Raw genomic sequence first — 56,933 nt, 5'->3', positions numbered from 1 at the left:
CTACTCCCAGCACGACCTGGAAGCCGCCTTCGCGATCGGCCTGGACGCCTAGACACCTCGGGCCGGGGTCCGGACCGGTTGGAGCGCACCGCCGCCTCGCCGCCTGTCAGACGGCCGGGACGCAGCGGCCCTCTTCCGTGCGGTACTGCCACTGCGCGCCGTCCGCGACGAGTTCCTTCACCGCGCGGACGAAGCGCTCGACGTGCTCGTCCGGGGTGCCCGCGCCGAAGCTGACGCGGATGGCGTTCAGCGAGCGCTCGCCCGGGGCCGCCTCCGGGGCGCCGCACTCCCCCGGCTCCTGCGGCTCGCTGCCCAGCAGGGTGCGGACCAGCGGGTGGGCGCAGAACAGGCCGTCGCGGACGCCGATCCCGTACTCGGCGGACAGGGCCGCCGCGAAGTGGGAGCTGTTCCAACCGTCGACCACGAAGGAGATGACGCCCACGCGCGGGGCGTCGTCCCCGAAGAGGGACAGCACCCGCACCTCGGGGACCTCCGCGAGGCCCTCGCGGACCGTGGCGACGAGGTGGCGCTCCCGGGCGACGAGGGCGTCGAAGCCCGCCTCGGTCAGAGCGCGGCAGGCGGAGGCGATCGAGTAGACGCCGATGACGTTCGGGGAGCCGGCCTCGTGGCGCGCGGCGGTGGTGTGCCACTCGACGTCCACACCGCCGTCCTCGCGCCGGGCCACCTTGCGGGAGGCGCCGCCTCCGGCGAGGTACGGCTCGGCCTCCTGGAGCCAGTCGGCGCGGCCGGCGAGGACGCCCGAGCCGAAGGGCGCGTACAGCTTGTGGCCGGAGAAGGCGACCCAGTCGACGTCCAGCTCCCGCACGGAGACGGGGTGGTGCGGGGCCAGCTGGGCGGCGTCCAGCACGATCCGCGCGCCGTGGGCGTGCGCGGCGGCGGCGAGCTCCTTGACCGGCCACAGCTCACCGGTGACGTTGGAGGCGCCGGTCACGCACACCAGCGCGGGACCGTACGGCTCGCGTTCGGCAAGGGCACGCTCCAGCGTGGCGACGGCCTCGGCGGGGGTGCGCGGGGCGTCGAGGTAGCTGACGCGGGCGTCCGACCAGGGCAGCAGCGAGGCGTGGTGCTCGGTCTCGAAGACGAAGACCTGGCAGTCGGCCGGCAGCACGGCGGCGAGCAGGTTGAGCGAGTCGGTGGTGGAGCGGGTGAAGACCACCTGGTCCGTGGGGCGGCAGTCGAGGAACTCGGCGACCGTGACGCGGCTCTGCTCGAAGAGGTCGGTGGAAAGCTGGGAGAGGTAGCCGGCGCCGCGGTGCACGCTGCCGTAGTAGGGGGCGTACGCGGCCACGTCGTCCCAGACCCGCTGCAGGGCGGGGGCGCTGGCCGCGTAGTCCAGGGCGGCGTAGGTGACCTCGCCGCCGGTGACGAGCGGGACGGTGACGTCCCGGCCGAGGACCGCCAGCGGTTCGGCACAGGCGGGGCCCTCGGCGGCGTTGCTCGCGCACTCGACGGGGGCGGTGACGCGGGCGGTGACAGCGGCGGCGGTGTCGGCGTTCGGGGCGGCGTTCAGGAATGCGGACATGGCGGAATCTCCCGGCAGGCAGGGGTGAATGGCTTCGGTGCGCCCGCACGCGGGTACGGCTCTGGGGCCGTCCGGGGTACGGGGAGTGCCCCGGAACTGAACGGGGCACACGGAAGCGGCCCTGGTCCGGGGGTTGAAGAAGGGGCGGAGTCGCCCTATCGCATTCGCTTGCTCACGGAAAAAGCTCCTCGGGAGACCAGGACCCCTGGTGTCGAGGGATCCGCGCTTGCCGTAGACCTCGCTGCCTACGGCCTGGTCATCACCCGGGGCACCCCGCCACGGAAGGAGGGTTGCCGGACAGCGAGCCGGGGCCTAAACGCTGTCACTCGTGACCTGGTCAGCATCCTGCCACATGATCCCGCCGACGCAAGGCCCCGGTCCGAATGGCGGACCGGGGCCTTGACTCAAAACCGTCGTACGAACATCAGGCGTTGCTGGCCGCCACCCACCGCTCCAGCGCCGCGCGGGCCGCGCCCGAGTCGATGGCCTCCGCCGCCCGGGTGATGCCCGCCGCGATCTGCTCCTCCAGCGTGCCCTCGCCCGGGTCCAGGGCCACCAGGGCCGCCGCCGAGTTCAGCAGCACCGCGTCGCGCACGGGACCGGTCTCGCCGGCCAGCAGGCGCCGGGCCACGTCCGCGTTGTACGAGGCGTCCGCGCCCCGCAGCTCCGCCACGTCGACGAGGTCGACGCCCACGTCACGGGGGTCGAAGGACTGCTCCACGACCCTGCCGTCGCGGACCCGCCAGACGCGCGAGGTGGCGGTCGTGGTGAGCTCGTCGAGACCGTCGTCGCCGCGGAAGACCAGCGCGGACGAGCCCCGCTCCGCGAGCACGCCGGCCACGATGGGGGCCACCCTGGCGTCGGCGACACCGGTCGCCTGGGCCCGTACCCGCGCCGGGTTGGTCAGCGGGCCCAGGAAGTTGAAGGTGGTCCGGATGCCCAGTTCCTTGCGGGCCCCGGCCACGTGGCGCAGCGCCGGGTGGAACTTCACCGCGAAGCAGAAGGTGATGCCGGCCTCCTCCGCGACCTCGGCGACCCGCGCCGGGGTGAGGTCGAGGTTGACGCCGAGCTTCTCCAGGACGTCCGAGGCCCCGCTCGCGGAGGACGCGGCCCGGTTGCCGTGCTTGACCACCTTGGCGCCCGTACCGGCCACCACGATCGCCGACATCGTCGAGATGTTGACCGTTTTGGCCCCGTCGCCGCCGGTGCCGACGATGTCCACCGTCCGGCCCGGCACCTCGATCAGGTTGGCGTGGTCGTACATGGTCTCGACGAGACCGTTGATCTCCGCGACGGTCTCGCCCTTGGCCCGCAGGGCGACCACGAAACCGGCGATCTGGGCGTCGGTGGCCTCCCCACGCATGATCTTGTCCATGGCCCAGGCGGTGTCCTCGGCACGCAGGTCCCGGCCGGCCAGCAGCGCGTCGAGAAGGCCCGGCCAGCCGCGGGCCGCCACGCTGTCGCCGCCTGCCGGGGTCACAACGTTCATGGTCCGCTCCTGCTGCTTGTGGGCCGCCCCCGTGTCCGCGCCCACGTCGAATGGGAAGGGCTCCAGCCTATCCAGCCCCGAGGGACGGCAAAGAGCCCCGTCCAGACCCTGGACGGGGCTCTTGCCGTGGCGACGCCAGGACTGACCGAAATCAGTCCCTCAAACGGGATCAGTGGTGGCCGTGGCCGCTCTGGATCTCCTTGTACTCCTCCACCGAGGGCTTCGGAATCTGGTTGTCCTCGGCGTAGAAGCCCTTGCTGAGCTTCGCCCGCAGCTTCTCCGTGAGCTTCACCTTGCGCTCGACGCCGTTCTCGTCGACCGTCGGACCGGCCTCGATCGGCCGGTACTGCTCGTGCTGGGTCAGCGTGTGCAGCTGGCCCTGCGGGAGCGGCTCGTGGATCTCGACGAACTCACCGTGCGGCAGGCGCTTGATGATGCCGGTCTCGCGACCGTGCAGCACCTTGTCCCGGTCCCGGCGCTGGAGGCCGAGGCAGATCCGCTTGGTGACGATGAAGGCGAGGACCGGTACGGCGAAGAAGCCGATGCGGACGAACCAGGTGATCGAGTTGATCGACAGGTGGAAGTACTGCGCGAACATGTCGTTTCCACCGCCGATCAGGAGCACGATGTACTCCGCGATCCAGGCGACACCGAAGGCCGTACGGGTCGGGACGTTGCGCGGGCGGTCCAGGATGTGGTGCTCGCGCTTGTCCCCGGTGACCCAGGACTCGATGAAGGGCCAGACGGCGATCGCGCCCAGCACCAGCGGGAAGAGCAGCAGCGGGATGAACACGCCCAGGACGAGCGTGTGGCCCCACAGGTTGATCTCCCAGCCGGGCATGGCACGGATCAGGCCCTCGGGCATACCCATGTACCAGTCGGGCTGCGCACCGGTGGACACGTGGTCCGGACGGTACGGGCCGAGCGCCCAGATCGGGTTGATCGAGGCGATCGCGGAGATGGCCGAGATGACACCGAAGACCAGGAAGAAGAAGCCTCCGGCCTTGGCCATGTAGACCGGCAGCAGCGGCATGCCGACGACGTTGTTGTTCGTCTTGCCCGGCCCGGGGAACTGGGTGTGCTTGTGGTAGAAGACCAGGATCAGGTGGGCCACGAGCAGGCCCATCATGATGCCGGGCAGCAGCAGGATGTGGATGGAGTAGAACCGCGCGACGAAGTCGCCGCCCGGGAACTCCCCGCCGAACAGGAAGAACGACAGGTACGTGCCGACGACCGGCACGGACAGGATCGCGCCCTGCATGAAGCGGACACCGGTGCCCGAGAGCAGGTCGTCCGGCAGCGAGTAACCGGTGAAACCGGTGAACATGCCGAGGACCAGCAGCAGGAAGCCGAAGATCCAGTTGACCTCGCGCGGCTTGCGGAACGCGCCGGTGAAGAACACGCGCATCATGTGCACGATCATCGCCGCGACGAAGATCAGCGCCGCCCAGTGGTGGATCTGCCGGATGAGCAGACCACCGCGGACGTCGAAGCTGATGTCCAGGGTCGAGGCGAAGGCCTCGGACATCATGACGCCCTGCATGGGCACGTACGAGCCGTGGTAGACGACCTCGTTCATGCTCGGGTGGAAGAACAGCGTCAGGTACACACCCGTGAGGATGATGATGATGAAGCTGTAGAGGCAGATCTCACCCAGCATGAAGGACCAGTGGTCCGGGAAGATCTTGCGCATGTTGGCCTTGGCCAGGCTGTAGATGCCCAGGCGGCCGTCCGCCCAGTCCGCTACGCGCTCGCCGGCCGGCGCTTTGCGCGCCGTCTTGGTGGTGGTGGCAGTGCTCATCCGCGCTCCCAGAATGCAGGACCGACGGGCTCTTCGAAGTCGCCGAGCGCTTCGAGGAAGCCTTCGTCATTCACACCGATCCGCAGCTGCGGAAGGGCGTGACCAGCCGGGCCGAAGATGACACGGGCGCCGTCGGAGAGGTCGAAGGTGGACTGGTGGCACGGGCAGAGCACGTGGTGCGTCTGCTGCTCGTACAGGCTGATCGGGCAGCCGACGTGGGTGCAGATCTTGGAGTAGGCGACGATGCCGTCGTGGGACCACTCCAGCTCCTGCTTGTCCTTGATGTCGTCCGGCTGGATGCGGACGATCATCAGGGCGGCCTTGGCGATCTGGACCTGGAAGTCGTGCTGGTCCTCCTCCAGGCCTTCCGGCATGGCGAAGGTCAGCGAACCGACCAGGACGTCCTCGGGACGCAGCGGCTCCATCGTGTTCTGGTTGATGAGCAGCTTGCCCTTGGCCCACAGGGTCTTGCGGAGCTTGTCCTCGGGCAGCGGGCCCGTGTCACGGAGGATCATGACGGCGGACAGCGGCAGCATCGCCAGCGCACCCAGCATGGTGTTGCGGATGAGCGGACGGCGACCGATGCCGGACTCCGACGCACCGGCGGCGAAGTCGGCCATGACCTTGGCCTTGACCTCCGGCGGAGCTGCGATCTCGTGGCGCTCGTCGGCGACCTCGACGTCGGACATCAGGGTGCGGGCCCAGTGGACCGCGCCCGCGCCGATGCAGAAGAGGGCCGTGCCCAGCGTCATGCCCAGGGCGAAGTTGAGCGCACTCACCTTCCCCAGCGGGAAGATGTAGACGATCTTGTCGACCGGGAAGATCACGTAGGACGCGATGAAGCCGATCGTCGCCAGCATCGACAGCGTGAACAGCATCGCGACGGTGCGCTCGGAGCGCTTCGCCGCACGCTCGTCGATGTCCTGGATGCGCGGCTTGTGGACCGGCAGGCCCGGGTCCGCGAACGGGTCGTCCGCGACCGCTACGCCACCGTGGTGGACGTCGCCCTGCTCGCTCGGCAGGTGCTTCTCTTCGGGAATGTCTTGGCTACTCATGACTTCTTGGCCTTAGCGGTGTGGGCCGCGACCCAGACGGCGACAGCGATCAGCGCACCCAGACCGAAGATCCAGCCGAACAGACCCTCGGAGACGGGGCCGAGGCCACCGAGCTTGAGCCCGCCGGGGTTGGTCGACTTCTCGCCGTTCACGTTCTGGAGGTACGCGATGATGTCCTTCTTCTCCTGCTCCGGCATGGTGCTGTCCGGGAAGGAGGGCATGTTCTGCGGGCCGGTGAGCATGGCCTCGTAGATGTGCTTGGGCGATACGTCCTCAAGGTTCGGGGCGTACTTGCCGTTCGTCAGCGCGCCGCCTTCGCCGGTGAAGTTGTGACACTGCGCGCAGTTGTTGCGGAACAGCTCACCACCCTTGGCGATGTCGGCACCCGCCGGGTCGTACTGCTTCTCGGTCGGCGTGATCGGGCCGGCGCCGAGGGACGCGATGTACGCGGCCAGCTGGTCGATCTGCGCCTGGGTGTAGACCTTCGGCTTCTCCGGCACCTGGGCGCCGGGCTGCTGGGCCGGCATGCGGCCCGTGCTCACCTGGAAGTCGACGGCCGCGGAGCCTACGCCGACCAGGCTCGGGCCGTCAGAGGAACCCTGACCGCCGGTTCCGTGGCAGCTTGCGCAGCCGACGGCGTAGAGCTTCTTGCCCTCCTCGATGGCGAGGGACTGGGCGGTTTCATCGGCCTGCGCCTTGCCCGCGGGGGCGAAGGCGGCGTACAGCCCCCCAGTGGCCGCCAGCGCGAGGAGTAGAACGACGACCGCCGCCAGCGGATGGCGTCGTCGTGCGGAGAGCTTTTTCACGGATTACCCCGGTGTCAGGATCTTCTGCGTCGGTGTTTCTGGATGGAGTGCCGGGTCGGGCCCGGCGACGTGTTCGCTACTTGATCAGGTAGATCGTGGCGAAGAGGCCGATCCAGACGACATCGACGAAGTGCCAGTAGTAGGACACGACGATGGCCGACGTGGCCTGTTCGTGGGTGAACCTCTTGGCCGCGTACGTCCGGCCGAGGACCAGCAGGAAGGCGATGAGGCCGCCCGTCACGTGCAGACCGTGGAAGCCGGTGGTCAGGTAGAACACCGAGCCGTACGGATCGGACGAGAGGCTCATGCCTTCGTGCTTGACCAGCTCGGTGTACTCGAACACCTGGCCGCCAATGAAGATCGCACCCATGACGAACGTGATGATGAACCACGTCCGGAGCTTCTTCACGTCACCGCGCTCGGCGGCGAATACGCCGAGCTGGCAGGTGAGCGAGGAGAGCACCAGGATCGTCGTGTTCGTCGCCGAGAAGGGCAGATTCAAGGCCGAGGCCTGCTCTGTCCAGTACTCGGTACCCATCACGGATCGCAGGGTGAAGTACATCGCGAAGAGGGCCGCGAAGAACATCAGCTCGGAACTCAACCAGATGATGGTTCCGACGCTGACGAGGTTCGGCCGGTTGACCGTCGGGTGCGCGTGCCCGGTATCTACTGTCGTTGCTGTCGCCACGACCGACATTATGTCGGTCGCTTATCCCGCCCTCACCCCGGGGGGTGCCGTTCGGAGTGTCCGGGGGGTGTGCAAGGCCCGAACGGCCCATCAGATGAGCCAATGAGCGTGTCGTGCGAGGCTGTCCGAACCGATGTGGGCGGCGCATCGGGAGGAGTAGCATCCCGCGCAACATCAACGTGATTCACGTGACACGTGGAGGAACGAAATGCGGGCGACTGCGCGGGTTCTGGTCTACAGCGACGACGCGGGCACCCGGGAGCAGGTGCGGCTGGCGGCCGGGCGCAGGCCGGCCGCGGACCTGCCGCCGGTGGAGTTCCTGGAGTGCGCGACGCTGCCGGCGGTCCTGTCGGCGCTGGACGCGGGCGGCATCGACGTGTGCGTGCTGGACGGCGAGGCCACTCCGGCCGGGGGCATGGGTGTGGCCCGGCAGATCAAGGACGAGATCTTCCGGTGTCCGCCGGTGCTGCTGCTGATGGGACGCCCCCAGGACGCCTGGCTGGCCACCTGGAGCCGCGCGGACGCCGCCGTCACCCTTCCGGTGGATCCGGTGGAGTTCGCGGACGTCCTGGCGGGCCTCCTGCGCTCCCGCCTGTCCTCCTCGGCCGCCTGACCCCCTCCCCGGCGCCTGCGGGGCCCCGTTCGGCTCACCCGTCCGTGTGCGAAACCGCCACGGGAGGGTGAGCCGGGTCCCGGAAGCGGACGCCGGGGCCGGGGGGCGGGCGTGGGCGCCCGGTCTGGACGCTCGGCCTGGACGCCCGGCCTGGACGCTCGGCCTAGACGCTCGGCCGCAGGCGCGCCTGGTCGATCGGACTGCGGCCTTCCTGGGTGCCCTTGAGGAGGGCGCTGCCTTCGCGCCAGTCCTTCCAGTCCATGTTCCAGTCGCCGAAGCCGTTGCCGAAGATGTCCATGTCGTCGCCGATGCTGTTGATCACCTGGACGATGTCGCCCTCGTTGATGTTCTCGTAGAACCAGGCGGCGTTGCCGGTGCTCATGCCCGTGCAGCCGTGGCTGACGTTGGCGTAGCCGTGCGAGCCGACCGACCAGGGCGCGGCGTGGACGTACTCACCGCTCCAGGTGACCCGGGTGGCCCAGTAGACGGGCAGGTTGTAGTACTCGCTGCCGCCGATGCCGACGGTGTCCCCGCGCATCTGGACGTAGTACTGCTTGCCGAGCACCACCTTGATGCCGTTGCGGGTGGAGAAGCCGGGCTTGCCGGTGGTCACCGGAATGGAATTGATCACTTCTCCGTTGCGCCGGAAGGTGAGCCAGTGCGAGGAGGCGTCGGTGGTGACCTCCACCCGGTCGCCGATCTCCAGCTTCAGCGGCTTGGCCGCGGCTCCGTGGAGGTCGTCGGTGATCCTGATGCCCTCCAGGTTGCTGCGCACGGAGACGGCGGAGTTCGCGGGCCAGTACTCCTTGGGCCGGTAGTGCAGCTTCTTGTCGTCCACCCAGTGCCAGGCGCCCTCGACTCCGGGCGGGACGTCGACGATCAGGCCCCGCTCCACGACGGCGCGGGCGGCCTTGTCCTTGACCGGCTCGTTGAGCTCCGCCGTGATGGGCTGTCCGACGCCGTATTTGCCCTCCTCCGGCCCGAATTCGACCTTGAGGACCCCCTTGGACGGAGTGGTGTCGAAGGACAGCGTGCGCTGCCCCGGAGCGCCCCGCTCGTTCTCGGTGCTCACGGTGGCCGTGTAGTGGACGCCGGCGGCCAGCGGGACCGTGCTGTGCCACCGGTCCCCCTTGGCGCTGAGTTCGCCCGCCAGACGGCGGCCGTGGCCGTCCACGACGGTCACGTCGGTGATGCGGCCCTCACCGGTCTTGGCGGTGACTTCCAGGGGGCGACCGGGGTCGACGGGGCGGCCGTCGGCGCTCATGTTGAAGGCGACCTGATCGCCCGCGTCGTACGGGCGGACGGACAGCGGGTCGTCGTCGGACCCGCAGGCGGTGGCGCCGGCCCCGAGGGACGCGACCAGCAGGGAGCAGCTGAGTACCGTCCAAAGACGCGGTGAGTGCTTCATGGGACCAACGCTATGAAGATATGACAATTACGGCGCGCGGGATGACTGCAAACGAGGGGCCCGGACTCCTCCGAAGAGGTGTCCGGGCCCCAAGTGCCGCGCGGCGGTGCCGCGGGGGTGCTGCTACTGGTTCTGGTTCTCACCGCGGTAGTACTCGTACACCCAGCCCCACAGACCGATCAGGATCAGCGGAGCGGAGAAGTACATCAGCCACCAGCCGAAGATGACGCCCATGAACGCGAAGGCGCCACCGATGGCCAGGGAGAGCGGCTGCCAGCTGTGCGGGGAGAAGAACCCCAGCTCGCCGGCCTCGTCGGCGACATCGGCTTCCAGGTTGTCCTGGGCCATCTCGTCGACGCGCTTGGCCGTGAAGGCCAGGTAGTAGCCGATCATCACGCTCAGGCCGAAGGCCAGGAAGAGCGCCGTGGTGCCGACTGGCTCCTTCGACCACACGCCGTACACGACGGCCATGATCAGGATGAAGAAGGAGAGCCAGAGGAACATCTTGCCCTGGATCTTCACTTGCCCGCCTCCTTGCCACCGGTGACGGCCGCGGTGGCGACGCTGTGGTCCTCAAGGTGGTCGAGGGCCGCGATCTCCGGGTGGTGCAGGTCGAACGCCGGGGACTCGGAACGGATCCGCGGCAGGGTGAGGAAGTTGTGCCGCGGCGGCGGGCAGGACGTCGCCCACTCCAGCGAACGGCCGTAGCCCCACGGGTCGTCGACCTCGATCTTCTTCCCGTACTTCGCCGTCTTCCAGACGTTGTACATGAAGGGCAGCATCGACAGGCCGAGCAGGAACGAGCTGATCGTCGAGATCGTGTTCAGCGCGGTGAAGCCGTCGGCGGCGAGGTAGTCCGCGTAACGACGCGGCATGCCCTCGGCGCCCAGCCAGTGCTGCACCAGGAAGGTGCCGTGGAAGCCGATGAACAGCGTCCAAAAGGTGATCTTGCCGAGGCGCTCGTCCAGCATCTTGCCCGTGAACTTCGGCCACCAGAAGTGGAAGCCGGAGAACATCGCGAAGACCACGGTGCCGAAGATGACGTAGTGGAAGTGCGCGACGACGAAGTACGAGTCGGAGACGTGGAAGTCCATCGGGGGCGAGGCCAGGATGACGCCGGTCAGACCACCGAAGGTGAAGGTGATCAGGAAGCCGACGGCCCAGAGCATCGGTGTCTCGAAGGACAGCGAGCCCTTCCACATGGTGCCGATCCAGTTGAAGAACTTCACACCGGTCGGTACCGCGATCAGGAAGGTCATGAAGGAGAAGAACGGCAGGAGTACACCGCCGGTGACGTACATGTGGTGGGCCCACACGGTCACCGAGAGGCCGGCGATCGCGATCGTCGCCGCGATCAGGCCGATGTAACCGAACATCGGCTTGCGCGAGAAGACCGGGATGACCTCGGAGATGATGCCGAAGAACGGCAGCGCGATGATGTACACCTCTGGGTGTCCGAAGAACCAGAAGAGGTGCTGCCACAGCAGGGCGCCGCCGTTGGCCGAGTCGAAGATGTGCGAACCGAACTTGCGGTCGGACTCCAGCGCGAAGAGCGCCGCGGCCAGGACCGGGAAGGCCAGCAGGACCAGGACACCGGTCAGCAGGACGTTCCAGGTGAAGATCGGCATGCGGAACATCGTCATGCCGGGCGCGCGCATGCAGATGATCGTGGTGATGAAGTTGACCGAGCCGAGGATCGTGCCGAAGCCGGAGAAGGCCAGACCCATGATCCACATGTCGGCGCCGATGCCCGGCGACCGGACCGCGTCCGACAGCGGGGAGTAGGCGAACCAGCCGAAGTCGGCCGCACCCTGCGGGGTGGCGAAGCCGGCGACCGCGATGGTCGAGCCGAAGAGGTAGAGCCAGTACGCGAACATGTTCAGCCGCGGGAACGCCACGTCGGGCGCGCCGATCTGCAGCGGCATGATCCAGTTCGCGAAACCGGCGAACAGCGGCGTCGCGAACATCAGCAGCATGATCGTGCCGTGCATCGTGAACGCCTGGTTGAACTGCTCGTTCGACATGATCTGCGTGCCCGGACGGGCCAGCTCGGCGCGCATGAACAGTGCCATGACGCCGCCGATGATGAAGAACACGAACGACGTGACCAGGTACATCGTGCCGATGGTCTTGTGGTCGGTGGTGGTGAGCCACTTCACGACCACGTTGCCCGGCTGCTTGCGCCGCACCGGCAGCTCGTTCTCGTACGAGTCAGCTGCGGCGGCACCCTGGGATTCGTTGAGGATGCTCACAGTTTGTTCGTCTCCGCGTTCCGGGCCGGGTCGGTCTGCTGGATGCCGGCCGGCAGGAAGCCGGTCTGACCCTTCTCCGCCAGCTCCTTCAGGTGCGCCCGGTACTCCTCGGGCGAGACCACCTTGACGTTGAAGAGCATCCGGGAGTGGTCGACGCCGCACAGCTCGGCGCACTTGCCCATGAAGGTGCCCTTTTGGGACGGGGTGACCTCGAAGACGTTGGTGTAGCCCGGGATGACGTCCTGCTTGAACAGGAACGGGACCACCCAGAAGGAGTGGATCACGTCGTTCGACGACAGGATGAAGCGGACCTTCTCGCCCACGGGGAGGACCAGGGTCGGCCCCGGGTTGTTGGTGTCTTCGTTCCGGTCGCTCGGGACACCCTTCTGGTAGACGCCCTCGGCGCCAGCCGGGAAGTCCTTGGTGTAGCGGTCCGGGATCGAGGCCAGCTCCTTGGGAACCGCGCCCGCCTTCGGGCTCGCCGCGTCTCCGTCGACGTCCTCGATGTAGTTGAAGCCCCAGCTCCACTGGAAGCCGATCACGTTGATCGTGTGCGCCGGCTTGGCGGAGAGGGAGAGCAGCTTCGACTCGTCACGCGCGGTGAAGTAGAAGAGCACCGAGACGATGATGAGCGGGACCACGGTGTACAGCGCCTCGATGGGCATGTTGTACCGGGTCTGCGGGGGGACCTCGATCTTCGTCCGGCTGCGCCGGTGGAAGATGACGCTCCACAGGATCAGGCCCCACACCAGGATGCCCGTGATGAGAGCGGCCGCCCAGGATCCCTGCCACAGGGAGAGGATGCGAGGCGCCTCCTCCGTGACCGGGGTGGGCAATCCGAGGCGGGGGAAGTTTTTCCAGGTGTACGAGCAACCAGTGGCGGTCGCCAGGACCACGCCCGCAGTCAGCGCCTGCAGCAGCTTCCGCCGCATCGGGCGCCGCGGCGAGCGGTCGGAGCCGTAGGGACTCACGTAGCGCCTTCCCGAGAGTCTCGGCCCGCGCGGCCGGCCGCGGCCGCTGTTCGGGTCGGTCGCCGGCCCTGACGCAGGCAGGGGTTTGGATGTTTATGCGGACCAAACCCTACTGGACGCTATTTGGGGTCGCGCGGGGAGGGTGCCCAACGCGCCGCTACTGCCCCCGAAGGGATGGATCCGCCGTACGGGGGACGGCGGATCCGGGCCCGAACGGCGGACTGAGGACGGCATCTGACGGCCCCTGAACCCGGCCGGCGCGGGTCCCGCTCCCGGCCGCCGCACCCGGTCGCCGCGGGTCCCGCGCCCGGGCGCCGGCCGTCGTTGCCCGGCCCCTGCCCCGCGCCTGCCGCCGTCGGATGCGCCGTGCGCCGCCGCGCCCCCTTACCGTGGCCGGATGCCGTACTTCGACACCGCGTCCGCCGCTCCCCTGCACCCCGTGGCCCGGCAGGCGTTGCAGGCCTCCCTGGACGAGGGCTGGGCCGATCCGGCCCGGCTGTACCGGGAGGGCCGGCGCGCCCGGCTGCTGCTGGACGCGGCGCGGGAGGCGGCGGCGGAGGCCGTGGGCTGCCGGCCGGACGAGCTCGTGTTCACCCCTTCGGGGACGCACGCGGTTCACACGGGGGTCGCGGGCGTGCTCGCGGGGCGCCGGCGTATCGGTGGGCGTCTGGTCCTGTCCGCGGTCGAGCACAGTTCCGTGCTCCATGCGGCGCAGGCCCACGAGGCGGGCGGCGGCACCGTCACCCGCGTCCCTGTCGACCTTTCGGGCGCGGTGGCGGCCGCGGACTACGGCGCGGCGCTGCTCCCGGACACGGCGCTGGCCTGCCTCCAGTCCGCCAACCACGAGGTGGGCACGGTCCAGCCGGTGGCGGAGGTGGCCGACCTCTGCGCGGCAGCCGGGGTGCCACTGCTCGTGGACGCGGCCCAGTCGCTGGGCTGGGGTCCGGTGGAGGGCGCGTGGTCGGTCCTCGCCGCCAGCGCGCACAAGTGGGGCGGCCCGCCGGGGGTCGGCCTGCTGGCCGTCCGCAAGGGAGTCCGCTTCTCGCCCCAAGGCCCGGCCGACGAAAGGGAGTCGGGACGCTCCCCCGGCTTCGGGAACCTCCCGGCGATCGTCGCGGCGGCGGCCTCGCTGCGGGCCGTACGGGCGGAGGCCGACGCGGAGGCGGCCCGGTTGCGGGTCCTGGTGGACCGGATCCGGCGCCGGGTCGTCCGGCTGGTCCCGGACGTGGAGGTGGTCGGCGACCCGGACCGCAGGCTGCCGCACCTGGTCACCTTCTCGTGCCTGTACGTCGACGGGGAGACGCTGCTGCACGAGCTGGACCGGGCGGGCTTCTCGGTCTCGTCCGGCTCCTCCTGCACGAGCTCCACGCTGACCCCCAGTCATGTGCTGCGAGCGATGGGGGTGCTCTCGGAGGGGAACGTACGGGTCTCCCTGCCGCCGGGGACGACGGCGGAGGAGGTCAACGCGTTCCTGGAGGTGCTGCCGGGTGCGGTGGCGGGGGTGCGGGAGAAGCTCGGCGCGGCCGAGCCGCCGGCGGTGGCGCCGGTGGCGGACTCGGTGGAGCTGGATGCGCTCGGGCTGCGCTGCCCGCAGCCGGTGATCGAGCTGGCCCGGGCCATCGGCACCGTGCCGGTGGGGGGGACGGTGACGGTGCTGTCGGACGACGAGGTGGCGGGGCTGGACGTGCCGGCGTGGTGCGGGATGCGGGGGCACGCGTACCTCGGCGCGGCCGAGCGCCCGGTGGGCGTGGCGTACACCGTCCGCCGCCTCCACTGACCCGGGACTCCGCCCCGGCCCCCTACGCCGCTCCGCGCCGACGCCCCAAGCCCGGCGCGACCGGCAACCTGCCTCAAGCACCGGCGGGGCCGGAAGAATGTGCCTCAAACGCCGGCGGGGCCGGGAGAACCCGCCTCAAACGCCGGCGCGGCTGGAGTCGCGCCGGCGGCGCCGCTCCCGGGGCTTCGCCCCGGACCCCCTACGGCGCTCCGCGCCCGCGCCTCAAACGCCGGCGAGGCTGGAATCCCCTCCGGCCAACCCAGCCCGACGGGCGCATCCAGCCCTCCGGCACTCACGCCCGGGCCCGGACTCAGCACTCAGCCCCGCGGCGCCCGGGGTGCAGGACGTGGGGCAGAGCCCCACTCTCAGCCCCGCCCGGCGTCTGAGGCGCGGGGGTCGAGGCGGAGCCCCGCATTCAGCCCCACCGGCATCCGAGGCCAGGGCTCGGGGCGGAGCCCCGCTCTCAGCCTCGCCGGCGTTTGAGGCGCGGGGGTCCGGGGGCCGGCCCCCGGCAGCCGGCCCGCAGCCGGACGACGAGGCAGCGCGCATTCAGCCTCGCCGGCGTTTGAGGCGCCGGGGTCGGGGCGGGGCCCCGCTCTCAGCCTCGCCGGCGGTTGAGGCGCGGGGCCTGGCTGGGCGGAGTGCCAGGGGCTCCGGCCCCGCGGGGCGGCTCCGGCCGGGCCGGCGTTCGCGGGGCCGGGCCGGGGTCAGGACAGGTGGGCGCGGACCTCCGCCGCCGCCTCTTCGCCGTAGGCCTTGGTGAAGCGCTCCATGAAGTGGGCCCGGGCCAAGGTGTACTCCTGGGTGCCGAGCGTCTCGATGACCAGCGTCGCGAGCATGCAGCCCAGCTGCGCCGCCCGCTCCAGCCCGACGCCCCAGGCGAGGCCCGTCAGGAAGCCCGCGCGGAACGCGTCGCCGACACCCGTCGGGTCGACCTTCGCGGCCTCCTCCGGGACACCGACCACGATCGGCTCCTCGCCGACGCGCTCGATCTTGACGCCGTTCGAGCCGAGGGTGGTGACCCGCGTACCGACCTTGGACAGGATCTCCGCGTCGGACCAGCCCGACTTCGACTCGATGAGGCCCTTCTCGTACTCGTTCGAGAAGAGGTACGTCGCACCCTCCATCAGGGTGCGGATGTTGTCGCCGTCCATGCGGGCGATCTGCTGCGAGAAGTCCGCGGCGAAGGGGATCCCCCGCGTCCGGCACTCCTCGGTGTGGCGGAGCATCGCCTCGGGGTCGTCCGCGCCGATCAGGACCAGGTCCAACCCGCCGACCCGGTCGGCGACGGCCTTGAGCTCGATCAGGCGGGCCTCGCTCATCGCGCCCGTGTAGAAGGAGCCGATCTGGTTGTGGTCGGCGTCCGTGGTGCACACGAAGCGCGCGGTGTGCAGCACCTCGGAGATGCGGACGGACTCGGTGTCGACGCCGTGCCGGTCCAGCCAGGCGCGGTACTCGTCGAAGTCGGAGCCGGCGGCGCCGACCAGGATCGGGCGGTTGCCGAGCTGCCCCATGCCGAAGCAGATGTTCGGGCCGACACCACCCCGCCGGACGTCGAGGTTGTCGACGAGGAAGGAGAGGGAGACCGTGTGCAGCTGGTCCGCGACCAGCTGGTCGGCGAAACGGCCGGGGAAGGTCATGAGGTGGTCAGTGGCGATGGAGCCGGTGACTGCGATGCGCACGGCGTGGACGCTCCTGCGGAGGACGGCGAGGGGACAGTCAAAACTACCCGGTCGTCAGCCCCTGGCCCAACGGTTGAAACTACCCCGTAGTAGGTCTTTCTTCCCGTGCCACGAGGTGCCTACGGTGCCCCCATGACCTACACCGACGGCTTCGGCTCCACCGAGTACACCGCCGACGCGCGCGTGGCGGAAGGCTCGCGGCGGCCCGGCTTCGCGCGTCTGCTCGGCGACTGCGCCCGGATGGCCCCGCACTGGGCGGTCCCCGCGGGCCCCCGGGCGGCCCGCGTGGCTCCCTCGCAGATCCACGGGATCAGCGTCCCGCCGGCCTCGGCCCGCCTGATCGCATCCACCGTCGAGTACGGGGACTAGCCGTGGACTAGGCCCGCCCGAGCACGCCGGGGGGAACCGGTTGCGCCGCTGTTCCGTCACACCCGCATCAGGCAGGACGGGACTGTGAAGGAGCGATGCGGTGACCAGCGAAGAACCGGGCACATCACGCGGCACACGACGGCGGCCGGCCTGGGCCGTCGGTTCGATCGCGGCCGCCGTCCTGCTCGCGGGCGGGGGCACCGCGTACTGGGCGTCCACCGCCCACGGCGACGGCGCGCAGTCCACCCGTACGGCGGACCGTGCGGCTTCCGCGCCCCGTGACGCGGGGGACCCCACGGGGCCCGGCATCGCGCCCGGGGAGCCCGATCCGTCCGGCGGCGGGGTGGTCTACCGGGCCGACGCGGCGCTGCCGGAGGCCCCGGCGGGCACCGCGCCCGCCTTCGCGGCGTCGGGCGAGGTGACCTCGGAGGAGGTGGCGCGGCTCGCCTCGGCGCTCGGCGTCTCCGGGGCCCCGAGGCTCACCGGGGACACCTGGCTGGCCGGCGAGGCCGCCGACGGTTCCGGGCCGCGGCTCACGGTGACCCGCAAGGCCCCGGGGACCTGGAGTTTCAGCCGCTTCCAGGCGGGGGCGGGCAACGGCGTCGGGGACGACTGCGTGCGCGGCAAGGACACCTGCGGCCCCGCCACCCTGCCGCGGGACGGCGGGACCACGATCACCGGTACGGACCCGGCGGCGGGCCCGGGCGCGGCGACGGGCCGGCCGGTGTCCGAGGAGGCCGCCCGGGCCGCCGCGGCGCCGGTGCTGGCCGCGGCCGGGCAGGACGGGGCCGCCCTGGACGCGCGGCTCGTGCAGGGCTCCGTCCGGGTGGTGAGCGCGGACCCGGTGGTCGGCGGGCTGCCGACGCGCGGCTGGTCGACGAAGGTCAGCGTGGGCGCCGACGCCTCGGTGGTGGCGGGCAGCGGCGAGCTGAAGGCGCCGGTACGGGCCGCCGAGCAGCCGGTGGTCGGGGCCGTGGAGGCGCTGGCCCGGCTGAACGCGCGGTCCGGCGGCCCGGACGGCACCGGCCCGGGGCCCAGCGGGTGCGCGACCTCGGTCCCGGTGGCTCCGGACACCCCGGTGGGGGCGACGGACACGGTGCCGTGCAACCCGGAGCCCCGGCCGATGAAGCCCCCGCGTACGGAGTCGGTGCGCGGCGCGGTGTTCGGGCTGGTGCCGGGGACGGTGGGCGGGGCGCGGGGTCTGGTGCCGGCCTGGCTCTTCGAGGTGGCCGGCAGGAACGGCGGGGCGGGTCACACGGTGACCGAGCCGGCGGCCGTCCAGGAAGGCTCCTCGGCCCCGAAGGAGGGCCGGACCGTGCCCGGGTTCTCGTACGCGGACGCCGAGCGGAAGCTGACGGTCAACTTCTGGGGCGGCGCGTGCAGCACCTACGCCGTGGAGGCGCGGGAGCACGCCGAGTCGGTTCTGGTGAAGATCACGGACACTCCGAACCAGCCCGGCCAGGCCTGCATCCTGATCGCACAGGAGATGTCCCTGACGGTGACGCTCAAGGAGCCGCTGGGCGGGCGGAAGGTCGTCGACGCGACGACGGGCAAGCCGCTCCCCCGGCAGTAGCGCGCGGGGGCACCGCGCGGACGACGAGGGCCCGCCCCCGGTCATGGTGACCGGGGGCGGGCCCTCGTCGTACAGCCGGCGGTGCGGCGGTGCCGACTAGCTGAACGAGTCGCCGCAGGCGCAGGAGCCGGTGGCGTTCGGGTTGTCGATCGTGAAGCCCTGCTTCTCGATGGTGTCCACGAAGTCGATGGAGGCACCGTGCAGGTACGGGGAGCTCATCCGGTCCGTGACGACCTTCACACCGTCGAAGTCCTTCACGACGTCGCCGTCGAGGGAACGCTCGTCGAAGAACAGCTGGTAGCGCAGGCCGGAGCAGCCGCCGGGCTGGACGGCGACGCGAAGCGCCAGGTCGTCGCGGCCTTCCTGCTCCAGCAGGGTCCTGACCTTGTCGGCGGCGGCGTCGGACAGGAGGATGCCGTCGCTCACAGTGGTCTTTTCGTCCTGTACGGACATCTGCATTCACTCCCGAAGTGGGCGGCTCCCCGCCGGAAGCAGGGAAACGTCGGACTCTTGCCGTCGGTGGCAACGAGCGGGACCGCGGTTTCATTCCGGGACCCGACGCTTGTTTCAGATATTCATGCTCGCACACCCGGGCGGGGGCGGCCCCGAGGGAAGCCACGGGCTCATTCGTCACATCGACACTATCGGCATCGTCAAACTGACGTGAAGAGGTTATGATAAATAGCGTCAAGTAGACGAGAAGTCGAACCGATGCCTCAGCCGATGCCTCAAGAAGTCCCTTGTCGCAGAACAGAAAGGGTGCGTGTCGTGACCACCGCCCAGCCTTTGGACGTCCAGCCGACGCCCCTCGCCCTGCTGCTGCTCGGCCGTGAGGCCGACCCCAAGAGCGAGCGCGGGGTGGAATGCCCCGGCGACCTGCCGTCGCCGTCGGACCCGGACCTCGTGGCCCGCGCCCGCGCGGCCAAGGAGAAGCTCGGGGACAAGGTCTTCATCCTCGGTCACCACTACCAGCGTGACGAGGTCATCGAGTTCGCCGACGTCACCGGTGACTCCTTCAAGCTGGCCAAGGACGCGGCCGCCAAGCCGGAGGCCGAGTACATCGTCTTCTGCGGCGTCCACTTCATGGCCGAGTCGGCGGACATCCTCACCTCCGACGACCAGAAGGTGGTCCTCCCGGACCTGGCCGCGGGCTGCTCGATGGCCGACATGGCCACCGCCGAGCAGGTCGCCGAGTGCTGGGACGTGCTGACGGAGGCCGGCGTGGCCGGCACGACCGTGCCCGTGTCGTACATGAACTCCTCCGCCGACATCAAGGCCTTCACCGGCAAGCACGGCGGCACGATCTGTACCTCGTCCAACGCGAAGAAGGCCCTGGAGTGGGCCTTCGAGCAGGGCGAGAAGGTGCTCTTCCTCCCGGACCAGCACCTGGGCCGCAACACGGCCGTCCGCGACATGGGCATGTCCCTGGACGACTGCGTCCTCTACAACCCGCACAAGCCGAACGGCGGCCTGACCGTCGAGCAGCTGCGGAACGCCAAGATGATCCTGTGGCGCGGGCACTGCTCGGTGCACGGCCGGTTCTCGGTCGACTCGGTCAACGACGTCCGTGCCCGCATCCCCGGCGTGAACGTCCTGGTGCACCCCGAGTGCAAGCACGAGGTCGTGGCGGCCGCGGACTACGTCGGCTCGACGGAGTACATCATCAAGGCTCTGGAGGCGGCCCCGGCCGGCTCGAAGTGGGCCATCGGCACCGAGCTGAACCTGGTCCGCCGGCTGGCGAATCGATTCGCCGCCGAGGACAAGGAAGTCGTCTTCCTCGACAAGACGGTCTGCTTCTGCTCGACGATGAACCGCATCGACCTCCCCCACCTGGTGTGGACCCTGGAGTCGCTGGCCGAGGGCAATCTGGTCAACCGGATCCAGGTCGACAAGGAGACCGAGAGCTTCGCGAAGCTCGCGCTGGAGCGGATGCTCGCGCTCCCGTAAGCGGGCGCTCCGTGGCCGGCGCGGCCGCGGCACCCGGGCCCGGCGCCCGAACGCCCGAAGGGGCGGCCCCTCGCGGGGCCGCCCCTTCTGCATTCGACCGGCCGGCCGGCTCGGATCAGACGCCGGCCGCCGTCTCGTCCCGGCTCTGCGGGACCACGCTCAGGCGGGCCGCGGCGCGGCGCGCCGAGCGCTTCGCCGCGCGGCGCTCCTTGCGGAGCTCCACCATCGCGTAGAGGGTCGGCACCAGCAGCAGCGTCAGCAGGGTCGAGCTGACGAGCCCGCCGATCACGACGACGGCGAGCGGCTGCGAGATGAAGCCGCCCTCACCGGTGACGCCCAGCGCCATCGGCAGGAGCGCGAAGATCGTCGCCAGCGCCGTCATCAGGATGGGCCGCAGCCGGTGCCGGCCGCCCTCGACGACCGCCTCGACGACGCCCAGGCCCTGCGCCCGGTACTGGTTGACCAGGTCGATCAGCACGATCGCGTTGGTCACGACGATGCCGATGAGCATCAGCATGCCGATCATCGCCGGAACGCCCATCGGGGTGCCGGTCACGATGAGCAGGCCGAGCGCGCCGGTCGCCGCGAACGGGATGGAGACCAGCAGGATCAGCGGCTGCACCAGCGAGCGGAACGTGGCGACCAGCAGCATGAACACGATCGCGACGGCCGCGAGCATGGCCAGGCCCAGCGACCCGAAGGCCTCGTCCTGGTCCTCGGACACACCCCCCACGGACGCGGTGGCGCCCTCGGGCAGGTCCAGCGCCTTGAGCTTCGTCTGGAGCTCGGCGCTGACGGCGCCCGTGTTGTCGCCCAGCGGCCTGGCGGTGACGGTGGCGGCGCGGGCGCCGTCGATCCGGGTCATCGCCACCGGTCCGGGGACCTCCTTGACCTCGGCGATGTCGCCGAGTCGCAGCGGACCCACCGGGAGGGCCTGGAGCTCGGCCAGGGTGGTGGCCGGCCGCGCGGTCCTGATGACGATGTCCCGCTCGGTGTTCTCCAGTACGGCCTTGCCCGCCGGGGTGCCGCGTACGGCCTGCGCCACGATCGCGCCGAGCGCGGCCTGGTTCAGGCCGGCCTCGGCCGCCTTGGGGGTGGCGGTCACCGAGATGCGGGGCACCGACTGGGACAGGTCGCTCTGCACGTCGGTGACGTTCTTCAGGGTGGCCACCTCGGCCCGCACCCGTTCGGCGGCCGCGGCCAGGACCTCGCCGTCACCGGCCTTGACGACCACGCTGAGGTTCTGGCTGCCGAAGCCGTCGCCCGCCACGATGCGGGTGTCGCCGATGCCGGCGAGGGGGGCCAGCCCGGCCTCGATCCGCTTCTTCACGCCCTCGGCGTCGCCCGCGTCCTTCAAGGAGACCTGGTACGAGGCCTGGTTGGAGCCCGTACCGCCGCCGAAGGCCGCCAGGAAGCCGGAGGATCCGACGGTGACCTGGTAGCTCTTGACGCCCTCGACGGAGGCCAGCACCTGCTCGACCTTGCGGCTCGCCTCGTCCGAGGCGGCCAGCGAGGTGCCGGGGGCGAGCTCCTGTTTGACGGTCAGGACGTCCTGCTCGCCCTGGTCGAAGAAGTTGGTCTTCAGCAGCGGGGTCATGCCGAACGTGCCGATCAGGACGACCACCGCGATGGCCACACTGGTCAGGCGGCGCCGGGTGGCGAATCCCAGGACCCGTACGTAGAACCGCTGGAGGCGGCTGCGCGCCTCCTTCTCCTCGGCTGCGCGGCGGGCCTCGGCGGCGCTCTCCTCGTCACCGGCCGTCACGCCCTTCGGCGCGCTCAGGAACCAGTACGAGAGCACCGGCACGACCGTCAGCGAGACGAGCAGCGAGGCCAGCAGGGCGGCGGTGACGGTGAGCGAGAAGGAGCCGAAGAGCTCGCCGATCATCCCGCCGACGAGGCCGATCGGCAGGAAGACGGCGACGGTGGTGAGGGTGGAGGAGGTGACCGCGCCGGCCACTTCCTTGACGGCGGTGAGGATCGCCGCCTCCCGCTCCTCGCCGTAGCCCAGGTGGCGCTTGATGTTCTCCAGGACCACGATCGAGTCGTCGACGACCCGGCCGACGGCGATGGTGAGCGCGCCCAGGGTGAGCATGTTGAGCGACAGGTCGCGGGTCCAGAGCACGATCAGCGCGAGGACGACGGACAGCGGGATGGAGACCGCGGTGACCAGCGTCGAGCGCAGCGAGGCCAGGAAGACCAGGATCACGAGGACCGCGAAGACCAGGCCGAGCAGGCCCTCGGTGGTGAGGCTGGAGATGGACTTGGCGACGGCCGGGCCCTGGTCGCTGACGACGGTCAGCTCGGCGCCGGAGCCGAGCGTGGAACGCAGCTCGGGCAGCTTGTCCTTGACGGCGTCGGAGATCGCGACGGCGCTGCCGTCCTTGTCCATGGTGAGGACGAGGGCGAGGCTGGGCTTGCCGTTGGTGCGGGTGATGGAGTCGGCCCTGGCGGGCTCCTGCTTCACGGCGGCCACGTCCGCCAGGCGCACGGCCGGTCGCCCCGGACCGGGGCTCAGGCGCAGCTCCTCCAGCTGGGCGAGGGAGGTGTAGCCGGCGCCGACGCGCACGGTGCGGTTCTTGCCCTGCTCGTCGAAGGAGCCGGCGGGCACGGTCGCGCCGCCCGCCTGGAGCCCCTGGGCGAGGGCGGCGCCGTCGAGGCCGGCCGCCGCCAGCTTCGCCTCGTCGGGAGTGACGGTGACCTGGAGGTCCTGGACTCCGTCGACGGAGACCTGGCCGACGCCCTCGATGTCCGACAGGACCGGGACGACGGAGCGCTGGAGCTGGTCGGCGAGGGCCTGCTGGTCCTTGCCGGAGGTGACGGCGAGGATGACGGTCGGGATGTCGTCGGTGGAGCCGGCCACCACCTGCGGGTCCACCTCGGCGGGCAGCCGGACGCGGGCCCGGTTGACGGCCTGCTGGACGTCGGCGACGAGCTGCTTGGTGCCGCTGTCGCCGTAGTCGAAGGTGGCCATGATGAGGGCGTTGCCCTCGCTGGCGGTGGAGGTGATGCCGGTGATGCCGTCGACGCCCTTGAGGGTGGCCTCGATCGGCTCGACGACCTGCTTCTCCACCACGTCGGGGGAGGCGCCCTGGTACGGCGCGAGGACGGACACCATCGGCAGTTCGATGGACGGCAGCAGCTGCTGCTTGAGCTGCGGGACGGCTATGGCACCGAAGACGAGCGCGACGATCGACACGAGGCCGACCAGGGCTCTCTGGGCCAGGCTGAAGCGGGACAGCCACGACATGGGTAGGAGATCTCTCTGCAGTGCGTACGCGAGGGCACTCCCACCCTGTCCCACGCACCGGCGTCGGCGCCTCGCTCCCAGGTCCCGTCCTTATCTGCGGCATACCGCGTCCGCAGTACGCCGCACTACTCCGGGCCGGCTCCGGCGCAGGTCCGGCCCGTTCGGCCCTACTCGGAACGAGGCCGGACCAGTCCCGATTCGTAGGCGACGACGACCAGTTGGGCCCGGTCGCGGGCGCCCAGCTTGGCCATGGCCCGGTTCACATGGGTCTTGACGGTGAGCGGGCTGACCTCCAGCCGTCCGGCGATCCCGTCGTTGGACAGTCCCGCGGCGACGTGGACGAGGACCTCGCGCTCGCGGACGGTCAGCGCGGCGAGCTTCTCGGCGTGGACCGCCGGGGAGGTCCCGCTGTCCGGGCCGGCGCCGCCGCCCTGGGCCAGGAAGGTGGCGATGAGGCCCTTGGTGGCGGCCGGGGAGAGCAGCGCCTCGCCGGCGGCCGTGACGCGGATGGCGGTGAGCAGTTCCTCGGGCTCGGCGCCCTTGCCGAGGAACCCGGAGGCTCCGGCCCGCAGGGCCTGGACCACGTACTCGTCCACCTCGAAGGTCGTCAGCATCACCACGCGCACGGCGGCGAGTTCCGGGTCCGCGCTGATCATGCGGGTGGCGGCGAGGCCGTCGGTGCCGGGCATCCGGATGTCCATGAGCACCACGTCGGGGCGGACCCGCCGGGCGAGTTCGAGGGCCTGCGCCCCGTCGGAGGCCTCGCCGACGACCTCCATGTCGGCCTCGGAGTCGACGAGCACCTTGAAGGCGCTGCGCAGCAGGGCCTGGTCGTCGGCGAGCAGCACCCTGATGGGCGCGGCGGAGGTCGGATCCGTCGGAGTGTGGTCCACGGGGTGAGGGTAGCGGGCCGGCCCCCTGCCTCAGCCGAGGGCCAGCACCAGGAGGGCGGCGGTCGCCGCGACCTCGGCCAGGGCGCCGAAGACGTCTCCGGTGACCCCGTCGAAGCGGCGGACGCAGCGGCGGAGCAGCAGTTCCGCGGCGGCCAGGGCGGCCAGGACCGCCGCCGCGTGCTGGACCGCGGCCGCCGCGCCCAGCGGCAGGGCCGCCGTTGCGGCGAGTACGACGGTGAGCACGGCGGCGGTGGCGGCGACGCCCTGCGGCACCGCGCCGGCGACCGCGGCGCCGAGCCCTCCGGGGCGGGCGGCCGGTACGCCGGCGCGGGAGGCCAGGGTCATGGCGAGGCGGGCGGCGACGGCGGCGGTCACGGCGGCGAGGGCGCCCCGGCCCCAGCTGTCGGCGTACGCGTCGGCGAGCGCGGCCACCTGCGTCAGCAGGACGAGGAGCAGGGCCACGACGCCGAACGGGCCGATGTCGGACCGCTTCATGATGCGCAGCGCGTCCTCGGCCGGTTTGGCGCTGCCCAGCCCGTCCGCGGTGTCGGCGAGGCCGTCCAGGTGCAGCCCCCGGGTCAGTGCCGCCGGTACGGCGACGGTGACGACCGCGGCGAGCAGCGGGCCCCCGTCGAGGAGGGCCAGGAGCACGCCGGGGACGGCCGCGAGCAGTCCCACGACCAGACCCACGAGGGGGGCGCAGGCCATCCCGGTACGGGCGGCGGGACGGTCCCAGCGGGTGATGCGGGCGGGCAGCACGGTGAGGGTGCCGAACGCGAAGCGGAGCCCGTCGGGGAGCGGGGCGCGCTCCGGGGACGGGGCCGGCGGCGGTTCGTCGAACGAATCTGTCATCGGCGTGAACGCTACCTGTTCGCGACGGGCGGTAAATTACCCCTTACGTGGCGAATGGCCAGGTACTGTCCGGGCGGTCCTCACGGATCGGTCCGCGACCGGAGCCTGGCCGCCGAGCCGGGAGGCCGTGGAATGGGTCAGTGGTGGTACCGCAACATCGTCGAACCCGGGAAGCTGCCCCTGCTGCTGGCGCTGCTCTCCTTGGTCCTTTCGTTCCTCGTCACGCGGATGATCACCCGGCTGATCCGGGCCGGCCGGGGCCCCTTCAAGAACGTCACCCCGGGCGGCCTGCACATCCACCACGTGGTGCCGGGGGTCATCCTCGTGATCATCGGCGGATTCGGTGCGGTGGGCAGCGGCCGGCACAGTTTCGGCGCCCTGCTGTCCGCGGTGATCTTCGGGCTGGGCGCGGGGCTGGTGCTCGACGAGTTCGCGCTGATCCTGCACCTCGACGACGTGTACTGGAGCGAGCAGGGCCGCAAGAGCGTGGAGATGGTGGTCCTGACGGCGGCGGTGGTGGCGCTGGTGCTGGGCGGATTCCTGCCCTTCGGAGTGAACGAGCTGACAGCGGACGAGCGGCAGAGCCGGGGCCTGGTCGTCATGAACACGGCCAGCAACTTCTTCCTGGCCCTGATCGCCCTCTGGAAGGGCAAGCCGCGCACCGCGATCTTCGGCACGGTCGTGCCCTTCGTGGCGCTGATCGGCGCCATCCGGCTGGCGCGGCCCGATTCCCCGTACGCGAAGCGGTTCTACGGGAACCGGGCGCGGGCCCGCGCCAAGGCCGGGCTGCGCGCCTTCCACCACGACCGGCGCTGGGCGGCGCCGCGCCGCAAGTTCGAGAACTTCATCGGCGGGACCCCGGATCCGGAGCGGGTCGCCACGGCGGAGAAGCCGCCGGGCCCCTGAGACCGCGGGCCGTGCCGTTAGCGGGACGGCGACGGGCCCGCCCCTGCCGGGGGCGGGCCCGTCGCCGTGTCGGTGGTGTCCTGTCGCTCGCCGGGGCCTCGGGTACCGGGGCCGTCAGCCCGGGATCAGACCGTCGTCGCGCAGCATCTCCCGGACCTCGTCGAGCGTCGCGTCCGGACCGGGCAGGATCAGCTCGGACGGCTCCAGCGTCTCGTCCGGCAGCGGATCGCCCAGGCGCCGTACGGCTTCGAGCAGCGAGCCCAGCGTGCGCCGGAAGCCCTCCTCGTCACCGCGCTGCATCTCCGCGAGCAGTTCGTCGTCCAGCGTGTTGAGCTCGGCGAGGTGGCCGTCGGCCAGCTCCACCTGGCCCTCCCCCATGATGCGGACAATCATGACGGACCCCGTCCTACTGCTTGTCGAACCGGTGCTGGGTCTGCGACGGCTGGGCGCTGCCCTGGGCGCCGCCTTCGATGGCCTGCTGCTGCGCGGACGGGCCGCCCGCCAGCTCGGCCTTCATCCGCTGGAGCTCCAGCTCCACGTCCGTACCGCCCGACAGGCGGTCCAGTTCGGCCTGGATGTCGTCCTTGGAACCCAGCCCGCTCCGGTCGTCGAGCGCGCCGGAGGCCAGCAGCTCGTCGATCGCGCCGGCCCGGGCCTGGAGCTGGGCGGTCTTGTCCTCGGCCCGCTGGATGGCCAGGCCGACGTCGCTCATCTCCTCGGAGATGCCGGAGAAGGACTCCGCGATCCGGGTCTGCGCCTGGGCCGCGGTGTAGGTGGCCTTGATGGTCTCCTTCTTCGTGCGGAAGGCGTCCACCTTCGCCTGCAGCCGCTGGGCGGCGAGCGTCAGCTTCTCCTCCTCGCCCTGGAGGGTCTGGTGCTGCACCTCCAGGTCGCTGACCTGCTGCTGGAGGGAGGCACGGCGGGACAGCGCCTCACGGGCCAGGTCCTCCCGGCCGAGGGCGAGCGCCTTGCGGCCCTGGTCCTCCAGCTTGGCGGACTGCCCTTGCAGTTGGTTCAGCTGCAGTTCCAGACGCTTGCGGGAGGTCGCCACGTCGGCGACGCCGCGGCGCACCTTCTGCAGCAGTTCCAGCTGCTTCTGGTACGAGTAGTCGAGGGTCTCGCGCGGGTCCTCGGCCCGGTCAAGGGCCTTGTTCGCCTTCGCGCGGAAGATCATCCCCATACGCTTCATGACACCGCTCATGGGCTTCGCGCGCCCCCTTCTGACGGACTTCGCTCCAGGTCACCAACAGTCGCGCTCCTCGGTCACCCGTGAGGACCGCCACAGAACCCACAGTACGGGCCCTGTCTCCATTACCGCACTGTTCGAGGACGGATGTGCTCCTCCTCCAGGACGACTACTCGGCCGCCGGATCAGGCGTGAGGAGTAGGTGCGCCCCGGAGTGACGCCTTGAGGAGGTCCGTCCGCCCCGAACCCCGCACAGGGAAGACGCCCGCCGTTGCCGGATCGTTCCCGGCGGGGGTGGGGCCCGTGCCCGCAACCACGTACGCTTGGGTTTTGTGTTTGGTAGCCGCTCCTCCAAGGAAGAGAAGGCCGCCGCCACCGACAAGGTGAGCGCCGACCTCTCGCAGCCCCGTGACCCGCAGGCCCCCAAGGGCCGCCCTACGCCGAAGCGTGCTGTGGCCCAGTCGCAGCGCAAGGCCGTAGTGGCCTCGACCGGCAACCGCAAGGAGGATGCCAAGCGAGCCCGTGAACGCCGTCGCGTGGAAATGACCAAGCAGCGCGAAGCGCTGGCCAGTGGCGACGAGCGTTATCTGCCCGCGCGTGACAAGGGCCCTGTCCGCAAGTTCGTCCGCGACTTCGTGGACTCCCGCTTCTCCGTGGCCGAGATGTTCCTGCCGCTGGCAGTGATCATCCTCGTGCTCAGCATGGTGCGGCAGCCCGCGATCCAGAACATCGCGCTGATGCTGTGGCTCGGTGTGATCGCGCTGATCATCGTCGACTCCATCGGCCTGGTGCTGCGCCTGCGCAAGGCGCTGAACGAGCGCTTCGCCGACGAGCCCCGCCGCGGCGCCGTCGCGTACGGACTCATGCGCACCCTCCAGATGCGCCGACTGCGCCTGCCGAAGCCGCAGGTCAAGCGCGGAGAGCGGCCCTGAGCCGAGCCGCGCCCGCCGGGTCGGGGACCGGCTTCGCGGACGGAGCCCGGCTCTGGCTGGAAGGTCTGGGCGGTCTGCGCAACGCCGTCCGCCAGGAGCTCGTGGGCCGGCAGGTCGACGAGCAGATCGTGCACCGCTACCCGGTCGGGCAGCGGCTGCGCGTCCTCGACGTCGGCATGGGCCAGGGCACGCAGGCGCTGCGCCTGGCCCGCGCCGGGCACAAGGTGACCGGCCTGGAGCAGGACCCCGGGATGCTGGAGGTCGCCCGTGAGGCGCTGGCCCGGGAACCGGCCGGAATCCAGGACCGGGTCCGGCTCATGGAGGGCGACGGCCGCGAGACCGGCGCGCACTTCCTGCCGGGCAGCTTCGACGTGGTGCTGTGCCACGGCGTGCTGATGTACGTGCCCGAGCCGGATGCCATGCTCGCCGGGCTGGCCCGCATGCTGGCCCCCGGCGGTCTGCTGTCCCTGCTGGTGCGCAACGGCGACGCGCTCGCCATGCGGCCGGGGCTCGACGGCGACTGGAAGGGCGCGCTGGCGGCCTTCGAGAGCACCGACTACACGAACCGGCTGGGCCTGGACATACGCGCCGACCGGCTCGCCGCGCTGACGGCCACGCTGTCCGGGATCGGTGCGCCGCTGCACGCCTGGTACGGGGTGCGCGTCTTCACCGACGGGACCGAGGCGGGCGAGACCCTGCCGCCCGACGAGGAACTGGAACGGCTGCTCGCCGCCGAGGACCGCGCGGGGCGCACCGACCCCTACCGCGGCGTCGCCGCGCTGCTGCACCTCTGCGGAGTCCGCGGCCCCTAGCCTCCGGCTCGGCCCGCGCCCCTCGTCCTGCGCCCCCGCCGCACCCCGTACCGCAGCGACCACGGCCTCGCCGGGGAGTGCCCGTCGGGCGTGCCGGGGCCGTATCCGGGAGCGGGCTGACACTCCGGGGCACGGCCGGCCGGAGGGCACGGCGGCCGGCCCCGGAGGGGGTCAGGCTTCCAGAGCGGCCCTGAGGCTCATCGTGTAGAGCTCGGTGCCGGTGTCGTCGGAGAGCTTCACCTGTTCCGTGCCGCCTTCCAGCAGGTCCTTCCAGTACTCACCGATCCAGGATTCCGCGTCCCCCTGCGTGGTGAACTCCTCCGGCACCACCGACGGGGCCGTCTCCGTGCCGTCGGCCGTCTCGAACCGCCACGTCCACGCCATGTCCGCCTCCGTTGCTCGTCCGCGCTGCACACGCTTCTCGCCTTGAGTGTGCCCGCAGAGTAACCGGGCGCGCACCACTCTCGGCGACGCGGGAGGATCATCCTGTGGAACTCACTCTGCTCGGCACCGGCACACCCGAAGGCCTCCCCCGCCCCACCTGTCCCTGTGCGGCCTGCGCGGTCTCCGTCGGCACCCGCTCGCGGGCCGCGACCGCCGTCCTCGTGGACGGCGCGCTGCTGCTCGATCTGACCCCGGGGGCGGTGCTGGCAGGTGCCCGCGCCGGGCATTCGCTGGCCGGCGTACGGCAGGTCCTGCTCACCCATCCGCACGACGGTCCCCCCGTCGAACTGCCGCCCGGCCTGCCGGCCGCCGGCCGGGTGCCGGACGGGCAGGAGCTCGCGGTGATCTCCGGGCACCGGGTGCGGGCCGTCCCGATGGACGCGCCGGGCACCGGCTACGAGGTGACCGGCCCCGACGGCGCCCGGCTGCTGTACCTGCCGCCGCGCGGCGCCCCGGCCGGCACCGACGGCACGGTGGTGCGGCGCCCGTACGACATGGTCCTCGCGGACGTCCTGGGCCGGCCGGAGGCCCTGGCCCGGCTGCGGGCGAGCGGCGCGGTCGGCCCGGCCACGGACGTGATCGCCGTGCACCTGGACCACGACACCCCGCCCGGCCGGGAGCTGGAGCGCCGGTGCGCGGCGGTCGGCGCCCGGGCGGTGCCGGACGGAACGACCGTGGCCCTCGGCGACTACCGCGCGGAACCGGACCTGCCGCGCCGCACCCTGGTGCTCGGCGGGGCCCGCTCCGGCAAGTCCTTCGAGGCGGAGCGCCGCCTCGCCGCCTTCCCCGGCGTCGCCTACGTGGCCACCGGCGGCTCGCGCGAGGGGGACACGGAGTGGGCGCAGCGGGTCGGCCTGCACCGGGAGCGCCGGCCGGGCGGCTGGCGGACGGTGGAGACCTGCGAGCTGGTCCCGCTGCTGGTCGAGGAGGGTCCGCCGCTGCTGATCGACTGCCTGGCGCTGTGGCTGACGGACGCGATGGACCGGGCCGGGGCCTGGGACGACGCCGTCTGGGCGGGGCGCGGCCGCCGGCAGCTCGCCGACCGGACGGCCGAGCTGGTGGCCGCCGTTCGCGCGACCCGCCGCCCGGTGGTCCTGGTCAGCAACGAGGTGGGGTCGGGCGTCGTGCCGGCGACCGCCTCGGGCCGCCGCTTCCGCGATGAGCTGGGCCGCCTGAACAACGCGGTGGCGGGCGAGTGCGAGCAGGTCCTGCTCGTCGTCGCGGGACAGGTCCTCGTCCTCAAGGACCCGAGCCCGTAAGGCCGGTGGCGGCCTCCCGCAGCGGTCCGCCGGGGCCGCCCGAGCGGGCTTGGGGAGGGCCTCACCGGCTGTACTCTCTGGCAGATGAGCACGCTGAATCTCGACGACTTCTCCGATCTGATCGAGCGTCCCGACGGGGGCGTCCGGCGGGACGCCGAGGAACGCCGTGAGCGGCTGGCCGTGCCGTCCGGCGCGCTGGGCCGGCTCGACGAACTGGCCGAGTGGCTCGCCGCCGCGCAGGGCCGGGTACCGGTCGCGCCGATCGAGCGCCCCCGCGTCGTGCTGTTCGCCGCCGACCACGGGATCGCCTCCGAGGGCGTGTCCGCGCGGGCCGCCTCCACCGCCCACGAGCTGGTGCGCGCCGTGCTCGACGGGACCAGCCCCGTCGCGATCCTGGCCGGCCGGCTCGGCGCCTCGGTACGGATCGTCGACGCGGGCCTCGACTGCGATCCTGCTCTGCTGCCCGAGGACGTGGTCCGCCACCGCGTGCGGCGCGGCAGCGGCCGGATCGACGTGGAGGACGCCCTCACCCTCGACGAGGCCCGGGAGGCACTGCGCCTCGGGATGCGGATCGCCGACGAGGAGGCCGACTCGGGTACGGACCTGGTCGTCCTCGGGGACCTCAGTGTCGGCGGGACCACGGTCGCCGCCACCCTCGTCGCCGCCCTGTGCGGCACCGACGCCTCCGTGGTCACCGGCCGGGGCGGGCTGCCCGTCGACGACCTCGCCTGGATGCGCAAGTGCGCCGCGATCCGCGACGCGTTGCGCCGTGCCCGACCGGTCCTCGGCGACCAGGTCGCGCTGCTGGCCGCGGTCGGCGGCGCGGACGTGGCCGCGATCACCGGTTTCCTGCTCCAGTGCGCGGTGCGCCGGACGCCGGTCATCCTCGACGGCGTCGTCTCGGCGGCCTGCGGACTGGTGGCCCAGCGGGCCGCGTTCCGCGCCCCCGACTGGTGGTTGGCCGGTCAGACGAGCGGCGAGCCGGGCCAGGCCAAGGCCCTGGACCGGATGGCACTCAACCCGCTGCTCGACCACGGCGTCTCCGTGGGGGAAGGTACCGGGGCGCTGCTGGCCCTGCCCCTGGTCCAGGCGGCCGCCGCGCTCGCGGCGCAACTCCCGGAGCGGACGGCGCAGGAGCCGGTGGACTGAGTCATCGGGGCGTTCGGCACTGACCAGCCGTGATCCCCGGAGCCACCACCCGTAGAAAGCGGCGCCCCATATGATCGCTTTTATGGGAGAGGTCCGTTTGACCAGCGTAGAGACCGACCGCGGCGCCCGACCGGCGACCGGCAGGAAAGAAGGCGGCGACCCCGTCGGCAAGGCCTCGGGGGACGGCCGGGAGACGGGCCGTGGAAGCGCACGCTCACGGCGCGGGGCGGGGTTCGCGGTCTGGTACCTGCGGGCCGTCACCTTCGTCAACTTCCTGAGCGCCGTGTGGGTTTCGCTCGGACAGGACCTGCGCAGACACAACAGCACCGAGTTCTACACCCCGTACCTGCTCACGGCGGGCTTCGCCTCCGGCCTGTTCTGCCTGCTGCTCGCCGTGACGCTGGGCCGGCGCAAGCGCGCTGCCTGGATCCTGAACCTGGCCCTGGCCGGGGTGCTGCTGCTCGCCTTCCTCGTCCGCGCCTTCGCCCCCTGCACGGAGGGCGACTACAACCTCTGCTACCCCGAGTTCCGCGAGCACGCCCAGAACTGGGTCTCGCTCGGCCTGACGGCCCTCTTCGTCGGCGCCCTGCTGATCGGCCGCCGCGAGTTCTACGCCCGGGGCGACCGCTCCAACCCGGCGCTCGCCACGGCCGTCGCCGCCGTCGGCCTGCTGGTCGCCTCGCTGGTCGCGGCCCTGCTCGTCGGCGCCGCCAACACCTCCCCGGCCGCCTCCGAGGCCGGCTTCCCGGCCCGCTGGTGGTACGGCGTGACGCGCCTGGTCACCCTGGACACCGACACCAAGGCCTACGAGACCATCAGCACCCCCGGCTGGGTCGACGTCATCGTCAACGTCATGTCGACCCTGCTGCTGCTCGCCGTGCTGTTCGCCGCCTTCCGCTCGCGCCGCGCCGTCGACCCGATCACCGAGGACGACGAGGAGCGGCTGCGAGCCCTGCTCGCCAAGCAGGGCGAGCGCGACTCGCTGGGCTACTTCGCGCTGCGCCGCGAGAAGTCCGTCATCTGGTCCCCCACCGGCAAGGCCGCCGTCACCTACCGCGTCGTCGGAGGGGTCTCGCTCGCCTCCGGCGACCCCATCGGCGACCCCGAGGCATGGCCCGGCGCCATCGAGCCCTGGCTGGCCCAGGCCCGCGAACACGGCTGGGTGCCGGCCGTGATGGGCGCGAGCGAGGAGGCGGGGCAGATCTACGCGCGCCACGGACTGGACGCGATCGAACTCGGCGACGAGGCGATCGTCGAGACCGCCGAGTTCACCCTGGAGGGCCGCGCCATGCGGACCGTCCGGCAGGCCTACAACCGCGTCAAGCGGGCCGGCTACACGGTCCGCATCCGCCGCCACGCCGACATCCCGGCCGGCGAGATGGACGAACTGCTGCGCCGCGCCGACGACTGGCGCGACGGGGCGACCGAGCGCGGGTTCTCGATGGCGCTGGGTCGGCTGGGCGACCCCGCCGACGGCCAGTGCGTGATGCTGGAGTGCACCGACGGCGTCGGCGAACTGCGCGCGGTGCTGTCGTTCGTGCCGTGGGGCCCCCACGGACTGTCCCTGGACCTGATGCGCCGTGACCGGGACTCCGAGAACGGCCTGATGGAATTCATGGTCATCGAACTCCTGGAGCGCGCCAAGGAGATCGGGATCACCCAGGTCTCGCTGAACTTCGCGATGTTCCGGTCCGTCTTCGAGCGCGGCTCCCGGCTCGGGGCGGGCCCGGTGCTGCGGATGTGGCGCTCGCTGCTCGGCTTCTTCTCCCGCTGGTGGCAGATCGAGTCCCTCTACCGGGCCAACGCCAAATACCGGCCGATCTGGGAGCCGAGGTTCATGCTCTTCGAGAAGAGTTCGGACCTGCTGCGGATCGGCATCGCGGCGGGCCGGGCCGAGGGCTTCCTGGAAGCTCCCGGCCTGCCGAAGTGGCTGCACCGCAGACACCTGGAGACCCGCCGTTGACAGCACCCCGCCGCGATCGCCGTGGTCACGGCGGTGTGCGCGGTCCGGGCGACGCGGGGTTCGGGCTCCTCCCCCGTTCCCGCCGGCTCCGCCCCTTCCCGCCGGCTCCGCCCGTTGCGCCGGCGCGCCTCCCGCCGCCGCCCCAGCCGGAGCAGGCCGTACCGTATCGGGGTGACGACACACCTCGGGCCCGTCGCGGCCACCCGGCAGTGGACGCGGGACCACCCGCTCGCCACCGACGCCGTGCTCGCGTTCGGGGCGTTCGTCTCCATGGTCGTCGGCTCCTTCGCGGATCCGCACGGCCCGCACGGCCCGACCTTCGGCACGCGGACCCCCGAGCCGCTCTCCCTGCTGCTGATGCTGCTCGGCGCGGCCGCGCTGGTGTTCCGGCGCATCCGGCCGCGCACCGTGCTCGCCGCCGCCTGCGGCCTCAGCCTGCTGGAGCTGACCACCGGGGAGCCGAGGGCGCCCGTCGCGATGTGCACGGTGATCGCCCTGTACACGGTGGCCGCGCGCACCGACCGGCCCACCACCTGGCGCATCGGGGTGCTCACCATGGCCGGGCTGACCGGTGTGGCCATGCTGGCCGGGCCGCTGCCCTGGTACGCGCAGGAGAACCTCGGCATCTTCGCCTGGACCGGGATGGCAGCGGCCGCCGGGGACGCCGTACGCAGCCGCCGGGCGTTCGTCGACGCGATCCGGGAGCGGGCCGAACGGGCCGAGCGGACCCGCGAGGAGGAGGCCCGGCGGCGGGTCGCCGAGGAGCGGCTGCGGATCGCCCGGGACCTGCACGACGTGGTCGCCCACCACATCGCGCTGGTCAACGTGCAGGCGGGGGTGGCGGCGCACGTCATGGACAAGCGGCCGGACCAGGCCAAGGAGGCGCTGGCGCACGTACGGGACGCCAGCCGCTCGGCGCTGAACGAACTGCGCGCCACGGTCGGGCTGCTCCGGCAGTCCGGCGACCCGGAGGCGCCGACCGAGCCCGCGCCGGGGCTGGGGGTGCTGGACGAGCTGGTCGACACCTTCCGGCACGCCGGGCTGCCGGTGAAGGTGATGGTCCAGTTGGGCGGCGGGGCCGGGCCGCTGCCGGCCGCGGTGGACCTGGCGGCGTACCGGGTCGTCCAGGAGGCGCTGACCAACGTGCGCAAGCACGCGGGCGCGGGGGCCAGTGCCGAGGTCAGCGTGGTGCGGGCGGGGCCGGCGGTGGAGGTGACCGTACTGGACGACGGCGGTACGGAACCGGCGGCCCTGGCTCCCCCGGACGCGGGCGGGGGCGGTCACGGGCTGCTCGGGATGCGGGAGCGGGCGGGCGCCCTCGGCGGCTCCTGCTTCGCGGGCCCCCGCTACGGCGGCGGCTACCGCGTCCACGCCGTCCTCCCCGTCTGACCGTTGCCTTCCCCGCACGGGAAGCCGGCCCTTGCGCCGGGGGCGGCCCCGGCCCCGCCGGCGTGTGGGGCGGGGCCGAATCCGCCGCGGAGCCGTCAGCAGGCGCGGCGCCAGGGGCCCAGGTCGTACTTCTTCTCCAGCGAGCTCAGTCCCAGCTCGCGCGAGCGCTCGCAGAAGCGTGCCGCCGGCACCTCGTACTCCACGTGGAACACCGCCTTCCCCGCCGCCACGAACGGCGTGAGCCGTTCGCACTCCTGGTACTGCGCGCACTGCTCGTTCACCGCGAAGTCGAAGTCCTCGACCAGCTCCGGGATCTGGTCGAGGTCGTTCTTCAGGCCCACCGCCAGGTCCCGGTCGTGGGCCAGCTTCGCGATCAGCCGGTTGTAGCGCAGCTGGTCCTCGGCCGTCAGGGGGAAGCCGGACGGGTTGCGGTAGGCGTCCATGTTGTCCGGCTCCACCGCGTCGAAGCCCTTCTCCCGGCACATGTCGAACCGCTCGGCCATCAGCGGCTCCAGCTCGGACAGCCGGCGGACGTCGAGCCAGCGCTCGCCCTCCCAGCCGTTGCTCTTGCCGAGCAGCGCCTTCGGGAAGTCGTCCGCGTCCGGCCGGAAGTCCTCCCAGGCGCCCGTGGAGAGGTAGCAGATGGTGCGCCGCCCGGCCTTGCGCAACGCGGTGACCTGCTCCTTCGTGGTGGTGAACCCGTCGACGTCATAGACCGGGACGTCGACGGAGGTGTCGAGCCGGCCCGTGAGCTGCCACTGCCAGCCGGTGCCCGGCCGGGGCTGCCAGCGCTCCCCCGGGGCCTGGCCGGGCCGGGGTCGCGGGCCGCCGCCGTCGTCCTCGGGGCCGGCGGTGCACGAGGCGAGCAGCAGCAACAGCAGCGGTACGAGCAGCAGCCGCGAAGGGAAACGGTTCATCCCGCCGCCTCCACGGCGTGCGGGAGCGTGCCCCAGGGGTGCGCGCCGGTCCCGGGGACCGCGCAGTGCACCCCCGCGCCCCGCTCGGCCGCCAGCTGTTCGGCCAGCCGGGCGGCCGGTTCGCCCGGCGGGACGGCGTAGACGAGGTGGCAGAACCGCTGGGCGGGGTGCTCCTCGGTCCACGGCGGCACGGTGGTGGCGTCCCGGTAGGCGTCCCACGGTCCCTCGAAGGTGACGAGGAGGTCGGCGAGCCCTGCGTAGCCGGGGTGCGGGTGGACCCCGTGGTTGAGGACGAGGGTGCGGGCGCCGGCCGCGCGCGCGGCGACGGCGAGGCGCCCGTAGTGCGCGAGCATGTCGGCGCCGGCGGCGGCCTGGTCGAGGAAGGCCCCGTCGGCGCCGTACCAGTCGCGGTGGCGCAGCAGGTCGCGCACCACGGCGGCGTGCGGGCGCCGCCCGTAGTCGGTGTCGGTGTAGCCGAGGACGGGCACCCCGGCCTCGCGCAGCCGCTCGGCGACGCGGGCGAACCGCTCGTCACGGGCCTCGCCGGGGCCGCTGTCGGGGTTGAGCACCACCGAGTGCAGCCGGCCCGCGGCGCGGATGAGCCGCTCCCAGTCGTCGGGCCGGTCGGCGGGATGCTCGTAGAGGGGCACCAGCAGCATGGGGTCCTTCTTCTCGTACGTTTCGTACTGTTCGTACGTTCTCACGTGGGTCACCGGTGCGCCGTGGCGCGGCCGAGGAGCAGGCAGACCAGGACGGCCAGGGCGGCGGCGGCCGTGCCCGCCACCACCAGTTGGAGCAACCGGGGGTGTCCGATCCCGGTCAGCAGGGCGAGGCTCTGGGCCACGGCGGCCGAGGAGCACACCACGGCCGCGGGGCGGACCGCCCCGAAGGACTGGAGCAGCAGCCCGGTCCACATCACCGCGCCGAGCAGCAGCAGGGTGGCGACCCGGACGGCGGTGAGGCCCGGGGCGTCGGGCCACAGCAGGGTGCCGGTGACGCCCAGGGCCAGCACCACGGTCAGGTAGGTGGCCAGGCACCGGGCCAGCGTGGTGAGCATCCGGCGCCGGAAGGCCCGGGGCGAGCGGGCCGCGCGGAGCCCGGCGAGACTGCCGCTGCGGAAGCGGTGCAGCAGCCATTCGGCGGGGCCCATGCTGAGGGTGAGGGCCACCGCCGAGGGCGCGGCGACGGCCTCGGCGGGACCGCCGGAGAGCACCTCGCCGAGGGCGGCGTACAGCACGAGCAGGCCGGTGCCGAGCCCGAAGACCCCGTACGGGACGGAGTCCCCGAGCCGGGGGCCGCGCGGCGCGTACGGCTCCTCGGCCCCGCGCAGCATCCGCCAGCGCACGGGTGCGCTCCCGGCAGCCACCGGGTGGTGCCACCGGCCGGGGTGGCGGGCCGCCCAGCCGCGGATCCGCCGCGCCGCGCCGCGCACGCCCCGGCCCAGCGGGAGTTCCCGTACGGCCAGGGTGCAGGCGGCGAGCAGGGACGCGACGAGCAGGCCGACGCGCAGCGCCACGGGCGGGTCGGTGAACAGTGCGGCGGCGGCGCCCACGGCCATCGGGCCGAGGGCGCCGAGCAGCAGCCGCTCCCGGCCCAGGACGAGCAGGACCGTGGCGGCGCCGACGTACAGGGCCTGCCCGGCGGCGAACGCGTAGGAGAACGGCGGTCCGCCGGGCACCGCCAGTGCGGCGGCGATGCCCAGCAGGGAGCCGGCGGGGGCGCCGACGAGCAGGGTCCGCCCGGCAGCGGCCCGGTCGCCGAGCCCCAGCCAGGAGTACGCCCGGTGGGACAGGGTCTGGTCCCAGACCCAGCCGATGAGCGCCCCGGCGATCAGCGGCAGCGTCCCGGCGGGCAGGCCGAGCCGGTCCGGCGGGCCGTCGAGCAGGGGGGCGCCGAGGATGTAGGCGAGGCCGGGCAGGGCGAAGATCAGCCCGCGCAGCAGGCAGGCGGTGAGGGAGACCTTCCAGGGGTCGGGGACGTGCTCGGGCTCCGGGAAGGAGCGGGGCACCCGGGCGTAGAGCTCCTCGGCGAGTCCGAAGGAGTCGGGCCGGCCGTAGGTGAGCCGGATGTACTCGTCGGTCATCCCGTCGGACTCCAGGATGGCGGCGATCTCGTCGGGGTGGACGGCGCCCGCGATGAACACGCCGAGGCGCTCGGCGAGTTCGTCCATGGGGTCGGCGGCGGGCTCGGCGGCGCGCCGGGCCCGGGGGATCGCGGGCAGCGTGTCGCCGCCCGGGACCTTGAGCCAGAGGGATCCGCTCATCGCAGGCTCCCTTCGCCGGACTCGGCCCGGGGGCGGCCGAGCGCGGCCAGTTCGCGGTACCAGGGCTCGCCCAGGCGCTGGGTCCAGCTGTCGCCCTCGTGCACGGGCAGGACGGGTTGGCCGGCGAGTTCCCGGTAGATGTGCCGGAAGCCGTCAACGGACTGGTCGAGGGTGAACTTCTCCACCACCCGCTTGCGGGAGCGCCGGCCGAGCTCGGCGCGCCGGACGTCGTCGCGGAGCAGGGCGAGGGTGGCGCGGGCCATGGTCTCCGGTTCGCGCGGCGGGACGACGAGGCCGGTGTCGCCGACGGCCTCGCGGACTCCGCCGACGTCGGTGGAGACGGTGGTGCGGCCGCAGGACATGGCCTCGATGATGCTGAAGGGGAAGCCCTCGCTGATGCTGGACAGCATGACGACCGAGCCGGCGGCGTAGGCGTCGGCCACCTGCTCGATGCGGCCCTCGTAGGTGATCCCGTCGCTCACGCCGAGTTCGGCGGCGAGCTCCTCCAGGCGGAGCTTGTACGTCTCGCAGCCGACCGGTACCGGCCCGAAGAGGCGCAGCCGCAGGGCGGGCAGTTCCTCGCGCATGAAGGCGTAGGCGCGGACGAGGGTCTCCAGGTCCTTGATCGGGTCGATGCGGCCGCACCAGCTGAGGGTGGGCACCTCGGGCTCGGGGCCGGCCTCGGGGAAGCGGTGCGGGTCGACGCCGTTGTAGACGGTGCGGATCCGGTCGGAGTCGGCGCCCCCGCGTTCCTCCCAGCGGCGGTTGTACTGGTTGCACGGGGTGATCAGGTCGGCCTGCCGGTAGCCCTCGGTGTTGAGCTCGCGGTAGAAGCCGAGCATGAGGGCCTTCACGGGCCAGCGCTGCTCGGCGGTGCGGTAGCCGAGGTAGCGCTCCCGCAGGTAGATGCCGTGCTCGGTGAGGAGGAAGGGCACGCCGTCGAGCTGTTTGGCGGCGAGGGCCGGGAGGGTGGCGAGGCCGCTGCTGACGGCGTGCGCGACGCTGTCGGGCGGGATCCGTAGGGAGAGCGGGCGCAGCGCGTGTTCCAGCAGGTCGGTGGCGGTGAGAGCGTCGTGGACGGTGGGCGCGGCGCCGGCGGTGTCGAGGCCGGAGCGGGTCCACACGGACATCAGCAGGCGCAGGGTGGACTCGCGGCGCAGGGCCGGGGCGAGCTTCCCGGCCCGGGCGAGCAGGGCCAGTTCGCGCAGGGCTCCGGAGAATCCGCCGGTCGCGTCCGGCGGGCCGCCGCCGGCCCGGGCCGGATCGAGCAGGGAGAGCAGGAAGGTTTCGTAGACCTCGGTGAAGCGGCGCAGGGCCTTGCCGCGCAGGGCGCCCCGGCGGCCGCGTCCCGGCGGCCGACCCCAGAGGGGGAAGGCGGTGTGCCGGTAGACGTTGCGCGGCAGTTCCCAGGTGACCGGCTCCCGACCGGAGCCGGTCAGGGCTATGACGTTGAAGTCGACCTCCGGCATGCCGCGCACCAGTTGGTCGCACCAGGTGCTGACGCCGCCGTGGACGTGCGGGTAGGTGCCTTCTGTGAGCATGGTGACGTGACGCCCATGGCTCATACGGTGAGTCCCCCCAGGACGGAAAAGGGGCCGGCGTCCGTGGGTTCGCGGAGCGCCGGCGCCAGGTGGTACGTGTGGATGTGACGGGGTGCGGGACGGTCAGCTGGGCAGCTTGAGCGTCACGGCGGCCTGGAGCAGCTCGGGAGCGGTCCAGGTGGAGCGGGTACCGGCGTAGGCGGTGCCGAAGTCGCTGGTGCCGAGCAGGTGCTGCTTCTTCGTCCCGTTGGGGGCCGTGACCGGGGCGACGACGCCGGCGGGGGCCTTGACGGTCACGGTGGTGCCGACGCGGTAGGCGGTGACCTGGCCGGCGGCGAGCGCCTTGTCCCAGGCGGCGCGGCGCCCGAGCTCGACGCCGGTGTCCTTCATGCTCTGGTTGACGAGCGGCGCGCTGGGCGCGTAGAGCGAGCGGTAGGTGTCGAGGACCTGGTTGAGCACCGGGTAGAGGGTGCGGTCCTCGGCGAGGTTGGACTGGTGCACGTAGTGCGGGCGCGGGTCGTTGGCCAGTACGTGGCGCAGTGCGGTCCGGGCCTCCTGGGGGACGATGTGGTCGAGGTAGCCGGTGTCGACGTCGAGCGCCGCCGGCAGGCAGGTGGAGGTCGCCGGGTTGTCCTCGCAGATGCCGCTGCCGCCGTCCGCGCGGCTGGCGTAGATCCAGTTGTACTCGTCGGCCATCTCCGCGTTGGTGCCCGTGTTGTAGTACACGTTCATCGGGTGGCGCGGGACGGTCAGGGCGGCGCCGACGGCGCGCTGGGCCGGTTCGCGGGAGTTGTCGCTGCCCGCCCACTTGACGCCGTTGTCGGCGAGCGCGCCGGCCAGGTTCGGATTGTCCTGGGGCTGCTGGGGGTTGGTCCTCAGGCCCGAGTGCTCGCCGGTGACCAGCTCGGTGCGGTCGAGGGCGATGCCCTTGGAGGCCGCCCAGTTGTTGTTGTCTCGGATCTGCGCGGAGATCTCCGCGCGGCTCATGTACTGGATCGCGCCCTGGGCGTTCTTCGCGCAGCTCCACGGGACGGTGGTGACGTCCTGGACGCAGCCGAGGAAGGGGTGGGTGTAGGTGTGGTTCATCCAGCGGTACCGGGCGCGGTCGGCGACCAGCTGCGCGGTCAGGGCGTCGACGCCGCCGTTCTCCGCCTTCCACTCCTCGCCGGCGCCGCCGTTGAAGAGCATGTCGAGCGTGAAGCCCTTGGACGTCTGCCACTGCGCCGCGTACTGCGCGTCCGCGGCGGTCATCCGGATGGTGCTCTCCTTGCCCTCGCCGCCCGCGCACGCGTAGTCGCCGGGGGTGCAGTTGAGTTCCTTGTTCCAGCGGGCGTCCGGGGCGAAGACGTCGTCGACGTGGACCGCGAAGTAGTGGCGGCTCTGGCCGAGGTGGACGCCCTGGGTGAGCCAGTCGACGATGCCCCGGGCGAGCAGCCGGAACTGCGTCTGGTGCTGGTTGTAGCCGAAGGTGACGACCAGTTCGCTGCGCCCGTCGTGGGTGTACTCGCCGACGAGCGAGGCCCGCCCGCCGTCGACGGGGGCGTCGAGGTAGCTGGTGTAGCCGGCCCGCGGCTTGCCCATGAACCCGTAGCTCTCCGGGACCAGGGCGGAGTTGTCCTCGAAGGCGACCTGCCCGCCGAGGTAGCCGAAGGGGCCCGCCTTGCCGGCCGCGGTGACGGCGGCCGCAGTGCCGTCCAGCTGACCGCTGTAGCCGCCGTTGTCGGTGTACTCCAGCCCCACGCCGGGGTGGGCCCAGGTGTAGGCGTCGACCTGGCGGATCCCGTACGTCGTCTCGTACGCGGCGAGCGCGGCCATCTCGGCCGAGCCGGCCCCGAAGGGGTTCTCGTTGGGCAGGACCACCCCCTGGTACTTGGCGCGCGGCCGGCCCTCGACCGTGTCGCTCAAAAAGGCCGCGTCGATGACCGGCCGGCTCGCATTGCCGAGCGCCACGCGGGTGTAGGGCACCCCGGTGTCCCGGAGCTCCGACGTGATGGCTTCGACCGAGCTGCCGCCGTCGTCGACGACGAGCACCTTCAGATCGACGCGCGGTTCCACCGCGGCCCGGGCGGTCGCGGCAGGTACTGCCACGGACACCAGAGCTGCCGCGGCCATGACAGCGGCGACCCTGTTCATCCGGTTCTTGTTGACCATTTCGGCCTTTCCCCCCGCAGGCGTCCCTCGAATCCGGCCCCTTGGCGTTGCGCCGGACCGGGGGAGCTCTGTGGAAAACATGCAAAGGAACCCCGCGTCCCCTTGCGAGAGTGGACCGAGTCTCTCGGACCCCGTCAGGTCTACGAGGCAAACCTGGAACAGAGACCACAGATGGGTGAACCCGCCGACCTCTTGATCGAACAACTTGCCAAACCTTCGAGTGCCGTGCGGACGAGTGCGGGCGCGTAGGCTCTTTTCCGGTGGGGGTCGGGCCGGAATACGATCGCTCTGGAAGGCCGTCCACCCACTCGGCCCACACATACAAACGGAAGCGAGACTTCACCACCGTGACTGCTCTGACTCTCAGCACTGCCGGCGCTGCGACGCTGCGCGCCGACGCCCTCGTGGTCGGCGTGGCGAAGGGCCCCAAGGGCCTGGTCGCCGCCGCGGGCGCCGAGGCCGTGGACAAGGCGTACGACGGTAAGCTCGCCACGATGCTGGAGGCGCTCGGCGCCTCGGGCGCCGAGGGCGAGACCACCAAGCTGCCTGCCCCGGCGGGCCTCAAGGTCCCGGTCGTGCTGGCGGTCGGGCTGGGCCCCGTCCCGGAGCAGGACGAGTCCTACGACGAAGAGGCGCTGCGCCGCGCCGCCGGATCCGCGGCCCGCGCGCTGCACGGCACCAAGAAGGCCGCCTTCGCCCTCCCGCTGGACGACGCCTCCGCCGTGACCGCCGTGGCCGAGGGCGCGCTGCTGGGCGCGTACGCCTTCACCGCCTACCAGGGCGGCGAGAAGAAGAGCACCAACGGCGGCAAGAACGCCGGACCGAAGCAGCCGTTGGCCGAGATCGCCCTGCTGGGCGCCAAGCCGCGCGACAAGGAGCACAAGGCCGCGGCCGAGCGCGCCGCAGTCGTCGCCACCGAGGTCAACGTCGCCCGCGACCTGATCAACACCCCGCCGAACGACCTCACGCCCGAGGCCTTCGCCGCCGTCGCCGCCGCGACCGCGAAGGAGAACGGCATCAAGGTCCAGATCCTCGACGAGAAGGCCCTGCTCAAGGGCGGCTACGGCGGGATCATGGGCGTCGGCAAGGGCTCCGAGAACCCGCCGCGCCTGGTGAAGCTCACCTACACCCACGCCAAGGCGGAGAAGACCCTGGCCTTCGTCGGCAAGGGCATCACCTACGACTCGGGCGGCATCTCCCTCAAGCCGGCCGGCCACAACGAGACGATGAAGTGCGACATGAGCGGCGCCGCCGCCGTGTTCGCCGCCGTCGTCGCGGCCGCGAAGCTGGGCCTGCGGGTCAATGTGACCGGTTGGCTCGCCCTGGCCGAGAACATGCCCTCCGGCTCCGCCACCCGCCCCGGTGACGTGCTGCGCATGTACACCGGCAAGACCGTCGAGGTCCTCAACACCGATGCCGAGGGCCGCCTGGTCCTCGGTGACGCGCTGGCGAAGGCCTCCGAGGAGAACCCGGACGCGATCGTCGACGTCGCCACCCTGACCGGCGCCATGGTGCTGGCCCTGGGCGACCGGACCTTCGGGATCATGGCCAACGACGACGCCTTCCGCACCTCGATCCACGAGATCGCCGAGGAGGTCGGCGAGGCCTCCTGGCCGATGCCGCTCCCCGAGGACCTGCGCAAGTCCATGGACTCCCCCACCGCCGACATCGCGAACATGGGCGTCCGGATGGGCGGCGGCCTGGTCGCCGGCCTCTTCCTGCGGGAATTCGTCGGCGAGGGCATCACCTGGGCCCACCTCGACATCGCCGGCCCGGCCTTCCACGAGGGCGCCCCGTACGGCTACACCCCCAAGGGCGGCACCGGCTCCGCCGTGCGCACCCTGGTGCGGCTGGCGGAGCGCACCGCCACCGGCGACCTGGGCTGACGTACGCCCGCCGTCCGGCGCACGTGTGAGACGTGACTCGCCCCGGGTCCCCCGCAAGGGCCCGGGGCGGGTTCACCCCCGACGAAATCCGTAGGTTTCTACGCACTGGTAACCCCCCCTACGGGCAGAACGCCCTGTCACAGACCGGGCCCGGCGTCCCGCGTTCCCCCGACAAATGCGAAGATGGGTTCTCGGCAGGACAGGGCCCCCACCACAGGGCCGAAGAAACAAGCGGCCGATACCAGCCGCCGCCCGGTCACAGAGGACCGGTGCCCGGCGCACATGCATGGAGGACGTGACGTGGCGAACGACGCCAGCACCGTTTTCGACCTAGTGATCCTCGGCGGTGGCAGCGGCGGTTACGCCGCGGCTCTGCGCGCTTCCCAGCTGGGTCTGGACGTTGCCCTGATCGAGAAGAACAAGCTCGGCGGCACCTGCCTGCACAACGGCTGCATCCCCACGAAGGCTCTGCTGCACGCGGGAGAGGTCGCCGACCAGGCTCGCGAAGCCGCCCAGTTCGGTGTCAAGGCCTCCTTCGAGGGCATCGACATCGCGGGTGTCCACAAGTACAAGGACGAGGTCATCTCGGGCCTGTACAAGGGTCTGCAGGGCCTGGTCGCCTCCCGCAAGGTGACCTACATCGAGGGCGAGGGCCGCCTCTCCTCTCCGACTTCCGTCGACGTGAACGGCCAGCGTGTCCAGGGCCGCCACGTCCTGCTGGCGACCGGCTCCGTGCCGAAGTCGCTGCCGGGCCTGACCATCGACGGCAACCGCATCATCTCCTCGGACCACGCCCTGGTCCTGGACCGCGTGCCCGAGTCCGCGATCATCCTGGGCGGCGGCGTCATCGGCGTCGAGTTCGCCTCGGCGTGGAAGTCCTTCGGGACCGACGTCACCGTCATCGAGGGCCTCAAGCACCTCGTCCCGGTCGAGGACGAGAACAGCTCGAAGATCCTTGAGCGCGCGTTCCGCAAGCGCGGCATCAAGTTCAACCTCGGCACCTTCTTCGACAAGGCCGAGTACACCGAGACCGGTGTCCGCGTGACGCTGGCCGACGGCAAGACCTTCGACGCCGAGGTGCTCCTGGTCGCGATCGGCCGCGGGCCGGTCTCGCAGGGCCTGGGCTACGAGGAGCAGGGCGTCGCCATGGACCGCGGCTACGTCCTGGTCGACGAGTACATGCAGACCAACGTGCCGACCATCTCGGCCGTCGGTGACCTCGTCCCCACGCTCCAGCTCGCCCACGTCGGCTTCGCCGAGGGCATCCTGGTCGCGGAGCGTCTGGCCGGTCTCAAGACCGTCCCGATCGACTACGACGGTGTCCCGCGGGTCACCTACTGCCACCCCGAGGTCGCGTCCGTCGGCATCACCGAGGCCAAGGCCAAGGAGATCTACGGCGCCGACAAGGTCGTGGCACTGAAGTACAACCTCGCGGGCAACGGCAAGAGCAAGATCCTCAAGACCGCGGGCGAGATCAAGCTCGTCCAGGTCAAGGACGGTGCCGTGGTCGGCGTCCACATGGTCGGTGACCGGATGGGCGAGCAGGTCGGCGAAGCCCAGCTGATCTACAACTGGGAGGCCCTGCCGGCCGAGGTCGCGCAGCTCATCCACGCGCACCCGACCCAGAACGAAGCGCTCGGCGAGGCCCACCTGGCCCTGGCCGGCAAGCCGCTTCACTCCCACGACTGATCGTCACGGGCGCGACGACCACTTCCGCACATTCGTTAGGAGCAACTGAAACCATGTCGGTTTCCGTAACCCTTCCGGCGCTCGGAGAGAGCGTGTCCGAGGGCACTGTCACCCGCTGGCTGAAGGCCGAGGGCGAGCGCGTCGAGGCCGACGAGCCGCTGCTCGAGGTCTCGACCGACAAGGTCGACACCGAGATCCCGTCCCCCGTCTCCGGCATCCTGGCCTCCATCAAGGTCGCCGAGGACGAGACCGTCGAGGTCGGCGCCGAGCTGGCCGTCATCGACGACGGCTCCGGTGCCGAGGCCCCGGCCGCCGCGCCGGCCGCCGAGGCCCCCGCGGCCGAGGCTCCCGCCGCTGCCGCCCCCGTCGCCGAGGCCCCCGCGGCTCCGGCCGCGGAGGCTCCGGCCGCGGAGGCTCCGGCCGCCGAGGCTCCGGCCGCCGCCCCCGCGGGCGCCGCTTCCGGCACCGATGTCGTGCTCCCCGCCCTGGGCGAGTCCGTCACCGAGGGCACCGTCACCCGCTGGCTGAAGCAGGTCGGTGAGTCGGTCGAGGCCGACGAGCCGCTGCTGGAGGTCTCGACCGACAAGGTCGACACCGAGATCCCGGCCCCGGTCGCCGGCACCCTGCTGGAGATCCTGGTCGGCGAGGACGAGACCGCCGAGGTCGGCGCCCGTCTGGCCGTCATCGGCGTGGCGGGTGCCGCTCCCCCGGCCGCCCCGGCCGCCGCTGCCCCGGCTCCGGCTCCGGCCGAGGCCCCCGCCCCGGCCCCCGCCGCTGCCCCGGCTCCGGCTCCGGTCGCCGCCCCGGCTCCCGCCGCTGCTCCGGCTCCGGCTCCGGCCGCCGCCCCGGCTCCGGCTCCGGCCGCCGCTCCGGCTCCGGCTCCGGCTCCGGTGACCCCGGCTCCGGCCGCCGCTCCGGCGTCCGCCGGTGACGAGGGCGCGTACGTGACCCCGCTGGTGCGCAAGCTCGCCTCGGAGTCCGGTGTGGACCTGTCCGCGGTCTCGGGCACCGGTGTCGGTGGCCGTATCCGCAAGCAGGACGTCCTGGCCGCCGCCGAGGCCGCCAAGGCCGCCGCTGCCGCCCCGGTCGCGGCTCCGGCCGCCCCGGCCGGCAAGGCCGCCGCCGCTCCGGTCTCGGAGCTTCGGGGTCAGACGGTCAAGATGACCCGCATGCGCAAGGTCATCGGCGACAACATGATGAAGGCCCTGCACTCGCAGGCGCAGCTCAGCTCCGTGGTCGAGGTGGACATCACCAAGATCATGAAGCTGCGCGGCAAGGCCAAGGACTCGTTCCTGGCCCGCGAGGGCGTCAAGCTCTCCCCGATGCCGTTCTTCGTCAAGGCCGCTGCCCAGGCGCTGAAGGCCCACGCGGTCGTCAACGCCCGGATCAACGAGGACGAGGGCACCATCACCTACTTCGACTCGGAGAACATCGGCATCGCCGTGGACTCCGAGAAGGGCCTGATGACCCCGGTCATCAAGGGTGCCGGTGACCTCAACCTGGCGGGCATCTCCAAGGCGACCGCCGACCTGGCCGCCAAGGTCCGCGGCAACAAGATCACGCCGGACGAGCTGTCGGGCGCGACCTTCACGATCAGCAACACCGGCTCGCGCGGTGCGCTGTTCGACACGGTCATCGTGCCGCCGAACCAGGTCGCCATCCTGGGCATCGGTGCCACCGTCAAGCGTCCCGTGGTCATCGACCACCCGGACCTCGGCGAGACCATCGCGGTCCGCGACATGACGTACCTGACCCTGTCCTACGACCACCGCCTGGTGGACGGCGCGGACGCGGCCCGGTACCTCTCGGCCGTGAAGGCGATCCTTGAGGCCGGCGAGTTCGAGGTCGAGCTCGGCCTCTGAGGTCGGATCCCCACGAGGCAGGCCCGGCCCGTACGCGGTCGGCCTGTAACGAGCCTCACCGTCGGCGCCCCCGTCCGGAATACTTCCGGACGGGGGCGCCGCCGTATTGTCTACGCATCAGGCCCCGCATTGACCCTGCACACCCACCAGGAGATGAAGACCCGATGATCACCCCACCCGTCGTGCACTCGCTGCGCGAGCAGATCCGCGAGCACATCGTGGAGGGGATCGTCAGCGGGCGCTGGAAGCCCGGCGAGCGGATCGTCGAGCGCCGCATCGCGGTGGAACTGGAGGTCAGCCAGACACCCGTACGGGAGGCCCTGCGCGAGCTGGAGACCCTGCGGCTGATCGAGTCGGCGCCGAACAAGGGCGTGCGGGTACGGAACCTCTCCGCGGCCGACCTGGAGGAGATCTACCCCGTCCGGGCCGGCCTGGAGCAGATCGCGGCCGAGCTGGCCGCGCCCCGCCTGGCGGCCGACTGCTCGGCCCTGGAGCCGCACGTCGCCGCCCTGTGGGACGCCGACCGGACCGAGGACGGCACCGCGCAGGTACGGCACACGGTGGGTTTCCACCGGGAGATGGTGCGGGCGGCCGGGAACAGCGTGCTCCTGCACACCTGGGAGAGCCTGGGCATCGAGGTGTTCACGGCCCTGTCCATCCGGTGGCTGGGAACGGTCCAGAAGTCCTACGCCGAGGAGCACGAAGCCCTCGTCGACGCCTTCCGCAATCAGGACCCGGACATCGGCCTCCTGGTGAAGCGGCATGTCCTGGGCTGCGCTCCGCGCGCCTGAACTCGGCGATCAGTGCCGGATACGCCCTGATTCGACCGGCACTGCGTGCCTGAATGACTGGCACGGCGTGCCGACTTTCGCCAGATCTGCATTTCTTCGCCACTTTCGTTTGATCGATCATCGATCAGCGATTTACAGTCGTCGCGGACCTCAACCAGGTCCGACGACCCTGTCCTGCCCGTCAGGGATTTTTTCACCACCTCTCCTTTGTCCGGAAGGCGGCGCACACCGATGTCCGACCCCGTAGGAAAGCTTCCGAGCGAGCTCGACCAGCTCCCGGACCGCGACACCGAGGAGACCGCCGAATGGGCGGCCTCCCTCGACGCCGTCGCCAAGGCCGCCGGTACGCGCCGCGCCGAATACCTGCTCCGCCGCACCTTGCAGCACGCCGAGGCCGCCGGCCTCGCGCTGCCCAAGCTGCTGGAGACGGACTACGTCAACACCATCCCCACCGCCGCCGAACCGGAGTTCCCCGGCGACGAGGCGATGGAAGCCAGGATCACCGCCTGGAACCGCTGGAACGCGGCCGCCATGGTGACCCGCGGCTCCAAGTACGGCGTCGGCGGCCACATCGCCACCTTCGCCTCCGCCGCGTGGCTGTACGAGACCGGCTTCCAGCACTTCTTCCGCGGGAAGGAGGCCGACGGATCGGGCGACCAGCTCTACATCCAGGGCCACGCCTCCCCCGGCATCTACGCCCGCGCGTTCCTCGACGGACGCATCTCCGAGCAGCAGCTCGACAACTTCCGCCAGGAATCCGGGGGCAACGGCCTGCCGTCCTACCCGCACCCCCGGCGCCTGCCGTGGCTGTGGGAGTTCCCGACGGTGTCCATGGGCCTCGGCCCGCTGTCCGCGATCTACCAGGCGCGCTTCAACCGCTACCTGCACAACCGCGGCATCAAGGACACCGCCGGCTCGCACGTCTGGGCCTTCCTGGGCGACGGCGAGATGGACGAGCCCGAGTCGACCGCCGCCCTGGCCCTCGCCTCCCGCGAGCGGCTCGACAACCTGACCTTCGTCATCAACTGCAACCTGCAGCGCCTCGACGGTCCGGTCCGCGCCAACTTCCGCGTGGTCCAGGAGCTGGAGGCCCAGTTCCGCGGCGCCGGCTGGAACGTCATCAAGTCCCTGTGGGGCTCCGCCTGGGACGAGCTGTTCCGGCTCGACACCACGGGCGCCCTGGTACGCCGCCTGCGCGAGGTACCGGACGCGCAGTTCCAGACGTACGCGACCCGCGACGTGGCCTACATCCGCCAGCACTTCTTCGGCGCCGACCCGGCGCTCGTGCAGCTGGCCGGTGTGCTCTCCGACACGAAGATCGCCGAGTGCTTCCACAGCTCCCGCGGCGGCCACGAGCCCCGCAAGGTCTACGCCGCGTACAAGGCCGCCCTGGAGCACAAGGGCGCGCCGACGGTCATCCTGGCGCAGACCGTCAAGGGCTACACGCTGGGTGCCGGGTTCGAGTCGAAGAACGCGAACCACCAGATGAAGAAGCTCACGGTCGACGAGTTCAAGGACATGCGCGACCTCCTGGGCCTCCCGATCCCGGACAGCGCCTTCGCCGACGGCCAGGTCCCGTACGGGCACCCGGGCGCGCAGAGCCCCGAGGTCCAGTACCTGAACGAGCGCCGCGCGGCGCTGGGCGGCCCGGCCCCGGCCCGCAAGGTCCACCACGTGGCTCTGCCGGCTCCGGCCGAGCGCTCCTTCGCCCCGCTGCTCAAGGGCTCCGGCAAGCAGGAGATGGCCACCACCATGGCCTTCGTCCGGCTCGTCAAGGACCTGATGCGGGACAAGGAGACCGGCAAGCGGTGGGTGCCGATCGTCCCCGACGAGGCCCGCACCTTCGGTATGGAGTCCCTCTTCCCGTCGGCCGGCATCTACTCTCCGCTGGGCCAGACCTACGAGCCGGTCGACCGCGACCAGCTCATGTACTACAAGGAAGCCAAGGACGGCCAGATCCTCAACGAGGGGATCACCGAGGCCGGCGCCATGGCGGACTTCATCGCCGCCTGCACGTCGTACGCGACGCACGGCGAGCCGATGATCCCGTTCTACATCTTCTACTCGATGTTCGGCTGGCAGCGCACCGCCGACCAGATGTGGCAGCTCGCCGACCAGCTCGGCAGGGGCTTCATCGTCGGCGCCACGGCGGGCCGCACCACCCTGACCGGTGAGGGCCTCCAGCACGCGGACGGCCACTCGCACCTGATCGCGTCCACGAACCCGGCGTCGCTCAACTACGACCCGGCCTTCGCGTACGAGATCGCGGTGATCGTCAAGGACGGTCTGCGCCGGATGTACGGCGAGAAGCCGGAAGACGTCTTCTACTACCTGACGGTCTACAACGAGCCGAAGGTGCAGCCCGCGATCCCCGAGGGCGTCGAGGAAGGCATCCTCAAGGGCCTCTACCGCTTCAACACGGCGGCCGACCTCGCGGAGGCGGCCCCGGCCGCCGACGCCCCGAAGATCCAGCTGATGGCCTCGGGCACGGCGATCCACTGGGCGCTGGAGGCGCAGAAGCTCCTCGCCGCCGACTGGAACGTGGCCGCCGACGTCTGGTCCGCCACCTCCTGGGGCGAGCTGCGGCGCGACGCGCTGGAGTGCGACGAGGCGCTGCTGCGCGGCGAACTGCGCACCCCGTACGTCACCCGCGCGCTGGAGGGCGTCACGAGCCCGGTCCTCGCCGTGTCCGACTGGATGCGTCAGGTTCCGGACCAGATCAGCCAGTGGGTCGAGCAGGACTGGACCTCGCTGGGCACGGACGGCTTCGGCCTCTCCGACACCCGTGAGGGCGCCCGCCGCCACTTCGGTGTCGACGCCCCGTCGATCGTGCTGGCCGCGCTGGCCCAGCTCGCCCGCCGCGGCGAGGTGCCGGCGTCCTCCGTGAAGGAGGCCCGGGAGCGCTACGGCCTCTGAGCCCGCGGAGCCGTACGGACCGACGTGCCGAAGGCCGGTGTCGCCCTCCAGGGGGTCGGACACCGGCCTTTGGCCGTATGCGCGGTGGCGGTGCGGGGGTGGACCCGTGATGCTGGAGCGGTGATGGACGAGACGGAGTTCTGGGAGATCGTCGACCGTACCCGCGAGGCCGCCGAGGGCGACCCCGAGGACCACGCCGAGCTGCTCGTGGAGCGGCTGGCGCAGCTCGATCCGGACTCCGTCCTGGACTTCGCCCGGCACTTCGAGTCCCGGTACAACCGGGCGTACACCTGGGAGTTGTGGGGTGCCGCCTGGGTCCTGCTCGACGGGGCCAGCGACGACGCCTTCGACTACTTCCGGTGCTGGCTGATCGGGCAGGGCCGGGAGGTCTTCGAGGGCGGGGTGCACGACCCGGACCGGCTCGCGGAGCTCCTGGACGAGTTCGACGAGGAGATCGACGGGGACGGCGAGGAGCTGGGGTACGCCGCCGACGAGGCGTACGAGCAGCTGACCGGCTCGGTGGCACCGGATCTGGGCGTTCCCCTGCAAGCCGCGGAGCCGGAGGGCGCCGCGCTGGACTTCGAGAACGAAGCCGTGCTCGCGGAGCGCTTCCCCCGGCTCTGGGAGCGGTTCAGGGCGTAGGGGCCCGCAGCTGAGGGCCGGTCAGTAGTGGGTGCCGCCGTCGATGCGGATCTCCGTACCGGTGATGAAGGCCCCGTCCTCGGAGCCCAGCATGGCGACGACGCCGGCCACGGTCTGCGGGCCGGCGAAGCCCTGGCCGAGGGCGGGGGCGAGCTTGGTGAACAGCGACCAGTCGGTGTCCTCGGGCAGGCCGGGGCCGGTGCCGGTGGTCATGCCGCTCTCGATGGAGCCGGGGGCGACGCTCACGAAGCGCAGACCCTGCTTGCTGTACTCGGCGGCCAGCGCGTGGGTCATCGACTGGATCCCGCCCTTGCTCGCCGCGTAGGCGGACATGTAGGGGTGGGCGAAGGACGCCGAGGTGGAGCTGAAGTTCACGACGACCGGCTGGTCCCCGGCGAGCAGCGCCGCCAGCGATTCGCGGATCATGAGGAAGGTGCCGGTCAGGTTGACCCCGATGACCTGGTTCCAGAGGTCGAGGGTCGTCTGCTGGGTGTGCGCGGAGCGCAGGATGCCCGCGGCGTTGACGAGGACGTCGATGCCGCCGAGGGCCTCGACCGCGGCGCTCACGCCCGCCTTGACGGCGCTCTCGTCGGATATGTCGAGGACGGCGGTGCTGAGCCGGTCCGCGTGGCCGTCCGAGGCGGCCCGGTCTGCGGTGGCCCTGAGGCCGCCCTCGCTGACGTCCACGGCGTGCACCCGGCCGCCCTCGGCGAGGATGCGGTGGACGGTGGCCCGGCCGATGCCGGAGCCGCCGCCGGTGATGAGGACGCGACGTCCTTCGTAACGGTTCATGGGGCGAGCGTACCGAGGTACTGGCACGTTTTGCCAGAGAGTCACGCAATGCATTACCGGGAGGTCCGAGAGGTAGGCTTCACCCCGTGAGATCCCCTCGTCCGTACTCCCCCCAGGGCGGTCCCGGAGCCCAGTCGCTGACCGAGCGCCGCAAGGTCGCCACTCAGCTCGACATCGCCCGAGCGGCCTGCGAACTCTTCGCCGAGCACGGCCCCGACGGCACGACCGCCGAGGACATCGCGCACCGGGCGGGCGTGGCACTGCGCACGTTCTACCGCTACTTCCGCAACAAGCAGGAGGCGGTTGCCCCGCTCCTCACGGGCGGCGGCGACGCGTGGCGCGCGCTGCTCGCCGAGGAGGAGCCCGGTACTCCGCTGGCCGAGGCCCTGGAGCGGGCCGTCACCCGGGCACTGAGCGGCCCGCAGGCGGTCGAGGAGGGGCTGGAGGTGACTCGGGGCCTGCTGCGGGCGGCGGCGACGGACGCGGCGCTGCGCGCGGTCTGGTACCGGGTGAACCAGGACTCCGAGGAGAACCTCGTGCCGCTGATCGCGCGGCTGGCCGGCCCGGCGGCCGACCCGCTGGGCGTACGCTTGCTGGCGGCCGCGGCGACGGACGCGATCCGGGTCTCCCTGGAGCTGTGGTCGGCGACGGACGCCCCGGTGGCGGGGCCCGGTTCCCCGGCCGAGCTCGCGGTCCGCTGCCTGCGCGATCTGACCGGAGCGATGCCCCTGCTCCGCTGAGTCCGGCGGAGCAGGGGCATCGGTTCGTGCTGTGGGCCCCGGGTTACGGGTTACCGGTCGTCTCGGTCAGCGGCCACCGCCGCCCCAGCCTCCGCCGCCGTTGCCGCCGTTGCCGCCGCCACCGCCGTTGCCGCCGTGGCCGCCGCCCCAGTCGCCGCCGTTGCCGCCGCCACCGTTACCGCCGTGGCCGCCGCCCCAGTCGCCGCCGTTGCCGCCGCCACCGTTACCGCCGTGGCCGCCGCCCCAGTCGCCGCCGTTGCCGCCGCCGCCGTTACCGCCACTCCAGTCGCCGTGGTGGCCCCAGTCGCCGTTGCCGCCGTTGCCGCCGCGGCCGGAGTCGTTCCAGTGGGCGTCGCGCCAGTCGTTGTCGCGCCAGTCGGCGTGGTTCCAGTTGTGGTCGTGCCCGTTGCCGCCGTTGCCACCGACGCCGCCGACGTCCCAACACCAGCTGGGGCGGTCGCGCCAGTCGCGGTTGCAGCACTCGTTCCAACGCCAGTCGTTGTACCGGTGCTCGGAGCACCGCCACGTACCGTGGCCGCCACCGCCACTACCCGTGCTGGTGGCCGAGGCACTGCCGACGGGCAGAACGGCGAGGGCTACTCCAGCGGCCCCTGTCATGACTGCCGCGAGGATCCTACGGCGCATTTCCATGCACCTCCGAACATCTCTCTCTTATCCGGTCCTTAGGTCATTTCCACCCTCACCCTGCCCCGCCCGCCTGTCAAAGCAGGAATGCCGCCGACCCGCCCGAGCGAGCCCCATAGACGGCGTCTGACCAGGCACGACCTGAATTCTTCGGATAGTTGGGACGAGCCGCGCCGAGCACGCCCCGGCACGCCCCCGCTCCCGTCAACTCCATCGGGGGACATTCCCCCGAAGCGGCTGACCGTCGTCGGCTCCGCGGCCGAGAATGAGCCGCCCGACCGGTCGACAGGAACGAGCAGCCAGTGACGGAACCGCCCACGCCCGCGACACCTCCCCCGCCCGTCGCGACACCTCTGCCGGGGTCCGCGGCGCCCGGTGGGCCCGGTGGGCCCGTAGCGCCCCTGAAGCCCGCCCGGACGCCCCGGGGGCGCGTCCCCCGCACCGCGATCGTGGCCGCCGGGGTCGTCACGGCCCTCGCGCTGGCGGCCGCGGGCGCCTGGTGGACTGTCTCGGACGGCGACCCGGCCGACCACGTGCGGATAACCGGATCCGAGACCGCCGACTCGGACGCGAAGGGCAAGGGCACCTGCGACGACAGCGACGAGTACCAGTTCAACGACTGCTCCGCCTACGAGGTCAAGTACAAGATCACCAACCCGGGCGGACCGCCGGCCAACTACACCGTCACCGTGAACGCCTTCGACGACGACGGCGACTTCATCGGGCAGAGCGAGTTCCTCACCCGGCACGTCGAGGGCGACAAGACCGAGACCGAGACATCCGAATTCTCCGCCTACGCCATGGAGGACGGCCGGACCGTCGAGGAGATCGACCGGGTCACGGTCGCCCACGTCCGGCGCGTCGAACTCGCCGACTGACGACGCAGGCCCCCGGCCGCTCCATGGAGCGGCCGGGGGCCTGCGTCTCGGACGTTACCGCGACTTCTTAGATGTCGAAGTAGAGCTCGAACTCGTGCGGGTGCGGACGCAGCGCGATCGGGGCGATCTCGTGCGTGCGCTTGTAGTCGATCCAGGTCTCGATCAGGTCGGGGGTGAAGACACCGCCGGCCAGGAGGTACTCGTGGTCCGCCTCCAGCGCCTTGAGGACGTCCTCCAGGCTGGTCGGGACCTGCGGGACGCTCGCGTGCTCGTCGGGCGAGAGCTCGTAGAGGTCCTTGTCGATCGGCTCCATCGGCTCGATCTTGTTCTTGATGCCGTCGAGGCCCGCGAGCAGCAGCGCCGAGAAGGCGAGGTACGGGTTGGACGACGGGTCCGGGGCACGGAACTCGACGCGCTTCGCCTTCGGGTTCGAGCCCGTGATCGGGATGCGCATGGCGGCGGAGCGGTTGCGCTGCGAGTACACCATGTTGACCGGCGCCTCGAAGCCCGGCACCAGGCGGTGGTAGGAGTTCACCGTCGGGTTGGTGAACGCCAGCAGCGACGGGGCGTGCTTGAGGATGCCGCCGATGTAGTAGCGCGCGGTGTCCGACAGGCCCGCGTAGCCGGCCTCGTCGTAGAACAGCGGGTCGCCGTTCGCCCACAGCGACTGGTGCACGTGCATGCCCGAGCCGTTGTCACCGAAGATCGGCTTCGGCATGAAGGTCGCGGTCTTGCCGTTGCGCCAGGCGACGTTCTTGACGACGTACTTGAAGAGCATCAGGTCGTCGGCCGCGGCGAGCAGCGTGTTGAACTTGTAGTTGATCTCGGCCTGGCCACCGGTGCCGACCTCGTGGTGCTGGCGCTCGACCTGCAGGCCCTGGGCGTCCAGTTCGAGGGAGATCTCGGCGCGCAGGTCGGCGAAGTGGTCGACCGGGGCTACGGGGAAGTAACCACCCTTGTAGCGGACCTTGTAGCCGCGGTTGTTCTCCTCGGAACCGGTGTTCCAGGCGCCGGCCTCGGAGTCGATGTGGTAGAAGCCCTCGTTCGCGGAGGTCGCGAAGCGCACGCTGTCGAACACGTAGAACTCGGCCTCGGGGCCGAAGTACGCGGTGTCGGCGATGCCGGTGGAGGCGAGGTACGCCTCGGCCTTCTTCGCGATGTTGCGCGGGTCGCGGCTGTAGGCCTCACCCGTGATCGGGTCGTGGATGAAGAAGTTGATGTTGAGCGTCTTGTCCTTGCGGAACGGGTCCAGGCGCGCGGTCGTGATGTCGGCGCGCAGCGCCATGTCGGACTCGTGGATCGCCTGGAAGCCGCGGATGGAGGATCCGTCGAAGGCAAGCTCCTCCGCCGGGTCGAACGCCCGCGCCGGGATGGTGAAGTGCTGCATCACACCAGGCAGGTCACAGAAGCGGACGTCAACGAACTTGACGTCGTTCTCCTCGATGTACTGCTTCACTTCGTCGGCGTTCTGGAACATCCAACTCCTCCTACTCCCGGCCCCGGGGTAGGGACGGGCTTTATAGCTCGTGGTGCGCCAGTGCGGTGTCGCACGCTGACCCGACCATAAGCAGACGGGATTTCTCAAGCATGACCCATTTGTTTCGCACAAGTTAACCAGGGTCCGGGCGGGGTGCCGTGGAGCGGCACCGGTACCGTGTTCGGGTGGACAACAGGCAAGCAATCGGATCGTGGCTCTCCGGCCCCCGCGCGGCCGCCGAGGAGATGGGCGTCGACTTCGGCTATCCGGGCCAGCGGCTCGGCATGCCGCAGCACGGTCCCGGCTCCCTGGCGCGCTTCGGGCGCCGGCTCGGGGCCGTGGCCGTGGACTGGATCGGCTGCCAGCTCATCGCGTACGGCCTGATCACGGGCGGTGACCTGGCCGCGACCGGCGACTGGACGCTGGGGCTGTTCCTGGGCCTGACCCTCCTGACGGTGGGCACCGTGGGCTCCACCCCCGGCAAGCGGCTCGTCGGCCTGCGGGTGGTGGCGCAGGACGGTGGCCGCCTGGGCATCGGCCGCGTGGCGCTGCGCACTCTCCTGCTGGCCCTGGTGGTCCCGGCGCTGGTCCGGGACCGGGACGGCCGCAGCCTGCACGACCGCGTGGCGCGCGCCGTGGAGGTCCGCATCTGACAGCCGCACGACATGGGGGCGCCCCCCGCCCCCCCGGGGGGAGTAAAAAAAGAAGCGGGCGGCCCCCCCCCAAGAGGTGTG

At 71.6% G+C, this 56,933-nt stretch carries 48 protein-coding genes and 1 riboswitch (1 of these 49 running past the window's edge); of the genes, 22 read left to right on the top strand and 26 right to left on the bottom strand.

Annotated features, from left to right (window positions below; all coding sequences use genetic code 11):
* Positions 1-52, top strand: the 3' end of a protein-coding gene (locus tag ACWFQ8_RS11135) for an Lrp/AsnC ligand binding domain-containing protein (protein ID WP_053676059.1). Its footprint begins 230 nt before the window's first position; 52 of the gene's 282 nt are visible here — the last part of the coding sequence; its start codon lies off the left edge, out of view; it ends in the stop codon at positions 50-52.
* Between the two features lie 54 nt (positions 53-106).
* On the opposite strand, the gene ACWFQ8_RS11130 is transcribed toward ACWFQ8_RS11135, so the two are convergent.
* From ACWFQ8_RS11130 to ctaE, 6 genes are all read right to left on the bottom strand, one after another.
* Positions 107-1,543, bottom strand: coding sequence for an aminotransferase class V-fold PLP-dependent enzyme (locus ACWFQ8_RS11130; RefSeq protein WP_453785908.1), 1,437 nt, complete (start codon positions 1,541-1,543; stop codon positions 107-109).
* Positions 1,544-1,760: 217 nt separating this feature from the next.
* Positions 1,761-1,877, bottom strand: a riboswitch (SAM riboswitch).
* A 90-nt stretch (positions 1,878-1,967) separates the two neighbouring features.
* On the bottom strand, positions 1,968-3,032 hold the full coding sequence (gene trpD / locus ACWFQ8_RS11125) for an anthranilate phosphoribosyltransferase (RefSeq protein ID WP_453785907.1): 1,065 nt from the start codon (positions 3,030-3,032) through the stop codon (positions 1,968-1,970).
* Positions 3,033-3,201: 169 nt separating this feature from the next.
* Positions 3,202-4,833 (bottom strand): cytochrome bc1 complex cytochrome b subunit, encoded by a 1,632-nt coding sequence (gene qcrB, locus ACWFQ8_RS11120; RefSeq protein ID WP_453785906.1) that lies wholly within the window; start codon positions 4,831-4,833, stop codon positions 3,202-3,204.
* The gene (gene qcrA, locus ACWFQ8_RS11115; protein ID WP_453785905.1) at positions 4,830-5,888 is read right to left on the bottom strand and encodes a cytochrome bc1 complex Rieske iron-sulfur subunit; all 1,059 of its coding nucleotides are present in this window, start codon (positions 5,886-5,888) and stop codon (positions 4,830-4,832) included. Before qcrA ends, qcrB begins: the two co-directional genes overlap by 4 nt.
* Positions 5,885-6,694, bottom strand: a complete 810-nt coding sequence (qcrC, locus tag ACWFQ8_RS11110; RefSeq protein WP_453785904.1) for a cytochrome bc1 complex diheme cytochrome c subunit — start codon at positions 6,692-6,694, stop codon at positions 5,885-5,887. Before qcrC ends, qcrA begins: the two co-directional genes overlap by 4 nt.
* Positions 6,695-6,770: 76 nt before the next feature.
* Positions 6,771-7,391 (bottom strand): aa3-type cytochrome oxidase subunit III, encoded by a 621-nt coding sequence (gene ctaE / locus ACWFQ8_RS11105; protein WP_453785903.1) that lies wholly within the window; start codon positions 7,389-7,391, stop codon positions 6,771-6,773.
* Positions 7,392-7,590: 199 nt separating this feature from the next.
* On the opposite strand from ctaE, the gene ACWFQ8_RS11100 reads away from it, so the two are divergent.
* Positions 7,591-7,995: a hypothetical protein gene (locus tag ACWFQ8_RS11100; RefSeq protein ID WP_453785902.1), complete on the top strand. Its 405-nt coding sequence runs from the start codon at positions 7,591-7,593 to the stop codon at positions 7,993-7,995.
* A 163-nt stretch (positions 7,996-8,158) separates the two neighbouring features.
* Here ACWFQ8_RS11100 and ACWFQ8_RS11095 read toward each other — a convergent pair whose 3' ends face one another.
* The 4 genes from ACWFQ8_RS11095 to ctaC all read right to left on the bottom strand — a co-directional run bounded on the left by ACWFQ8_RS11095 (position 8,159) and on the right by ctaC (position 12,626).
* Entirely contained in the window at positions 8,159-9,403 is a 1,245-nt protein-coding gene (locus ACWFQ8_RS11095) for an Ig-like domain-containing protein (RefSeq protein WP_453785901.1), read from the bottom strand.
* A gap of 123 nt (positions 9,404-9,526) precedes the next feature.
* The gene (locus ACWFQ8_RS11090) at positions 9,527-9,925 is read right to left on the bottom strand and encodes a cytochrome c oxidase subunit 4 (protein WP_030863499.1); all 399 of its coding nucleotides are present in this window, start codon (positions 9,923-9,925) and stop codon (positions 9,527-9,529) included.
* Positions 9,922-11,655, bottom strand: coding sequence for an aa3-type cytochrome oxidase subunit I (gene ctaD, locus ACWFQ8_RS11085; RefSeq protein ID WP_453785900.1), 1,734 nt, complete (start codon positions 11,653-11,655; stop codon positions 9,922-9,924). The genes ACWFQ8_RS11090 and ctaD overlap by 4 nt, the downstream gene beginning before the upstream one ends.
* Positions 11,652-12,626 carry an aa3-type cytochrome oxidase subunit II gene (gene ctaC / locus ACWFQ8_RS11080; RefSeq protein ID WP_453785899.1) on the bottom strand — a complete coding sequence of 325 codons (975 nt, stop codon included), beginning with the start codon at positions 12,624-12,626 and terminating at the stop codon, positions 11,652-11,654. Before ctaC ends, ctaD begins: the two co-directional genes overlap by 4 nt.
* Before the next feature lie 397 nt (positions 12,627-13,023).
* On the opposite strand from ctaC, the gene ACWFQ8_RS11075 reads away from it, so the two are divergent.
* Positions 13,024-14,403: an aminotransferase class V-fold PLP-dependent enzyme gene (locus ACWFQ8_RS11075; RefSeq protein WP_453785898.1), complete on the top strand. Its 1,380-nt coding sequence runs from the start codon at positions 13,024-13,026 to the stop codon at positions 14,401-14,403.
* 707 nt (positions 14,404-15,110) lie between these two features.
* Here the strand turns inward: ACWFQ8_RS11075 and ACWFQ8_RS11070 are convergent.
* Positions 15,111-16,085: a carbohydrate kinase family protein gene (locus tag ACWFQ8_RS11070; RefSeq protein ID WP_453785897.1), complete on the bottom strand. Its 975-nt coding sequence runs from the start codon at positions 16,083-16,085 to the stop codon at positions 15,111-15,113.
* A gap of 132 nt (positions 16,086-16,217) precedes the next feature.
* Between ACWFQ8_RS11070 and ACWFQ8_RS11065 the strand changes: the two genes are divergently transcribed.
* Both ACWFQ8_RS11065 and ACWFQ8_RS11060 read left to right on the top strand, forming a co-directional pair.
* A complete protein-coding gene (locus tag ACWFQ8_RS11065) occupies positions 16,218-16,454 on the top strand; it encodes a hypothetical protein (RefSeq protein ID WP_453785896.1) in 237 nt (78 codons plus the stop codon).
* Between the two features lie 100 nt (positions 16,455-16,554).
* The gene (locus ACWFQ8_RS11060) at positions 16,555-18,027 is read left to right on the top strand and encodes a hypothetical protein (protein WP_453785895.1); all 1,473 of its coding nucleotides are present in this window, start codon (positions 16,555-16,557) and stop codon (positions 18,025-18,027) included.
* A 96-nt stretch (positions 18,028-18,123) separates the two neighbouring features.
* Here the strand turns inward: ACWFQ8_RS11060 and erpA are convergent, their stop codons facing one another.
* Positions 18,124-18,480 carry an iron-sulfur cluster insertion protein ErpA gene (gene erpA, locus ACWFQ8_RS11055; protein WP_250742523.1) on the bottom strand — a complete coding sequence of 119 codons (357 nt, stop codon included), beginning with the start codon at positions 18,478-18,480 and terminating at the stop codon, positions 18,124-18,126.
* A gap of 306 nt (positions 18,481-18,786) precedes the next feature.
* Between erpA and nadA the strand changes: the two genes are divergently transcribed.
* A complete protein-coding gene (gene nadA, locus ACWFQ8_RS11050; protein ID WP_453785894.1) occupies positions 18,787-19,974 on the top strand; it encodes a quinolinate synthase NadA in 1,188 nt (395 codons plus the stop codon).
* A 115-nt stretch (positions 19,975-20,089) separates the two neighbouring features.
* On the opposite strand, the gene ACWFQ8_RS11045 is transcribed toward nadA, so the two are convergent.
* From ACWFQ8_RS11045 to cobS, 3 genes are all read right to left on the bottom strand, one after another.
* Complete coding sequence (locus ACWFQ8_RS11045) at positions 20,090-23,224, bottom strand: efflux RND transporter permease subunit (RefSeq protein ID WP_453785893.1); 3,135 nt, start codon at positions 23,222-23,224, stop codon at positions 20,090-20,092.
* Positions 23,225-23,391: 167 nt separating this feature from the next.
* Positions 23,392-24,117: a response regulator gene (locus ACWFQ8_RS11040; RefSeq protein ID WP_453785892.1), complete on the bottom strand. Its 726-nt coding sequence runs from the start codon at positions 24,115-24,117 to the stop codon at positions 23,392-23,394.
* Positions 24,118-24,147: 30 nt separating this feature from the next.
* On the bottom strand, positions 24,148-24,969 hold the full coding sequence (cobS, locus tag ACWFQ8_RS11035; protein WP_453785891.1) for an adenosylcobinamide-GDP ribazoletransferase: 822 nt from the start codon (positions 24,967-24,969) through the stop codon (positions 24,148-24,150).
* A 132-nt stretch (positions 24,970-25,101) separates the two neighbouring features.
* Here cobS and ACWFQ8_RS11030 point away from each other — a divergent pair, with 132 nt between their 5' ends.
* Entirely contained in the window at positions 25,102-25,875 is a 774-nt protein-coding gene (locus tag ACWFQ8_RS11030) for a hypothetical protein (protein WP_453785890.1), read from the top strand.
* A 114-nt stretch (positions 25,876-25,989) separates the two neighbouring features.
* Here the strand turns inward: ACWFQ8_RS11030 and pspAA are convergent, their stop codons facing one another.
* Together pspAA and ACWFQ8_RS11020 are read right to left on the bottom strand one after the other, a co-directional pair.
* Positions 25,990-26,268: a PspA-associated protein PspAA gene (gene pspAA, locus ACWFQ8_RS11025; RefSeq protein WP_453785889.1), complete on the bottom strand. Its 279-nt coding sequence runs from the start codon at positions 26,266-26,268 to the stop codon at positions 25,990-25,992.
* A gap of 13 nt (positions 26,269-26,281) precedes the next feature.
* Positions 26,282-27,076 (bottom strand): PspA/IM30 family protein, encoded by a 795-nt coding sequence (locus tag ACWFQ8_RS11020; RefSeq protein ID WP_453785888.1) that lies wholly within the window; start codon positions 27,074-27,076, stop codon positions 26,282-26,284.
* A 308-nt stretch (positions 27,077-27,384) separates the two neighbouring features.
* On the opposite strand from ACWFQ8_RS11020, the gene ACWFQ8_RS11015 reads away from it, so the two are divergent.
* Both ACWFQ8_RS11015 and ACWFQ8_RS11010 read left to right on the top strand, forming a co-directional pair.
* Positions 27,385-27,993, top strand: a complete 609-nt coding sequence (locus ACWFQ8_RS11015; RefSeq protein WP_453785887.1) for a DUF3043 domain-containing protein — start codon at positions 27,385-27,387, stop codon at positions 27,991-27,993.
* Between the two features lie 101 nt (positions 27,994-28,094).
* Complete coding sequence (locus tag ACWFQ8_RS11010; RefSeq protein ID WP_453785886.1) at positions 28,095-28,805, top strand: class I SAM-dependent methyltransferase; 711 nt, start codon at positions 28,095-28,097, stop codon at positions 28,803-28,805.
* A gap of 171 nt (positions 28,806-28,976) precedes the next feature.
* Here the strand turns inward: ACWFQ8_RS11010 and ACWFQ8_RS11005 are convergent, their stop codons facing one another.
* On the bottom strand, positions 28,977-29,189 hold the full coding sequence (locus ACWFQ8_RS11005; RefSeq protein ID WP_453785885.1) for a hypothetical protein: 213 nt from the start codon (positions 29,187-29,189) through the stop codon (positions 28,977-28,979).
* A gap of 104 nt (positions 29,190-29,293) precedes the next feature.
* Between ACWFQ8_RS11005 and ACWFQ8_RS11000 the strand changes: the two genes are divergently transcribed.
* From ACWFQ8_RS11000 to ACWFQ8_RS10985, 4 genes are all read left to right on the top strand, one after another.
* Positions 29,294-30,508 (top strand): bifunctional adenosylcobinamide kinase/adenosylcobinamide-phosphate guanylyltransferase, encoded by a 1,215-nt coding sequence (locus ACWFQ8_RS11000; RefSeq protein WP_453785884.1) that lies wholly within the window; start codon positions 29,294-29,296, stop codon positions 30,506-30,508.
* A gap of 84 nt (positions 30,509-30,592) precedes the next feature.
* A complete protein-coding gene (gene cobT / locus ACWFQ8_RS10995) occupies positions 30,593-31,657 on the top strand; it encodes a nicotinate-nucleotide--dimethylbenzimidazole phosphoribosyltransferase (protein WP_453785883.1) in 1,065 nt (354 codons plus the stop codon).
* Between the two features lie 82 nt (positions 31,658-31,739).
* Entirely contained in the window at positions 31,740-33,620 is a 1,881-nt protein-coding gene (locus tag ACWFQ8_RS10990) for a phosphatidylglycerol lysyltransferase domain-containing protein (RefSeq protein WP_453785882.1), read from the top strand.
* Positions 33,621-33,791: 171 nt separating this feature from the next.
* Positions 33,792-35,009, top strand: a complete 1,218-nt coding sequence (locus ACWFQ8_RS10985; protein ID WP_453785881.1) for a sensor histidine kinase — start codon at positions 33,792-33,794, stop codon at positions 35,007-35,009.
* A gap of 95 nt (positions 35,010-35,104) precedes the next feature.
* On the opposite strand, the gene ACWFQ8_RS10980 is transcribed toward ACWFQ8_RS10985, so the two are convergent.
* From ACWFQ8_RS10980 to ACWFQ8_RS10960, 5 genes are all read right to left on the bottom strand, one after another.
* The gene (locus ACWFQ8_RS10980; RefSeq protein WP_453785880.1) at positions 35,105-35,926 is read right to left on the bottom strand and encodes an endo alpha-1,4 polygalactosaminidase; all 822 of its coding nucleotides are present in this window, start codon (positions 35,924-35,926) and stop codon (positions 35,105-35,107) included.
* Positions 35,923-36,585 carry a spherulation-specific family 4 protein gene (locus ACWFQ8_RS10975; protein WP_453786042.1) on the bottom strand — a complete coding sequence of 221 codons (663 nt, stop codon included), beginning with the start codon at positions 36,583-36,585 and terminating at the stop codon, positions 35,923-35,925. The genes ACWFQ8_RS10980 and ACWFQ8_RS10975 overlap by 4 nt, the downstream gene beginning before the upstream one ends.
* A gap of 50 nt (positions 36,586-36,635) precedes the next feature.
* Positions 36,636-38,189 (bottom strand): hypothetical protein, encoded by a 1,554-nt coding sequence (locus ACWFQ8_RS10970; protein ID WP_453785879.1) that lies wholly within the window; start codon positions 38,187-38,189, stop codon positions 36,636-36,638.
* Positions 38,186-39,754 (bottom strand): GT4 family glycosyltransferase PelF, encoded by a 1,569-nt coding sequence (gene pelF / locus ACWFQ8_RS10965; RefSeq protein WP_453785878.1) that lies wholly within the window; start codon positions 39,752-39,754, stop codon positions 38,186-38,188. The genes ACWFQ8_RS10970 and pelF overlap by 4 nt, the downstream gene beginning before the upstream one ends.
* 99 nt (positions 39,755-39,853) lie before the next feature.
* Positions 39,854-41,881 carry a hypothetical protein gene (locus ACWFQ8_RS10960; protein WP_453785877.1) on the bottom strand — a complete coding sequence of 676 codons (2,028 nt, stop codon included), beginning with the start codon at positions 41,879-41,881 and terminating at the stop codon, positions 39,854-39,856.
* Positions 41,882-42,228: 347 nt separating this feature from the next.
* Here ACWFQ8_RS10960 and ACWFQ8_RS10955 point away from each other — a divergent pair, with 347 nt between their 5' ends.
* The 6 genes from ACWFQ8_RS10955 to ACWFQ8_RS10930 all read left to right on the top strand — a co-directional run bounded on the left by ACWFQ8_RS10955 (position 42,229) and on the right by ACWFQ8_RS10930 (position 51,667).
* On the top strand, positions 42,229-43,767 hold the full coding sequence (locus ACWFQ8_RS10955; RefSeq protein ID WP_453785876.1) for a leucyl aminopeptidase: 1,539 nt from the start codon (positions 42,229-42,231) through the stop codon (positions 43,765-43,767).
* 300 nt (positions 43,768-44,067) lie between these two features.
* Entirely contained in the window at positions 44,068-45,456 is a 1,389-nt protein-coding gene (gene lpdA, locus ACWFQ8_RS10950) for a dihydrolipoyl dehydrogenase (protein WP_453785875.1), read from the top strand.
* Between the two features lie 53 nt (positions 45,457-45,509).
* A complete protein-coding gene (gene sucB, locus ACWFQ8_RS10945) occupies positions 45,510-47,318 on the top strand; it encodes a 2-oxoglutarate dehydrogenase, E2 component, dihydrolipoamide succinyltransferase (protein ID WP_453785874.1) in 1,809 nt (602 codons plus the stop codon).
* 167 nt (positions 47,319-47,485) lie between these two features.
* Complete coding sequence (locus ACWFQ8_RS10940) at positions 47,486-48,109, top strand: GntR family transcriptional regulator (protein WP_453786041.1); 624 nt, start codon at positions 47,486-47,488, stop codon at positions 48,107-48,109.
* 231 nt (positions 48,110-48,340) lie between these two features.
* Entirely contained in the window at positions 48,341-51,025 is a 2,685-nt protein-coding gene (gene aceE, locus ACWFQ8_RS10935; RefSeq protein ID WP_453785873.1) for a pyruvate dehydrogenase (acetyl-transferring), homodimeric type, read from the top strand.
* A 123-nt stretch (positions 51,026-51,148) separates the two neighbouring features.
* The gene (locus ACWFQ8_RS10930) at positions 51,149-51,667 is read left to right on the top strand and encodes a DUF4240 domain-containing protein (RefSeq protein WP_453785872.1); all 519 of its coding nucleotides are present in this window, start codon (positions 51,149-51,151) and stop codon (positions 51,665-51,667) included.
* A 21-nt stretch (positions 51,668-51,688) separates the two neighbouring features.
* Here ACWFQ8_RS10930 and ACWFQ8_RS10925 read toward each other — a convergent pair whose 3' ends face one another.
* Complete coding sequence (locus ACWFQ8_RS10925) at positions 51,689-52,459, bottom strand: SDR family NAD(P)-dependent oxidoreductase (RefSeq protein ID WP_453785871.1); 771 nt, start codon at positions 52,457-52,459, stop codon at positions 51,689-51,691.
* An 86-nt stretch (positions 52,460-52,545) separates the two neighbouring features.
* Between ACWFQ8_RS10925 and ACWFQ8_RS10920 the strand changes: the two genes are divergently transcribed.
* A complete protein-coding gene (locus ACWFQ8_RS10920) occupies positions 52,546-53,199 on the top strand; it encodes a TetR family transcriptional regulator (RefSeq protein ID WP_453785870.1) in 654 nt (217 codons plus the stop codon).
* Positions 53,200-53,265: 66 nt separating this feature from the next.
* On the opposite strand, the gene ACWFQ8_RS10915 is transcribed toward ACWFQ8_RS10920, so the two are convergent.
* A complete protein-coding gene (locus ACWFQ8_RS10915) occupies positions 53,266-53,817 on the bottom strand; it encodes a hypothetical protein (RefSeq protein ID WP_453785869.1) in 552 nt (183 codons plus the stop codon).
* A gap of 476 nt (positions 53,818-54,293) precedes the next feature.
* Between ACWFQ8_RS10915 and ACWFQ8_RS10910 the strand changes: the two genes are divergently transcribed.
* Positions 54,294-54,722 (top strand): hypothetical protein, encoded by a 429-nt coding sequence (locus tag ACWFQ8_RS10910; RefSeq protein ID WP_453785868.1) that lies wholly within the window; start codon positions 54,294-54,296, stop codon positions 54,720-54,722.
* A gap of 67 nt (positions 54,723-54,789) precedes the next feature.
* On the opposite strand, the gene glnA is transcribed toward ACWFQ8_RS10910, so the two are convergent.
* Positions 54,790-56,199, bottom strand: coding sequence for a type I glutamate--ammonia ligase (gene glnA / locus ACWFQ8_RS10905; RefSeq protein WP_453785867.1), 1,410 nt, complete (start codon positions 56,197-56,199; stop codon positions 54,790-54,792).
* Between the two features lie 185 nt (positions 56,200-56,384).
* Here glnA and ACWFQ8_RS10900 point away from each other — a divergent pair, with 185 nt between their 5' ends.
* Positions 56,385-56,852 carry an RDD family protein gene (locus tag ACWFQ8_RS10900; protein WP_453785866.1) on the top strand — a complete coding sequence of 156 codons (468 nt, stop codon included), beginning with the start codon at positions 56,385-56,387 and terminating at the stop codon, positions 56,850-56,852.
* Positions 56,853-56,933 lie beyond the last annotated feature (81 nt).

This window comes from Streptomyces sp. NPDC055254, assembly GCF_053606025.1.
The sequence above is the reverse complement of the archived record's forward strand: the minus strand, read 5'-3'. Positions and strand labels throughout refer to the sequence as shown.

What these genes read in the sequence shown, in the direction of transcription:
- ACWFQ8_RS11130 (WP_453785908.1), bottom strand. Translation starts at nt 1,543, where the DNA reads ATGTCCGCATTCCTGAACGCCGCCCCGAACGCCGACACCGCCGCCGCT.
- trpD (WP_453785907.1), bottom strand. Translation starts at nt 3,032, where the DNA reads ATGAACGTTGTGACCCCGGCAGGCGGCGACAGCGTGGCGGCCCGCGGC.
- qcrB (WP_453785906.1), bottom strand. Translation starts at nt 4,833, where the DNA reads ATGAGCACTGCCACCACCACCAAGACGGCGCGCAAAGCGCCGGCCGGC.
- qcrA (WP_453785905.1), bottom strand. Translation starts at nt 5,888, where the DNA reads ATGAGTAGCCAAGACATTCCCGAAGAGAAGCACCTGCCGAGCGAGCAG.
- ctaE (WP_453785903.1), bottom strand. Translation starts at nt 7,391, where the DNA reads ATGTCGGTCGTGGCGACAGCAACGACAGTAGATACCGGGCACGCGCAC.
- ACWFQ8_RS11100 (WP_453785902.1), top strand. Translation starts at nt 7,591, where the DNA reads ATGCGGGCGACTGCGCGGGTTCTGGTCTACAGCGACGACGCGGGCACC.
- ACWFQ8_RS11095 (WP_453785901.1), bottom strand. Translation starts at nt 9,403, where the DNA reads ATGAAGCACTCACCGCGTCTTTGGACGGTACTCAGCTGCTCCCTGCTG.
- ACWFQ8_RS11075 (WP_453785898.1), top strand. Translation starts at nt 13,024, where the DNA reads ATGCCGTACTTCGACACCGCGTCCGCCGCTCCCCTGCACCCCGTGGCC.
- ACWFQ8_RS11065 (WP_453785896.1), top strand. Translation starts at nt 16,218, where the DNA reads ATGACCTACACCGACGGCTTCGGCTCCACCGAGTACACCGCCGACGCG.
- erpA (WP_250742523.1), bottom strand. Translation starts at nt 18,480, where the DNA reads ATGTCCGTACAGGACGAAAAGACCACTGTGAGCGACGGCATCCTCCTG.
- ACWFQ8_RS11045 (WP_453785893.1), bottom strand. Translation starts at nt 23,224, where the DNA reads ATGTCGTGGCTGTCCCGCTTCAGCCTGGCCCAGAGAGCCCTGGTCGGC.
- cobS (WP_453785891.1), bottom strand. Translation starts at nt 24,969, where the DNA reads ATGACAGATTCGTTCGACGAACCGCCGCCGGCCCCGTCCCCGGAGCGC.
- ACWFQ8_RS11030 (WP_453785890.1), top strand. Translation starts at nt 25,102, where the DNA reads ATGGGTCAGTGGTGGTACCGCAACATCGTCGAACCCGGGAAGCTGCCC.
- pspAA (WP_453785889.1), bottom strand. Translation starts at nt 26,268, where the DNA reads ATGATTGTCCGCATCATGGGGGAGGGCCAGGTGGAGCTGGCCGACGGC.
- ACWFQ8_RS11020 (WP_453785888.1), bottom strand. Translation starts at nt 27,076, where the DNA reads ATGAGCGGTGTCATGAAGCGTATGGGGATGATCTTCCGCGCGAAGGCG.
- ACWFQ8_RS11005 (WP_453785885.1), bottom strand. Translation starts at nt 29,189, where the DNA reads ATGGCGTGGACGTGGCGGTTCGAGACGGCCGACGGCACGGAGACGGCC.
- cobT (WP_453785883.1), top strand. Translation starts at nt 30,593, where the DNA reads ATGAGCACGCTGAATCTCGACGACTTCTCCGATCTGATCGAGCGTCCC.
- ACWFQ8_RS10990 (WP_453785882.1), top strand. Translation starts at nt 31,740, where the DNA reads ATGGGAGAGGTCCGTTTGACCAGCGTAGAGACCGACCGCGGCGCCCGA.
- ACWFQ8_RS10980 (WP_453785880.1), bottom strand. Translation starts at nt 35,926, where the DNA reads ATGAACCGTTTCCCTTCGCGGCTGCTGCTCGTACCGCTGCTGTTGCTG.
- ACWFQ8_RS10975 (WP_453786042.1), bottom strand. Translation starts at nt 36,585, where the DNA reads ATGCTGCTGGTGCCCCTCTACGAGCATCCCGCCGACCGGCCCGACGAC.
- ACWFQ8_RS10970 (WP_453785879.1), bottom strand. Translation starts at nt 38,189, where the DNA reads ATGAGCGGATCCCTCTGGCTCAAGGTCCCGGGCGGCGACACGCTGCCC.
- pelF (WP_453785878.1), bottom strand. Translation starts at nt 39,754, where the DNA reads ATGAGCCATGGGCGTCACGTCACCATGCTCACAGAAGGCACCTACCCG.
- ACWFQ8_RS10960 (WP_453785877.1), bottom strand. Translation starts at nt 41,881, where the DNA reads ATGGTCAACAAGAACCGGATGAACAGGGTCGCCGCTGTCATGGCCGCG.
- sucB (WP_453785874.1), top strand. Translation starts at nt 45,510, where the DNA reads ATGTCGGTTTCCGTAACCCTTCCGGCGCTCGGAGAGAGCGTGTCCGAG.
- aceE (WP_453785873.1), top strand. Translation starts at nt 48,341, where the DNA reads ATGTCCGACCCCGTAGGAAAGCTTCCGAGCGAGCTCGACCAGCTCCCG.
- ACWFQ8_RS10930 (WP_453785872.1), top strand. Translation starts at nt 51,149, where the DNA reads ATGGACGAGACGGAGTTCTGGGAGATCGTCGACCGTACCCGCGAGGCC.
- ACWFQ8_RS10925 (WP_453785871.1), bottom strand. Translation starts at nt 52,459, where the DNA reads ATGAACCGTTACGAAGGACGTCGCGTCCTCATCACCGGCGGCGGCTCC.
- ACWFQ8_RS10915 (WP_453785869.1), bottom strand. Translation starts at nt 53,817, where the DNA reads ATGACAGGGGCCGCTGGAGTAGCCCTCGCCGTTCTGCCCGTCGGCAGT.
- glnA (WP_453785867.1), bottom strand. Translation starts at nt 56,199, where the DNA reads ATGTTCCAGAACGCCGACGAAGTGAAGCAGTACATCGAGGAGAACGAC.